This is a genomic window from Streptomyces sp. NPDC090022 (assembly GCF_044748145.1).
In the GTDB taxonomy this organism is placed as follows: Bacteria; Actinomycetota; Actinomycetes; order Streptomycetales; family Streptomycetaceae; genus Streptomyces.
In genome coordinates this window covers 57505-113288 of the sequence record NZ_JBIVFN010000001.1, presented here as the reverse complement: position 1 = coordinate 113288, position 55784 = coordinate 57505, and the positions used below count along the sequence as shown (strand labels likewise).

The window sequence follows — 55784 nt, the reverse complement described above, 5'->3', positions numbered from 1 at the left end:
CCCGCCGTTCGCGTGGATCGCGGCGCACATCGCGGGGAAGTCGTCCGGGCCGCCGCCCGGGGTGCGGATGGCCCACACGTCTTCCAGCCGGAAGTCGCGGGTGAGTTCGTGGATCCGCCACGGCCGGCCGGTGTGCTCTGCGTCAGGAACCTTCATGCCATCACTCCATCGCTGCATCCGATATACGGTGGCGTATAGAACGAGGCTAGGCCGTTTATACGGTTGCGTATACACGGTCGCGAGGTGAGGCAGGACACACCGTGGGCGCTACCCGCACTCCGCGCGAGAGATGGATCGAGGAGGGGCTCCAGGCGCTGTCCGACGGCGGCCCGGACGCCGTCCGCATCGAAGCGCTGGCCAAACGCCTGGGCGTCACCAAGGGCGGCTTCTACGGATACTTCGCCGACCGCGAGGCGCTTCTCGAGGCGATGCTGGACACCTGGGAACGCGAGAGCACCGACGACGTGCTCCAGCGCATCGAGGAGGAGGGCGGCGACCCGAAGACCAAGATCCGCCGCGCGGGCGCGCTCACCCTCTCGGACGACCGCCTGCTCCCCATCGACCTGGCGGTCCGCGACTGGGCGAGACGCGATGCGGCGGTAGCCGAACGGCTGCGGCGGGTCGACAACCAGCGGATGGCCCTGCTCCGGGACATGATCGGCACGTTCTGCTCCGACTCCGACGAGGTCGAAGCGCGCAGCCTGCTCGCGTTCTGCGCGGCGATCGGTGCGCACTTCCTCGCCGCCGACCACGGCGGCCGCACCCGCGCCCAGGTCCTCACCCGCGCCGCCGACCTGCTGCTCGACATCGCGCACCCGGAGCCCGCGCCGCACGGGCGGGGAGCAGCGGACCGGCACGGCTGAGCGAAGGCCCGACCGGGCCCTCACAGCCTCCATGACCCCTGACGGCCGGGCCGCCCGTACGCGCCCGTCGCCGCCCTGACACCGGGCCGCCGCGGCCCGGCCGGGCGGGTGACCGGACGAATTCAGGCCGGGCGCATTCAGGCCGGGCGTATCGGGAGGACGCCGTCGAGGCCGGTGGCCAGCATGGCGAAGGCACGGTCGGCGTCGGCGAGCGCATCCGGCAGGGCCTCGGCGGCACTCGCACCGGCGGCCATGCGCGCCCAGTTCGCCAGACCCAGCTCATGGCGTGCCGCCACCAGGTGCACGGCGGACAGGCGCGCGGTGAACGCGGGGACGCCCTCCGCCTCCAGGGCCTCGGCGAGCAGCTCCACCTCCCGCTCGGTGTAGTGGGCCACGCGGGCGCGCAGGCTGCCGGTGCCGTACAGCAGCCGCATGAAGTCCACGATGTCGGGCAGGTCCGACAGCCCCGTGGCGGGGTCGTGCGCGGCCAGCGCGGCCGTGTAGTGCGCGTGCACGGCGCCGACCGGGGTCAGTCCGGCCGGACGCTCCCGCACCACCCGGGCGGCCTCGTCCTGATGGTCGGCGAACCGGTCCAGCACCAGGTCCTCCTTGGTGGGGAAGTACCGGAACAGGGTCGGCTTCGAGACCTCCGCGGCGGCGGCGACGTCCGCCACCGAGACCGCGTCGAAGCCGCGCTCCAGGAACAGTTCCAGCGCGGTGGCGGCCAGGTGGCGGCGGGTGCGCAGCTTCTTGCTCTCCCGCAGGCCCGGGGTGTTCGTCGTCTCCATGTCTCCAGCGTAGCAGAAATCAGTTCCCGAGTTATTTTTGTGACTGGGTTGCATTTTCTGGTGGCGGGTGCTCTCCTGGATGCATCGCACCGGGCCGGTGAGGGGCCGGCCCGACGAGGAGGGGAAGTCCGTCATGAACGGCGCACTGCACGATGCGATGGACGCCGCCGTGGACGACGCGGCGAACGACGCGGTGGACGACGTGGTGAACGACGCGGTGGACGACGCGGTGATCGTGGGCGCCGGACCGACCGGTCTGACACTCGCCTGTGACCTGGCCCTGCGGGGCCTGACGCCGAGGGTCCTGGACCGCCGCGAGGCGCCGCACCGAGAATCGCGCGGCAAGACGCTGCGACCGGGAGCCCTCGAGGTGTTCGAGCGGCTCGGGGTCGCCGACCGGATCACCGCCGTCGGCCGCTCGCACCAGGTCCTGCGCAAGTACTTCGACGGTGCGCACGCCGCGGACACTCCCGTCGAGGGCCTGTGTCTGATCGGCCAGTGGCAGGTGGAGGAGGCGCTGCGCGAGCGGCTGGCCGAGCTGGGTGTCCGGGTCGAGTTCGGAGCCGAGGTCACCGGGATCGGCCAGGACGCGGACGGGGTGAGCACGACCCTGGCCGACGGCCGCTCACTGCGGTCCGGGTACCTGGCCGGGTGCGACGGCGGGCGCAGCACGATGCGCAAGCTGCTGGGCATCCCCTTCGAGGGGCACGGCGGGGGCGAGCAGTCCATGGTGGTCGGCGATGTCCGGGCGCCGGGCCTAAGCCGGGAGTACTGGCATCAGTGGTTCACCTCCGACGGCGGCGCCATGCTGCTCTGCCCGATACCGGGCACCGACTCCTTCCAGCTCCAGGCCTCGCCCGAGGCCGACGCCGAGGGCCGTCCGCTGCCGCCGTCGCTGGAAGGTTTCCAGCGGCTGTTCGACCGCCATGCCCGGATGCCGGGCATCCGCCTGGCGGACGCCACCTGGCTGTCGACCTGGCGGGCCAACGTCCGGATGGCCGGCCGGATACGGGAGGGCCGCACCTTCCTCGCCGGTGACGCGGCGCACGTCCACCCGATAGCCGGCGGCTTCGGCATGAACACCGGTATCGAGGACGCCGCCGCCCTGGGCCGCGCCCTGGGCGGCGAGACCTCCCTGGAGGCCTACGAGGCCGACCGCCTCCCGGCCGCGGCGCACCTGCTGGCCCACACCAGCGCGCGGATGGAGCGCGTGGTCGCGGCGGTGGCGACACCGGGCACGGGCGTCGAGGCCGGACTGGACTGAAGCGGGCCCGAACCGCGGGGCGGGCCCTGCCGGCCGAGGGACACGAACCGTGGGGGCGCCCTGTCGGCCTAGGAGGGGGAGTCCGAGAGGGACAGGGCGTGGATGCGGTCCGCGGCGCCGGGGCGGGCGTAGTACCAGCCCTGAGCGGTGTCGCAGCCGAGGGCGCGGAGCTGGGCGGCCTGGGCCCCGGTCTCCACACCCTCGACCGTGACGGCGAGTTCGAGACTGTGGGCCAGGGCCACGATGCCCTCGACGATCTTCACGTCCACGGGGTCGGCGGGCTGCTGCTGCATACCGCGGGTGAAGGAGCGGTCCAGCTTCAGCACGCTGACGGGCAGGCGGCGCAGATTGGCCAGGTTGGAGTAGCCGGTGCCGAAGTCGTCGAGGGCGATGTCCACGCCCAGGGCGGCGAGTCGGCGCAGCGGTTCCAGGAGTTCGTCATCGGCGCCTATCAGCGCGGACTCGGTGACCTCCAGGCACAGGGAGCCCGGTTCGAGACCGGACTTCTCCAGGACCGCCACCGTGTCCGCGACCAGGCCGGGGTGGTGCAGCTGCATCGGGGAGAGGTTGACGTTGATGCGCAGGGGGCCGCCGTGCTCGCGCTGCCAGTTGCGGGCCTGGCGGACCGCCTCCTCCAGCACCCAGCGGCCCAGCGGCACGATCAGGCCGGTCCGCTCGGCCAGCGGGATGAAGCGGTCCGGGCCCAGCACCCCGTACTGCGGGTGGGACCAGCGCACCAGTGCCTCCGCACCGTAGACGCTGCCGTCGTGCATGTCGACCAGGGGCTGGTACTCGACGAAGAACTCGCCGCGTTCCAGGGCTCCCGGCAGCGCGTTGGTCAGCCCGTGGCGGGTGATCGCGCGGGCGTCGGCCTCCGCGTCGGCGAACTCGAAGCGGTTGCCGCCCGCCGCCTTGGCCCGGTACATGGTGATGTCGGCGCTGCGCAGCACCTCGGCCGGGGTGCGCTCGCCCGCCGGGCCCTCGACGATGCCGATGCTGCCGCGCACGGTCAGCTCGCGGCCCTCCAGGCGGATCGGCGCGGCGAGCGCGCCGAGGATGCGCATCGCCAGCTCGGTCACCTTCTGTTCGGTGTCCGGGCCGGTGGTCAGGGCCACGAACTCGTCGCCGCCGAGCCGGGCGACGACCTCGCCGGGGCCCGTCGCGCAGCTCTGCAGCCGGTCGGCGACCTCCACCAGCAGCCGGTCCCCCGCCGAGTGGCCGAGGCTGTCGTTGACCGCCTTGAAGCCGTCGAGGTCCAGGTAGCACAGCCCGAAGCGGGAGCCGGGGTCGACGGGGGCGGCGCTGCCGATGGCCTTCTCCAGCCGTTCGAAGAACAGCGTCCGGTTGGGCAGGCCGGTGAGCGCGTCGTGGGTGGCCTCGTAGCGCAGCCGGAGGTTCAGCAGGCGCCGTTCGGTGGTGTCCTCCATGAGGGCCAGCTGGTACTGCGGGCGGCCGTCCGCGTCGCGCAGCAGCGACACCGTCAGGTTGGTCCACAGGACGGTGCCGTCGTGCCGGTAGTACGGCTTCTCGGCCCGGTAGTGCTCACGCTCGCCGCGCACCAGCTCGCCGTACATCCGCCAGACGTTCGGGGCGTCGTCGGGGTGTCCCCACTCGCTGACGTTGCGGCCCCGGACGTGTCCGTCGAGCCCGCCGAACATCTGCAACAGCGCGTCGTTGACCTCCAGGATGTTGCCCTCGAGGTCGGCGATGCCGATCCCGACGGCGGCGCCCTCGAAGACCGCGCGGAACCGCTCCTCGCTGGCGTGCAGGGCCTCCTGGGCGTCGGTGCGCGCGGTCAGCGTGGAGCGCGCGATGGCCTCCTGCTCCCGCAGGGTGCGATCGCGCAGGGCGCGGGCGAACCCGGCCGCGATGCCGTGCTGGAGGCGGGCGCAGCGGGCCCGGTAGTCCTCGGAGTCCTCCGGGCCCGCGCCGTCGGGCCCGCAGTAGAGCACCAGGTACGAGTCGACCACACCGAGCGTGCCGGCGAGGGCCTCGGGGTCGGTGCAGTGCACGGCGACGAGTTCGCCGCCGACCCGCTGGCCCACGGCGGGGTCGAACGGCCGGGCGTGCAGGGCCTCGCACAGGGTGCGGGCCAGCGGCACCAGGTGCCGCTCGAACTCGGGCCGGGTCAGCGAGGTGGCGGTGACCGGGAAGATGGCCCGGCTCCAGATGGTCGCGAAGCGCCCGATCCGGTCCTCCAGGTCCGCCGGCGGCGACTCGGCAGCCGGCGCCTGGGCCGCCGGTGCCTTCTGTGGCGTCTGCGCCGCCTGCGCCGTCTGTGCCGGGATTCTCACGCCTTGCGTCCCACTCCTGCGAAGCCGGAGAAGGCGTAGGGATCCTCGGCGGGATCGACGGCACCCGTGCCGTCCGGCCGCCAGCTCGGCATCGGGACCAGGCCCGGTTCGACCATCTCGAAGCCGTCGAAGAAGCGGACGATCTCCGTGCCGGTGCGCATGACGAGCGGGTTGCGGATGTCACGGTAGATACCGACGACGCCGCCGGCGGTCTCCTGGGAGGCCGGGATGCCCTCGTAGGAGGCGTGGGTGAGGATCAGCAGGCTCCCGGGGGCCAGCGCGTCGCGCAGCTCGGCGACGGCGGCGTACGGCTCGTCGGCGTCCTCCAGGAAGTGCAGGACCGCCACGAGCAGCAGGGCGACGGGGCGGCTGAAGTCCAGCAGGCGCTCGGCCTCGGGGCTGCTCAGCACGGACTGCGGCTTGCGCAGGTCGGCCGCGGCGATCCCGCTGTTGTCGTCACCGGCCAGTACCGCCCGGCTGTGGGCGACGGCGACGGGGTCGTGGTCGACGTAGACCACGCGCGCGCGGTCCGTCTCGGCCTGGGCGATCTCGTGGACGTTGCCGAACGTGGGAATGCCGGAGCCGATGTCGAGGAACTGGGTGATGCCCTCGGCGACGGCGTGCCGCACGGCACGGCGCATGAATGCCCGGTTGGCCTGCATGATCTTGGGCAGGCCGGGCAGGAATTCCATGGCCCTGCGGGCCGCCTGGCGGTCGACCTCGAAATTGTGCGAGCCGCCCAGGTAGTAATCGTAGATCCGCGACACGCTCGGCACCGATATGTCGATGCCTGGCGGGGCCCAGGCGGGGCGCTCCATCGAGGTCTCCAAGCCGTAGTCATCTGCGGTCGGACGGGTGTCCGAGCCGAATGTACTGATCATTCCTCAACGGAGCGAGCAAAAGCGGAAATTGGCGATCCGTTCTTCGTCACACACCAAAGGCCGGTGCGGGCCCGCCGCCCGGTTTGGCCGAAACCGACAAATCCCTTTTGGGATTTGACCGGCACGGGAGCGGCACCGCTCCGTCTCTGGCTCAAACCTCTCTCGACACAACATCGCCCGTTCGGGCGAACCGCTGCCGCGCGCGGCGTGCGCGAGCGCGCTCCGGCCCATGATCCCCGCGTGAACAGAGCCTGTGCCAGGCACTTACTGGCGGTCCCGGTCCTGCTGTGGGCAGCGTTGTCCGCGGTGCCCGCCGTGGCCGATAGCTGCGCCTACGCGACGATCGACTCGGGCGCCGGGGGCAGCTCGACCGCCCTGGTCGCGGCCGCCGGAGGCGGCGGCCGGTGGGGTGGCCATGGTGGCGGACGTCACGGCAATCCCCGCCATCAGGAGGGCCGTCACCACGGCGGTCACCGGCCCTGCCCGCCGCCTCCCCCGCCGTGCCCCACGCCCCCGCCGAAACCGACGCCGAAACCGACGCCCAAGCCCACGCCGAAGCCGACGCCGACGCCGACGGCCCCGACGCCGACCCCGGCGCCGCCGAAACCCACACCCACGCCCCCGCCCCCCGCGCCGAAGCCGCCACCGCCGAAGCCGGCGCCCGAGCCGCCGCAACCCGCCGCTCCCCCGCCGGCCGCCGCCAGGCCCGCGCCCGCCCCGGCGCCCCGGGTCCGCCGGGCTCCTGCACCGCCCCCCGCGCCGCAGGCCACCCCGCCACCGCCACTGCCCGCCCCGTCGAAGAAGCCGGTGGCCCGTCCCGCGTACCGCGCGGAGCACCGCAAACCGGCGGAACACCACATCTCGCCGGTCACCTTCACCCTGCTCACCGCGGCCCCCGCGATCGTGGCCGTCGTCGCCCTGCGCCCGCGCTAGCCCCGTCTTCTCGGCCGCCCGTAGCCCGCCGCCCACCGCCCCTTGGAGCTCCCTTGTCGGAATGGCTGGTCCTGACCCTCGCCATGGCCGCGGCCTGCGCCGTGGTGCTCTCCGTCGTCTTCCTCCGCCACCGCCGGATCGGTGAGGACGACGACCCCAGCGAGACCCCGGACGTCATCGAGTACATGACGATGATGATCGGCGTGATCTACGCGATCGTGCTGGGCCTGGCCATCGCGGGCGTCTGGGAGGCCCGCGGGGCCGCCCAGGAGTACGTACGCCAGGAGGCCCAGGCCCTGCACGAGGTGCACGCCCGCGCCCAGGCCTACCCGCCCGAGGTGCGGGCGAAGATCCGCGGTGACGTCGACGCGTACGTGTCGTACGTGGTCACCAAGGAGTGGAAGGCAATGGCCGATCACGGTGCCGTCACAGCACGGGGCACCGAGCTGCTGGAACGTATCCGCCGGGACGTGACCGACTACGAGCCGCAGACCGATCACGAGGGGCAGGCCTACCAGCCCCTGGTGGACCAGGTGGGCGCCGCCGACGACGCCCGCAGCGCGCGGGCGGGCAGCGCCGGCGACACCATGCCCGGAGTGGTGTGGTTCGGTCTGATCGCCGGCGCGCTGGTGACGGTCGGCATGGTCTTCGCCCTCCAGATCCGGCGCTCGTTCCGGGAACTGCTGCTGGCCGGGCTGTTCAGCGCGCTCATCGCCTTCCTGCTGTTCCTGATCTGGGACTTCGACGCACCGTTCGGCCGGGGCATCGCCGCCACCGCCGAACCCTTCTTCCACCACTTCCCGCAGGCGGCACCGGGCGACTGAGGGCGGGTGCCGTACGGCGGCGCGGCCCGCCGCCGTACGGCACCGCCCGGCCGCCCGGTAAACCGGGGACGGTCCCCGCGTCCCCGGTTCGGCCCACACGTATGCCCCATTCGCCCGCTCCTGATCGCGGGTCACCCCCGGTCGCCCTAGCGTGGCCGTGATCGAGGAGCACGACCCCCCACGTGCGGAAACGGTTCCGCAGCTGCCCCTCGGGGAACCGGAGATCAGCAATGGGTGCGATACGTACCTCAGCCACAGCCCTGTTCAGCGCCGGCGCCGCGGGAGGCCTCCTCGTCCTCGGCGCCCTCGGCATGCCCGCCGGAGCGACCGGCATCCCGCCGGGCGCGCCGGTCACGTCGTTCGGCTTCGCCATCACCCCGTCGACGGTGGCGCCGGGCGGCCAGGCGGTGCTCTCGGTCACCGGCTGCAACGCCGCCTACGCCACGGTCTCCTCCGGGGTGTTCGACTCCGTCAGCATCCCGCGCGGCCAGACCGTCCGGGTCACCGTGGACCGCGACGCCCGCCGCGGAGCGCTGTACTCCGTCTCCTTCACGTGCAACGGCGAGACCGGCTCCACCGACCTCACCATCACCGGTGGCAACTCCACCCCCACGACCAGCTCGACCGACGTGGCACGCCCCGTCAACTCGGTCGCCCCGGTCGTGACCCCCCTCGCGACCGGGGCCGTCACCACGGCCGTCCCGCCGGCACCCACGCGTGCCGTCACCGCGACGGCCGGTGCGGTGCGCGGTGGTCTGGGCGGCAGTGCGGGTTCCATCGACGCCCGCGAGATCGGCGCGGGCGCGGGCCTGTTCCTCGTCTCGGCCGCGGGGACGGCGTACATGATCAGGCGCCGCTCGCGCGTCCGGGGTCAGCACTAGAAGCGAAGCGTGTCCGCCGCACCGCCGGGGGGGCCCGCGGGCCCCCCCCGGGGGGGGGGGGGGGCGGGGGGGCGGCCGGGCCGGCCGCCGCGGGGGGGGGGGGGGGGGGGCGGGGCCGCGGGCGGGGGGGGGGGGGCGCGCGGGGGGGGGCCCGCCGGGGGGGCCCCCCCCCCCGGGGGGCCCCCGGGGCCCCGGGGGGGGCCCCGGGGGGCCACCGGCGGATACCGGGGCCCTTCGACCGGGGAGGTCCGTCCGGTCAGGCCCGGCCGCGGGCCGGGCGGCGGCGCATCACGTGGATGCCCGCGCCGATGGCCGCGGTACCGACGAGGCCTCCGCCGATGGCGGTCTCGGCGGCGGACGGGCCGAAGGAGCCGCCGAGGCCGCCCTGCGCGCCGTTGCCGTCGAGGACGCGGAACCGGGCCGTGGCGACGAGGGGGCTGTCGTTGCACTTGACCTGGAGCGTCTTGTTGCCCGGGGAGGCGTGGTTGTTGATGCGGACCGTCGCGAAACCGATGGACCCCGGCGAGAGGTCCCGCGGCGGAAAGTTGCCCGGCGAGCTGACGGAACCGCCGCGGCCGCAACCGCTCGCGCTCACCTGCATCGTGGAGCCCTGGTGCACGGCGAACGGATTCACCGAGACGTTGCTGGGACCGCTGCCGCCGAAACCGCCGGTGCCCCCGGGTCCCGGAGGGTCCGCCGCGGCGAGCGGAGCACTGAGTCCGACGGCGGCGAAGGCCGCCGCCGTCACTACGAGAGCGCGAAATGCACGCATGGTGGAACCTCCAGCGGGAAGCGCCCCGGAGCGGTGGCCCGGGATGATCGACGAGAACGCCTCCCATGAGGAACCCTCGGGGCGGCCCGCAACCAGCGCATGTCCGTCTTTGGGCCGCCCGGTTGAGCGACACGCCGGGGCGTGCCCGGCGGCACTGACGGATCCGCAGGTCACGACCCGTCAGCGATTCGTGTGATGAATACCTGGATGGCCGCACCCCTTCCGGCCCCGGCTCCCCCGCCCGGCCCTCCCGCAGCCACGCCCCCTCCACGCCCCCTCCACGCCCCCGCGCCGCCCCGTTTCCCGCCCCGGACGCCCGCGCGCCACCCGTTCGCCCTTCCCCGATCGCCGTCCCGGGCGCGCGGACTTACCGTGCGGGAAGAAGGGCGTACCGGGGTGGGACACAGAACGCGGGTCGGGACCCCCGCGTCGGGAAGGGAAAACAACTGATGCTGAGCGAGGACGAGACGGGGAAGCCACGCAGACGCTCACCATGGGGTGTGATCGCCCTGGTCATGCTCACCGGCCTCGCCATGGTCCGGAACGGGGCGGACGCCGACGACGGGCCCCCGCAGCCCGCCGCCGCGGCCAGGGTCGACGTGCGCGCCGATCAGCTGCCTGCGAATCCGCCCGTGCCACCGGCGGACCTGGAGGTGCTGGACCACTCGTCGGTCCAGCGCATCCGCATCGCCGACATCAACGTCGACGCGCCGGTGATGACGGTCGGGCTGGACGCCCAGGGCTGGATCGACGCGCCCCCGCCGCAGGACCCGAATCTGGCCGGCTGGTACCTCAACGGCATCTCGCCGGGCCAGCGCGGCTCGTCGGTGATCGTGGGGCACGTGGACAACGCGCAGGGCCCGGCGGTCTTCTTCGGCCTGGGATCGATCCGCAAGGGCAACCGGATCGAGGTGGAGCGGTACGACGGGCGCACGGCGGTGTTCGAGGTGTACGGCGTGGAGGTGTTCGCCAAGAACGCCTTCCCCGGGTCGCGGGTGTACGGGGACACCGGGCACCCGGAGCTCCGGGTGATCACGTGTGGCGGTGGCTACTCCAAGGGCCGGGGCTACGACGGCAACGTGGTCGTCTTCGCCCGGATGGTGCAGGCCCGCTGAGGCGACGCCACCGCGACGCCACCGCGGCGCCGCCTCCACGCCGGCTCGGCGGCCTCACTCCTGCCGCCGTCGCCACCGTCGCCGCCCGCCCGGCCTCACTCCTGCCGTCGGCGCCGCCGTCGCACGCCCGGCGTCACAGCTGCGCGCCGGCCGGCGGCAGGGTCAGCCGGTAGCCCCGCTCCAGCAGCTGCGGAAGGTAGGTCCGCAGGGCCTGGACGCTCTGCGAACGGTCGCCGCCCGCGTCGTGGTTCAGCACGATCACGCCGGGGGCGGCGCCCTTGAGGACCCGCGAGACGATCGTGGTGGTGCCGGGCTCCTTCCAGTCCAGGGTGTCCACCGTCCAGGCCATCGGTTCCATGCCGAGTTCGGCGCCGATCTCGAACGCGGCGCGGTTCCAGGCCCCGAACGGCGCGCGGAACCACGGGGGCGCCTGGCCGGTCGTCTTCTCGACCAGGTCGCTGGTCCGGGCGATCTCGGCGGCGAGGTCGGGCCGGCTGAGCTTGGTGAGCAGCGGATGGGTCCACGTGTGGTTGCCGATGACGTGCCCTTCGGCGACCATCCGGCGTACCAGGTCGGGGCGTTCGGCGACCATCTCGCCGCACACGAAGAACATCGCGCGCACCCGGTGGTGCGCGAGGGTGTCCAGGATTCCCGGGGTGTAGCGGGGATCGGGCCCGTCGTCGAAGGTGAGCACCATGCTGCTCGCGTAGGCCGGGGTGGCGGGGAGCTCCAGGATCGGCCGGGTCCGGGGGGTGAGCGGCCGGTTCGCGGTCCGGCGCGCGGGCCCCTCGGAGGTCATGGGCTGCAGCCGGTACGCCGTACCGGGCGCGCCCTGGGGCGGCAGGACGGCGGCGGCTCCGGGCGCGCCGGCACCGGCCGCGCCGCCCGCCGGGCCGGGGGCGCCGGGCGGACCGGACGGCCCGCCGGACGTCGCGAGGGCCCCGGCACGGCCGGGGTTGCCCGCCTCGCCCCCGGTGAGCATGCCCGACGCCGCCGCGATTCCGAGGAAGACGGCGGAGCGCAGGAGTACGCGCCGCCCCACTGTCGGCTCGTCATTTTTCATTACTACTACGTATCAACGAGATCGCCGCGGATGTCGAGAGGCGCGTTCGCGGGCGCGCGCCCCCACCCGGTCGGAGCAGCGGCGTTCCCCGGACGGGACGGGGCGCAGGGCACCATGAGGGGCATGAGCGAGAACTTCCGTACCCGTGTCCTCGACGTCACCACCGGAGCCGACGAACGGGTCCACGACCTGACCTCCGCCTGCGCCGGCTTCCTCGCGGACGTGGCGGCCGGCCGCGACGGGCTGCTGAACGTGTTCGTGCCGCACGCCACGGCCGGCGTGGCCGTCATCGAGACCGGCGCGGGCAGCGACCACGACCTGCTGGCCGCCCTCGCCGACCTGCTGCCCGCCGACGACCGCTGGCAGCACCGGCACGGCAGCCGCGGCCACGGGCGTGACCATGTGCTCCCCGCCCTCGTGCCGCCGCACGCGACCCTGCCGGTGGTCGGGGGCGAACTGGCCCTGGGGACCTGGCAGTCGGTCTGCCTGGTGGACACCAACCGGGACAATCCCCAACGGCAGGTACGGCTGTCCTTCCTCGGCCAGTAGCCGGGCCGGTCACCCGGGCCGTCCAGCCGGGCCGGACAGCCGGGCCGGACAGCCGGGCCGGACAGCCGGGCCGGACAGCCGGGCCGGTCAGCCGCGGCGGACCAGCGGGAACGGCAAGGTCTCGCGGATCGTCAGACCGGTGAGGAACATGACCAGGCGGTCCACCCCGATACCGAGACCGCCGGTGGGCGGCATGGCGTACTCCAGTGCGTCCAGGAAGTCGTTGTCGATCTCCATCGCCTCCGGGTCGCCGCCCGCGGCCAGCAGCGACTGGGCGGTCAGCCGGCGGCGCTGCTCGACCGGGTCGGTCAGCTCCGAGTAGGCGGTGCCCAGCTCCGTGCCGAAGGCGACCAGGTCCCAGCGCTCGGCCAGCCGCGGATCCTTGCGGTGCTGGCGGGTCAGCGGGGAGACGTCGGTGGGGAAGTCCTTGTAGAAGGTCGGCAGGGTCGTACGCTCCTCCACCAGCCGCTCGTACATCTCCAGCACCACGTCGCCCCGGGTGTCCTCCGGAGCGTGCGGCACTCCGGCCCGGTCGCACAGCCGCCGCAGCACGTGTTCCTCGGTGTCGGCGTCGACCTCCTCGCCGAGCGCCTCGCCGATCGCCCCGTACATCGTCTTGACCGGCCAGGTCCCGGAGATGTCGTGGACGACGAGCTTCCCGTCCGGATCGGCCTTGTGCGCGACCGGCGAGCCGAAGGCGGCGGTGGCCGCGCCCTGGATCAGTTCGCGCGTGAGGTCGAGCATGACGTCGTAGTCGGCGAAGGCCTGGTAGGCCTCCAGCATGGTGAACTCGGGGTTGTGCTTGTAGGAGACGCCCTCGTTGCGGAAGGTGCGGCCCATCTCGAAGACCTTCTCCATCCCGCCCACGCACAGCCGCTTGAGGTAGAGCTCGGGTGCGATCCGCAGGTAGAGGTCCAGGTCGTAGGCGTTGATGTGGGTGCGGAAGGGCCGGGCGTTGGCGCCGCCGTGGATCTGCTGGAGCATCGGGGTCTCGACCTCCAGGTAGCCGCGGTCCAGCAGTCCCCGGCGCAGCGCCTGGACGGCCGCCGAGCGGGCCCGGACCACGTCGCGCGCCTCCGGGCTGGCGACCAGGTCGAGGTAGCGGCGGCGGACCCGGGCCTCGGGGTCGGCCAGGCCCTTGCGCTTGTCGGGCAGCGGGCGCAGGCACTTGCCGGTCAGCTGCCAGGAGCGGACCACGACCGACAGCCGGCCGCTGCGGCTCGCGCCGACCTCGCCGCTCGCCACCACGTGGTCGCCGAAGTCGACCTCCGCGGTGAAGGCGTCCAGGGCGGCGGGGCCGGACTCCTCGCGCGTGAACATCAGCTGGAGGTCGCCGGACCAGTCGCGCAGGACGGCGAAGACCACGCCGCCCAGGTCGCGTACGACCATCACGCGCCCCGCGACGGTCACCTCCTGCCCGGTACGGGTCCCGGGCAGGGGCCCGGGATGCGCCGCCCGCAGCTGGGCGACCGTGTGCGTGCGCTGCGGGATGCCCACGGGGTACGGGTCGGTGCCCTGCGCGATCAGCCGTTCCAGCTTGCGGTGGCGGACCCGGACCTGCTCCGGCAGGCGCTCGGCGGCCGGTCCCGCGCCCTCCTGCGCCACGGCCTCCAGGCCCAGCGAGTCGATCGGCGGCAGCCCCGCGGTGGTGACCGGGGCGGTGACCCCGCGGGGATGGCCGTTGCCCCACAGCTTGCGCAGGCTCGGTACGGAGACGAAGCCCTCGGCGACCCCGGAGGCCAGGCTCACCCGCGCGAGTGAACCGGCGTCCTGGTAGCAGAGGAACCGGGGGTACCACTCGGGACCGTACTTGACGTTCGAGCGGTACAGGGCTTCGAGCTGCCACCAGCGGGAGAAGAACAGCAGCAGTCGGCGCCAGAGTTTCAGCACGGGTCCGGCGCCGATCCGGCCGCCCTCCTCGAAGGCGGACCGGAACACCGCGAAGTTCAGGGAGATCCGGCGCACGCCCAGCTTGGGGGCGCTCGCGCAGAGCTCGGCGACCATGAACTCCATCACGCCGTTGGGCGCGGTGCGGTCGCGGCGCATCAGGTCCAGGGAGATGCCGTCCTTGCCCCAGGGGACGAAGGACAGCAGGGCGATCAGTTCGCCGTCCGCGTCGAAGGCCTCGACGAGCAGGCAGTCGCCGTCGTCCGGGTCGCCGAGCCGGTCCAGGGCCATCGAGAAGCCGCGCTCGGTCTCCGTGTCGCGCCAGGTGTCGGCCCGTTCGATGATCCGCCGCATCTCCTCCTCGGACAGGGCCGAGTGGCGGCGGATGAGCGTGGTGGCGCCGGTGCGCCGGACCCGGTTGACGGCCTGGCGGGTCACCCGCATGTCGCGGCCATCGAGGTCGAAGTGGGCGACGTGCAGGATCGCCTCGTCGCCCAGTTGCAGCGCGCTCAGTCCGGAGCGGGCGTACGCGGTGGCGCCCTCCTCGGAGGCGCCCATCACGGCGGGCTGCCAGCCGTAGCGGCGGGCGACGCCCAGCCAGGCGTCGATGGCCGCCGACCAGGCGCCCGGGTCGCCCACCGGGTCGCCGCTGGCCAGGCACACGCCGACCTCGACGCGGTAGGTGACGGCCGCCTTGCCGCTGGGGGCGAAGACCACCGCCTTGTCGCGGCGGGTGGCGAAGTAGCCGAGGGAGTCGGCCCGTCCGTACGCCCCCAGCAGCGCCCGGATCCGGGGCTCCTCGTCGCCGTGCAGGGCTGCCGTCATCCGCTGGGAGCGGAACAGGGTGGCGGCGGCGTTCAGCAGGGCGAGGGCCCCGAAGAGACCGAGCAGGAAGTACAGCGGGCGGGGCGGCCGGCCGTCGAACTGGCGGGCCGAGAAGAGGCCGCCGAAGACCTGCTTGGCGGCCCAGTCCAGCCATTGCCCCTGGGGCAGCGTGCCGGGGAAGAGCGCCACCAGGGCCCAGCCGAGGAACACCGCGGCCAGCAGCCCGAGGCCCAGGACGAGCAGGGCCCGCCAGAGCGCGCCGGGCCGGGACGCGGCGTAGAACTCGCGGCGCGCGACGACGAGGACGACCAGCGCCGCCACCGCCAGGCCCATCGAGGGCCCGCCCACCAGGTAGTCGCCCTCGGCCATGATCAGCAGATCGACGAGGATCAGCAGGGCCAGATAGGCGACGACGATCCACCAGGCGACCTTCTTGCGGGTGCCGAGGGCGGCGGCGAGCAGGAAGAGGAAGACCGCGTACGCGAGGTTCTCGCTGACCGGGACCACGAAGATGTCGAGGAACCGGACCACCGGACGCAGCAGCCGCCGCAGCGTCGGAGACAGCGCGAGCAGCGCGCACAGCAGGCCCAGCGCTCCGAAGAACGCGCCGAACCCGTCCGGCACCCGGTTCAGGAAACGGTTGCGGGTGCCGTGGATCTCCGGTGCGGTGACACTCATGGTTGGCACTGTAGGGAGCGCGGAGCGGGACCGCGCGCCGAGTCACCACGGCCCCCGGCGGGGTGACGGAGCGCCGGGGAGCACGGCGCTCGAACACCGGAGCGACGGGGGGCGCGGCCTACTTGCCCAGGGTGAGGCCGTCCTTCGCGGCGCCGCGGCCGAGCACGGCCTCCGAGATGGCCTCGTGCGCCCGCCGGTAGTCCGCGTTGTCCGGGTCCTCGGCCAGGGCCACCGGGAGGTTGACCACCTTGCCCGCGCCGATGTCCATCCACTGCGGGATGAACTCGGCCTTCGTCACCTGCCAGCGGCCGCCCGCGGCCGCCGGCGGTTCGAAGCGGAAGCGGCCGATCGAGCCGTAGTTGCCCCGCGGGTCGTACGCGCCGCTGTGGTTGAACATCTGGCCGGCCACCTGGTCGCCCATCCCGTAGATGATCCACGTGCCGTTGACCTTCTCGTACGCCTGCGGGACGTGCGCGTGCGTGCCGAGGATCAGGTCGATGTCCGGGCGTCCGGCCGTCTGCGAGGCCGTCAGCGACGTGCCCAGCGTGAGCTGCCGCTCGTCGGCCTCGGTCTGCCACTCCGTGCCCCAGTGCAGGCTCACCAGGACCACGTCCGCGCCGCCCCGGCGGGCGGCCCGCGCGTCCGCGACGATCTTCTTCTCGTCGATCGTGTTGACCGCCCACGGCCGGCCCTCGGGCAGCGGGAAGCCGTTCAGGTCGTACGTGTATGCCAGATGCGCCACCTTGGCGCCGCCCGCCGAGTACGTCGTCACCGTGGCCGCCTCCGTCGCCGTGCGGGCCGAGCCGGCGTGCTTGAGGCCGACCTTGTCGAAGCGGTCCAGGGTGCGCGCCAGGCCCGCCGCGCCGTCGTCCAGGGTGTGGTTCGACGCGGTGGAGCAGCCGTCGTACCCGGTGTCCTTCAGGCCGTCGGCGACCTGCGGCGGGGACCGGAAGGCCGGGTAGCCGCTGAAGGGCCCGCCGTCCTCGCCGTAGATGGTCTCCATGTGGCACAGCGCCAGGTCCGCGGCCGAGACCACCGGCTTGACCAGGGAGAACATCGGCCGGAAGTCATATCCGTCGCCGCCCGCGTCGGCTTGGGCCCGCTGGTAGACCGACGGGTGCGGCAGCACGTCGCCGGTCGCCACCAGGGTGAATCCCCGGGCGGCGGTGGACGGCGGGGCGGCGCCCTGGGCCGGCGGCGACGCGCCGAGACGGGCCGGGGCCGCGTCCTTGGAGGCCGTGGAGGCCGAACAGCCCGCTGTGGCCGCCACGGCTGCCATGGCCGCCACCAGCAGGAGGGCCGGCGCGGCCGTGCGGGCGCGCCGAGTGTGCTTGGTCATCGGTGCCGTCTTTCCCGAGAAGAGATCATAAATACGACTATCTGATCACCTGAATCCATGAAGGGAGACGACGCAAATCGAGGAACGGTGCCCTCCGCAAAAGCCCCCGGCCACTCCGACGGCCTCGTGTGAAACCCGGGGGACGGCGAGGGCCCCAACCGTTCGCCGCGCCGCTCGACCGTTCGTCGCCCGGTGCAGCCGCCCACCGGCCCCGCCGGGTGCTTGGGCGCACGGCCCGCACCCGACGGTTCCCGGGGCCGCTCCCCGCAGGTCAGGGTGGGCGTGTCGGAGCCCACGCATCCCGGAAGGAGCCGCCCCGGTGCCCCCCTCCCCCACCCTGCCGCGCACGGACCCCCAGGCGCTGGCCGAACTCCAGCGCGAGCACGGCCGGGCCCTGTTCGGCTTCCTCCTCGGACTCACGGGCGGTGACGCCCAGCGCGCCGAGGACCTGGTGCAGGAGACCCTCTTCCGTGCGTGGCAGCACCCGGAGGCCCTGGTCAGCGCCCACGACTCGATGCGGCCCTGGCTGTTCACGGTCGGCCGGCGGCTCGCGATCGACGCCCGCAGGGCCCGGCTGTCGCGTCCGCAGGAGGTGGACCCGGAGGGGCTGGAGCAGGCGCCCGCCCCCTTCGACGGCGTGACCAGTTCGGTCACCGCGATCGACGTACGGCGGGCCGTGGGAAGCCTGGGCCCCGAGCACCGCGAGGTGCTGATGCAGGTCTACTTCCGGGACCGCTCGGTGGCGGAGGCCGCCGCCGAACTCGGCATCCCGGCCGGAACCGTCAAGTCCCGCACGTACTACGCCCTGCGCGCGCTGAGGAAGGACCTCCAGGGGTACGGACTGGGCGCCTGACCCCCGGTCCGGCGCCGTCGCGCCCGCGGGCCAGCGCTGGAGAACGGCTCAAGGATGGAACTGAATCCGCACGAAACAGGCGCGGAGCGCATCGAAATCGGCATCAGACCGTTCAAGTTGAGTAAACATCCCCCGCCCTGCGAGCCCCTGGGGGAAGGCTCGTGACAGACGGCGGGACGGCTCGAAGTGCGGGAGAAGGTGGCAACGGTGCAGCCCGAGGGTTCGAACGGCACCAGTGGCGGCGGGCTCGCGGTGCCCATGGCATGGCTCTACGCGGAGTACATCGCGGACGAGCTGCTGCGCACGGGACGGCTGATCCCGGTCAGCACCCTGGAGTTCCGGGCCGGCCGCGACACCCTGGCGCTGACCATCTACCTCTCGGACGCGGCCGGCGAGCTCTCCGGCATCCGGGTGGTCTCGCAGCTCGACGAGTGGCTCTCGCTCACGGCGTACGGCCACCCGTGGCGCGACTGGGTGCACACCCGGCTCCTGGACCTGGGCGAGGAGGCCCGGGAGGCGGGCCGGGGCGAGGACCCCGACCTGGAGCTGGCCCGCGCGGCCTGGAGCTGGCTGGAGCGCACCGAGCTCTTCGCCACCAACCTCGACCCGGGCCACCACGGCCACGCGGACGTCCCCTCCGGCCTGGACGAGAACGCCCGCGTCTGGACGCCCGCCTGGCAACTCGGGTTACCGCTGGGGCACCTGGCCATGCACCTGTTCTGACGCCCGCCGGCCCTGGGCGACGTCCCGGGGCGGGCCCCCGGCGGGGTGGCGGCCGGGAGTCTCGGCGGAGTCCGCGACCAGGCCGGTGAAGTCGGCCTCGTTGCGTTCGGCGCGGTACACGTAGCGGCGGGCGATCAGCCACATCACCGGGTAGACGGCGACGCCGAGCACCACCCACACCAGCTGCGCCGACGGGCCGGCGCGCAGCGTGAACAGCACGGGGAGCGTCCCGACCAGGAGGGTGAGCGCGGCCAGCGCGCCCAGGCCGGCCCGCAGCTGACTGCGCATGAGGGCCCGGACGTAGGTGGTGCCCAGCGTGGTCTGTTCGGAGATCTCCGAGCGGGCGGGGGCGTGCGCGGGCGGCCGGCGGCGGTCGCCGCGCGGCACTCCGGTGACGATCTCCCGCCGCGGCGGGGGCTGCTGCTCCTCGGCCATGGGGCGGGAGTCTACGGCTACTTCAGCAGCCGGGACATGCGCCGGTCGGCCAGTGGTTCGCCGCCGGTCTGGCAGGTGGGGCAGTACTGCAGCGAGGAGTCGGCGAAGGACACCTCGCGGATGGTGTCCCCGCACTCCGGGCAGGGTTCGCCGGTGCGGCCGTGGACCCGCAGGCCGCTCTTCTTCTCCGCCTTCAGCCGGCCGGCCTCGACGCCGTGCGAGCGGGCGACGGCCTCGCGCAGGGTGTCCTGGACGGCGGTGTACAGGTGGGTGACGCGGTCCTCGTCGAAGGAGGCCGCGAGCTTGAACGGCGAGACCTTGGCCCGGTGCAGGATCTCGTCGCTGTAGGCGTTGCCGATCCCGGCGATCACGCTCTGGTCGCGCAGCACGCCCTTGATCTGCCGCCGCTCCCCGGCCAGCAGCGCGGCGAAGGCGTCCCGGTCGAAGTCCTCGGCGAGCGGATCGGGACCGAGGCGGGCGATGCCGGGGACCTCCTGGGGGTCGTGGACGACGTACACGGCGAGCCGCTTCTGGGTGCCGGCCTCGGTGAGGTCGAAGCCGCCGCCGCCCTCCAGGGCCACGCGCAGGGCGAGCGGGCCCTTGCCGCCGGGCCGGGGCGGCCGCTCGGGCAGGGTGTCCTGCCAGCGCAGCCAGCCGGCCCGGGCCAGGTGGGTGACGAGGTGGAGGTCGCCGATGGGCAGGGCCAGGAACTTGCCGTACCGGGCGACGGTGCCGGCCCGCCCGCCGTGCAGGGCGGTGAGCGGCGGGTCGTACGTCTTGAGCACGCTGACGTTGAGCGGCAGGACGCGCTCGACCACCCGTCCGGTGAGGTGTTCGGCGAGGAATTCCCTGAGGGCCTCGACCTCCGGCAGCTCCGGCATGGTCCCAGCCTGCCGTCCGCGGGGACGGAACGCGAGCCGGGTGTCAGGTCAGGCCGAACTCGCACCATACGCACTTGCCGCCGCCCCGCGGCTCGACACCCCAGACGTCCGCGAGGCGGTCCACCAGCATCAGGCCGCGGCCCGACACCCCGGACTCGCCGGCCACCCGGCGGCGCGGCAGGGCGCTGGAGCGGTCCTCGACCTCGACGCGCAGGCGGCGTTCGGGGCCGGTGAGGACGCGGAGAGTGACGATGGCCGGGCCGTCGGTGTGCATGAGGGCGTTGACGATGAGCTCGTCGGCGACGAGTTCGATCTCGTCGGCGCGGTCGCGGGCGCCCCAGGCCCGGACGGCGGCCCCGATCATGTGGCGGGCCGAGACCAGGGCCTCGGGGTCGCCCGGGGCGACGTGCTGCTGGATGCGGCCGCCGAACTGCGGGACGTCCTCGGCGCGGCGGCGCAGCAGCAACAGGGCCATGTCGTCGTCGCCGCCGCGTTCGTCGATGGCCCCGCAGAGCCGGTCGGCCAGGTGCTGGAGTTCGGCGGGCCCGTCGCGGACCAGGGTGGTCAGCAGCCGGATGCCGTCGTCGAGGTCGGCGCCGGGCTGTTCGACGAGGCCGTCGGTGCACATCAGGAGCGCCTCGCCGGGGTCGAGTTCCACCGTGGTCACGGGGTATTCGAGGCGGCCGAACTCCGCCGAGACGCCGAGCGGCATGCCGCCCTCGACAGGCAGCCGGCGGCAGTCGCCGGTGCGGGTGCGCAGCAGGGGGTCGATATGGCCGGCCCGGACCAGCTGGAGGACTCCGGTGGAGAGGTCGGCCTCGGCGTAGGTGCAGGTCGCGAAGCGGTCGGTGTCCAGTTCGTGCAGGAAGACCGAGGCCCGGGCCATCACGGTGGAGGGCGAGTGGCCCTCGGCGGCGTAGGCGCGCAGCACGATGCGCAGCTGTCCCATGACGGCCGCCGCGTGGGTGTCGTGGCCCTGGACGTCGCCGATGACCGCGCCGACCCGGCCGCCGGGCAGCGGGATGACGTCGTACCAGTCGCCGCCGATGTCGCGTCCGAGCCGGGCCGAGCGGTAGCGGACGGCGATCTCGGCGCCGGGCACGGTGGGGATCCGGCGGGGCAGCATGGCCTGCTGGAGCCCTTCCGCGATGTCGTGCTCCTGTTCGAGGAGCATGGCGCGCTGGAGGCTCTGGGCGATGCTGCTGCCGAGGGCGACCAGCAGGTTCCGCTCGTCCTGGGTGAAGCCGTCCCTGTCCTGGTAGAGGAGTCCGATCGCGCCGATCGGGCGGGCCTGGGCGATCAGCGGCAGGTACGCGGCGGCCGAGATCCGCATGTACGTGATCTTCGCCCACAGGGCCGGGTAGCTCTGCGCGAACTCCTCGGCGTCCATGAAGCGCGGTTGGAGGGAGCGCACCACCTCGCTCATGGGGTAGTTCTCGTCGATGCGGGTGTACCGGGTGCCGGGCACGAAGCTGCCCTCCGGGCCCTCCGCGACCAGGTGCACCCGCCCGGCCTCCACCAGGCCCATCACCATGCCCATGGTGCCGAGCCGCTCCAGGCCCTGGGAGTCGCTGAGCGCGTTGATGACGTCGCGGACCGTGCGGGCGTGCGCGAGTGCCGCGGTGGTGCTCTCGACCACCGTCGTCTGCCGGCGCCGCTCCTCGTCCAGGCCGAGCCGTTCGGCGGAGTGGCTGAGCTCCTCGGTCGCGTCCCGGACGATGCCGATGATGCGGAACGGGCGGCCCTGCTCGTCCCGCATCACCCGGCCCTGGGTGTGGGTCCAGCGCATGTGGCCGTCGCGGCAGCGGATGCGGAAGTAGGCGCCGTAGGTGTCCTCGCCGCTCTTGAGCGCGCCGGCGACCAGCGCGTCCAGCCGGACCGCCTCGTCCGGCGGGACGCGCGGGGAGAGCGACTCGGGGCGGCCGTCGTACGCGTCGGCGGGGGTGTCGAAGACCTCCAGCGCCGGTCCGTCCATGTGCATGAGCCCGGTGACCAGGTCCCAGTCGAAGCTGCCCATCCGGTTCAGCGCGAGGGACAGGTCGGGGTGGGCGGGCCAGTCGTCCGGCAGCGATACGGTGCTCGGCACCGGTCCACCATGACACAGGAGCGGGTCAGGCGCTCTCCAGGTCGTGGGAACCGGAGGACTGCGCGCCGTCGGGCACGGCGAAGGGGTCCACCGGGTTCACGGGGTCGACCGGGTCCATGGGATCGCTCGGCTCGGCGGCCTCGGGCGGCAGGACCGGTTCCGCCGGGGCGGCGGGGTCGGCGGAACCGGCGGGGTCGGGCAGGATCTCGCTGTCCAGTGGTCCGGGGTCGAGGTAGAAGTCCATGCCCGGGTCGCCGGGCTCCGCCGAGGGGTTGCGGGGCAGGGACGGGGGCGCATCCGGGGTCTGGGGGACGGTGGGCCGGGTGCGCGGGGGCAGCGGCACCCGGGAGGCGTCCGGGGGCGCGTCCTGCGACTGGTTCCGGGGGTCCTGGGGGGTCAGCGGGTTCGGGGGGTCCTGCGGGTCCTGCGCGTTCGCCGGGGTCTCGGGGGTGACCGGGATGCCGGCGGCCGGGTCGTACGGCGGGGCGGCCTGCGGAAGCCGGTCCTGGGCGCCGTCGTCGCCGGCGGTGCGCTCCAGCCAGGTGTTGTTCAGGACGTTGACGATCGTCAGGTTCGCGATGGCCTGGATGGTCGGCTCGATGACGATGGTCTGGTTGGGCTGGTAGCCGGGCCACTGCTCGCCCTTGTGCACGGGCTTGCCCTTGGCGGCGCGCGGCGAGAGCAGCGGGTTGCCGCAGCCGCAGCGGACCCGGGGCATGCCGTGCCCGTCGACCAGGACGGCGGTGCCGGCCTGGAGGACGGCCTGGTAGGCGTGGGCCGTACCGTCGCGGAAACCGTGGTTGGTGACCCGGGTGTCGGCCCGCAGCACCACGGGCGTCAGGCCGCGCAGGAACTCCGGGACGCCCGCGACCTCGATACCGGAGGCCTGGGCGAACGCGCGGGCCTTGTCCTCGTCCTCGGTGAGGTTGCGCAGCTGCTGCTCGATGTCGCAGCTGCCCAGCCGGTGGGTGCCGCCGTACAGGCCCGGGGTGCCGCCGCCGACGGTGCGGATGCCTTCCCCGGTCGGGTTGGGCACGGGGGCCTGGAGCGGCGCCGACTCCTGCGTGGCGGAGGAGCCGGTGAACGGGTCGGGGCCGGCCGCGGCGACCGGCTGGAGGTAGAGGTCGTTGCTCTCCGCGCTGGTCCGCTTCGGTTCGTCCGAGCCGCCGCAGCCCGCGGCGAGCAGACCGAGGGCCGCGAACAGCGCGGCTGCGGCCGGTGCGTGACGGCGCGGCGCCTGACGGGGTGTCGGTGCGTGCACGTGAAATCTCCCTTTCGCCCCGGATCCTCCCTCTTGTCTGCCGTATGTCCGCAGTGCCCGCAAGCCGAGATCCGCCGTCCGCCCCGCCTTGAACATGTTCAACAGAAGCCCTAGGCTCAGCCCTGCGAGTTGAACGCGTTCAAAGCGGTGACCGCGCGGGGAGGGGAGTCCACGGTGACGGTGCTGGTGAATCTGATCGTCACCCTGGGCATGGGCGTCATCGTCCCCGTCGGGCTGCGGCTCACGGACCCGGCCGGACCGCACGTCCTGGCCCGCTGGTGGCCCCTGCTCGCCGCACCCGGGGCCGTCTGCCTGTGGCTGCCGCGCGGGACCGCCGCCACCGTGCTCGCCGCACTCTACGCGGCGGCCACGCTCGCCCTGGCCCTGCGCGGTCTGCTGCGGCTGCGCTCCGTCCTGCGCCGTACGCCGCACGCCGGGACGCGGGCGCCCGTACCGGCCGAGGTCGCGGTGGTCACCGCGCTGCTCTCGCCCGCCGTCGCGGCGACCGCCCTGGTCGCCGAGCGCGCGGGGGTGCGGCTGTTCGGCTTCGACCTCGACATCCTGGCGCTGACCGTGCCCCACTTCCACTACGCCGGCTTCGCCGCGGCCCTGGTCGCGGGGCTGGTGTGCCGCGCGGCCCCGGCCGGGCCGTGGGCGCGCTGGGCGGCGTACAGCGTGCCGGGCGGCACCGCTCTGGTGCTCGCCGGGTACTTCGTCGACGACTGGGCCGAGCTGGCCGGCTCGCTGGTGCTGACCGCCGGGATGTGGGCCGTGGCCCTGCTGACCTGGCGCGAGATCCGGCCGGGCGCGCCGGGGCGCGGCACCCGGGCCCTGCTCGCCGTCTCGGCCGCCGTGCTGGTGGCCACCATGCTGCTCGCCCTGTGGTGGGCCGTGGGCGAGGCCACCGGGATCCCCCACCCCACCCTGACCTGGATGGCCGCCACGCACGGCCTCGGCAACGCCCTGGGCTTCGCCCTGTGCTCGGTACTGGCCTGGCGCCGGCTGGCCGCCGGCGACCGACGTTGAGGAGATCACCGATGACCCGACTGATGAGCGCCGGACGGGACACCCTGAACTACCCCGACCGCGGCGCGACGGCCCGCCGGCCGCTGCCCGCCGGGTACCACCACCTGCACCACCGCGCCCCGCTCGGGCACGGCCGGGCCGTCTTCGAGGCGGCCGGTACGGCGGTGACCACCCTCGCGCTGCACCGCGCCACCGGCTTCACCGTCCGCGCGGACCACGCCTCGGTGCGGCCCGGCAGCCAGGTCGAGGTCGGCATCGGTCTCGGGCCGCTGCGGATCTCGGCGCCGTGCGAGGTGATCTGGACGGCGTACGCGCCCGGGCGCGCGGGGTTCGCGTACGGGACCCGCGACGGGCACCCCGAGAGCGGAGAGGAGTCCTTCCTGGTGGAACTGGCGGCCGACGGCACGGTGTGGTTCGAGGTGACGGCCTTCAGCCGGCCCGCCACCTGGTACACGCGGCTGGCCGGCCCGGTCGTCCCCTTCCTCCAGCTGCGCTACGCCCGCCTGCTGACCCGCACCCTGCGCGCCCTGGCCGCGGGCGGCTGATACTGGAGGCGATGGACTGGTTCGTGGGGCCCGGGTACTGGCTGGGCCGGCTGGTCTTCCAGCGGGCTCTGGCCGGCGTCTACCTCTGCGCCTTCCTCGGGGCGGCGCTGCAGTTCCGGGCGCTGATCGGGGCGCGCGGGATGCTCCCGGTGCCCGAGTACGTCAGCTGGGTGCCGTTCAAACGCGCCCCGAGCCTGTTCCAACTGCGCTACTCCGACCGCCTGTTCGCCTGCTGCGCATGGGCGGGTGCGGCGGTGGCGGCGGCGCTGGCCGCGGGGGCGGGCGACGCCGTACCGCTGGGCTGCGCGATGGCCATGTGGGCGCTGCTGTGGGTGCTGTACCTGTCGATCGTGAACGTCGGGCAGACCTGGTACGCCTTCGGCTGGGAGTCGCTGCTGCTGGAGGTGGGGTTCCTCGCCGTGTTCCTCGGCAACGCGGACGTGGGGCCGCCGGTGCTGGTGCTGTGGCTGCTGCGCTGGGTGCTGTTCCGGGTGGAGTTCGGCGCCGGGCTGATCAAGATGCGCGGCGACGCCTGCTGGCGGGACCTGACCTGTCTGTACTACCACCACGAGACGCAGCCGATGCCCGGGCCGCTGAGCTGGTTCTTCCACCGGCTGCCCAGGCGGCTGCACCGGCTGGAGTGCGGGGCCAACCACGTGACGCAACTGCTCGTGCCGGTGCTGCTGTTCACCCCGCAGCCGGTGGCCTCGGTCGCGGCCGGGGCGGTCGTGGCCACCCAGCTGTGGCTGGTGCTGTCCGGCAACTTCGCCTGGCTGAACTGGCTGACGATCACCCTCGCACTGTCGGCCGTGGACTTCACCGGGCTCGCGGGCCCGCCGCCGGCCGCGGCCGGGAACCCGGCGCCGCTGTGGTTCGTGGTGCTAGTGTGCGCGCTGACCGTGCTGGTCCTGGCCCTGAGCCGGCACCCCGTACGGAACATGATCTCCAGGCGCCAGGTGATGAACCGCTCCTTCGACGCCCTCCACCTGGTCAACACCTACGGGGCCTTCGGCACGGTGGGCCGGATCCGCGACGAGGTGGTGGTGGAGGGGACGGCCGACCCCGTGCCGCGCGAGGACGGGCACTGGCGGGAGTACGGCTTCAAGGGCAAACCGGGTGCGCTGCGCCGCGTCCCGCGCCAGTTCGCCCCGTACCATCTGCGGCTGGACTGGCTGATGTGGTTCGCCGCGCTCTCCCCCGGCTACGCGCGGGACTGGTTCGGGCCGTTCGTCGAGCGGCTGCTGGCGGGCGACCGGGACACGCTGCGGCTGCTGCGCCACAACCCGTTCCCGGACGCCCCGCCGCTGTTCGTACGGGCCCGCGTGTACCGCTACCGGTTCACCACCTGGCGGGAGCTGCGCGCGACGGGTGCCTGGTGGCACCGGACGCTGCTGCGCGAGTACCTGCCGCCGACCCGGCTCGCGGCGACCGGGTCCCGCGGCGCCTGAGCCCCGGCTGGGGCCCGCCGCGCCTGAGAGCCCGGCCAGGGCCCGCCGCACCTGAGCCGCGACCAGGGCCCGCGGGGCCTGAGCCCCGGCCGGGACCCGGCGCGGGGCCCGGACGACGATCCGCCGGGCCGGCGCCGCGCCGGTGGCCGTGGCCCCGCGCTACCGCGCGAGCAGCGCCGCCTCGCGCTCCGCGTCGAGGCCCGGCCGGGGCCGGTCGGCGCGCTGCGGGGCGGCGCCGCCGAGCTCCGTCAGCCAGGCCCAGGTGCCGGCCACGGTCTCCTCGACCGGGCGGCACTTCAGGCCCGCGCCCACCGCCCTGGTGACGTCGCCGCCGTACATGAAGTCGTACAGCTCGCCCCGGGGGAGCCACACCGGCAGCTCGGTCCAGGGCTGCACCCCGGCGTCGAGGACCCGCTGCGGGTCGGTCCAGCGGAGCTCGGCGCGGCCGCCGGTCACCTCGGCGCAGGCCTGGAGCAGGTCGCCCAGGGTCGCGTGCCCGTTCGGGCAGGCCAGGTTGTACGGACCGGAGAGGCCCGCAGCGGCCGCGTCCAGGGTCCAGCCGGCCAGGTCGCGCACGTCGACGTACTGCACGGGAAGGTCGCGGGGGCCGGGGGCGAGGACCGGGCCGCCCTGCGCCATCCGGGTGAGCCACCAGGGCAGCCGGCCGACGTTCTCGTACGGGCCGAGGATCAGTCCGGCGCGCACCAGCAGGCTCGCGTCCTCACCGAACGTGCCGGCGGCGGCCAGTTCCCCGCCGCGCTTGTCCTCGGCGTAGGCGACGGAGCCGGCGTCCGGCGAGCCCTCGACCAGGGGTCCGTCCTCGGCCAGGCCGAACGGCGCGGGGTAGGAGTAGACGGAGCGGCTGGAGATGTAGGTGTAGCGGCCTGCGCGGCCGCGCAGGCGGCGGGCGGCGTCGCGTACGGCGGTGGGAGCACCGCCCCAGGTGTCGACGACGAGGTCCCACTCCCCCGCGGCGAGGGCGTCGAGCCCGCCGGGCGCCGTGCGGTCGCCGTGCAGCCGGGCCGCTCCGGGCGGCGGGGCGTGGTGGCCGCGGTGGAAGACGGTCACGTCCCAGCCCCGGTCCAGGGCCTCCTCCGTGAGCGCACGGCCGACGAATTCGGTACCTCCGAGCATCAAGAGCTTCATGGCGGCCAGCCTGCCGGGGTGCCGGACGGGGAGGGAAGCCTTGATCGCCCACAGCGATGACGCTGTGGGCGTACGCGGCGCCCCCGCGCCGGCGGGCGTCGGGGGCGCCGGGGCGGCACCCTGGGGGGCCGCCCGCGAGAGGTCCGGCGATCAGTCGATGCCGGGCAGGATGTGCGGTTCGGCGAGGTCGTCCTCGTACCCCGCGAGCCGGATCGGTGCGGAGCGGGCCCACACCTCCAGGCTGCCGAGTTCGTCGGAACGCGTGCGTCCGCGCCGCTCTTGCCGCTCGCCGCGGCTTTGGTCCTGTTGCGTCATTTCTGGTGTCACCGCGCACTCCTTTGTGTCGGGTAACCCGTCGGGCGTACCGCGCCGGGCAGGTAAACAGGGCATCCGAGCGCGGTGGCGCTGTCGTTCTCGACACGGAGAGTGGCCCTGGTGGGGCCGTCCGTGTGCATCAGAGTACACATATGAGCGGGCCCCCGCTCGATGGGAAAGTAAAATCCGTGTTGCCCCCTCACCTTCGCCCCATGTTCATGAAGTCGCACGTCGGCGTGTCGCCGGCAGATGATCTGCTCGCCGGCGTCACGTGCGGACGACGGAAGGGAGTGGCGGTGGGAGACGTCCGGGTGCCGACGGTGGACACGGTCGAGGAGCTGATGGATCTGCTGCGGGCCTGCCGGGGGGCGTGGGACACGCCCGACCGCAGTGGCGACCCGGTGGACCTGCACGACCACGGGCTGCAGACGGCGGCGCTGCTGCGCCGCTCGCACCCCTTCGACAAGGAGCTCCAGGTCGCCGGTCTGGTGCACGACCTCGGGCACCTGCTCTTCCCGGGCGACGACGCGGGCCACGCCGACCGCGCCGCGGCGGCGGTCCGGCCGCTGCTGGGCCGCCGGGTCGCGCGGCTGGTCGCGCTGCACGTGCCCGCCAAGCGCTACCTGGCGGCCGTCGAGCCGGAGCGGGCGCTGTCCCCGCAGAGCGAGCTGACGCTGCACGCGCAGGGCGGGGTGATGGGCGAGGCAGAGGTACGCGCCTTCGAGGCCGACCCGGACGCGGCGGCCGCGGTGATCCTGCGTCAGGCCGACGACGCCGGCAAGGTGGTGGGGCTCGACGCGGGCGTGATGGAGGACTGGCGTCCGGTTCTGGAGCTGGTCGCGGCGGGGGCGTACGACCACACGGTGTGAACCGCACGGCGTGAACCGCACGGCGTGAACCACGTGAGACGCCACGCCCCCGGCCGCGTGCTCGCGGCCGGGGGCGTGGCGTCCGGCGCGGGCGGGCCGGGCCCGCCCCCGCGGCTACCAGTTGGCGGGCGCGTAGTCCTTGAGGAAGACGCCGTACAGGTCCTCGCCCGCCTCGCCGCGCACGATCGGGTCGTAGACCCGGGCCGCGCCGTCGACCAGGTCGAGGGGCGCGTGGAAGCCCTCCTCGGCCAGGCGCAGCTTGTCGAAGTGCGGGCGCTCGTCGGTGATCCAGCCGGTGTCGACCGAGGTCATGAGGATCCGGTCGGTCTGGAACATCTCCTGGCCGCTCGTCCGCGTCACCATGTTCATCGCGGCCTTGGCGGCGTTGGTGTTCGGGTGTCCCGCGCCCTTGTAGCCGCGGCTGAACACGCCCTCCATCGCCGAGACGTTGACGACGTACGCCCGCCCGCCCGCCGACTTCCGGGCGGCCTCGGCCATCGCCGGCCGCAGCGCGCTGATCAGGATGAACGGCGACGTGTAGTTGCACAGCTGGGTCTCCAGCAGCTCGACCGGAGTGATCTGGTCGATGGTCTGCACCCAGGTGTTGGACTGCACCACGTCCGGCAGCAGGCCGCCCGCGTCGATGGCGGTTCCGTCGAGGTGCCGCTCGAGGCTGGCGTTGCCCGCGACCAGGGCGAGGTCGGCGACCTTCTGCGCCTCGAGCCCGCTCACCCCGACCGGCAGCGCCGCCAGGCCGTCGACCGCGCCGGAGTTGAAGGCGCCGATGACGTGGTGGGCGGGGAGCTCACCGGCCGGCAGCGGGGCGCTCTCCCCCTCCACCAGGGCCGCGTACGCGGTGGGCAGGCGGCGCACGGTCTGCGTGGCGTTGTTGATCAGGATGTCCAGCGGGCCGGCCGCGGCCACCTGGTCGGCGAGCGCGACGGACTGCGCCGGGTCGCGCAGGTCGATGCCGACGACCTCCAGGCGGTGCATCCACTCCGCCGAGTCGTCCATCGCCTTGAAGCGGCGGATCGCGTCCTTGGGGAAGCGGGTGGTGATGGTGGTGTGGGCGCCGTCGCGCAGCAGCCGCAGCGCGATGTACATGCCGATCTTGGCCCGGCCGCCGGTGAGCAGCGCGCGCTTGCCGGAGAGGTCGGCGCGGGCCTCGCGCTTGGCGCGGTTCTGGGCGGCGCAGTCCTGGCACAGCTGGTGGTAGAAGTAGTCGACCTCGACGTACCGCGTCTTGCAGACGTAGCAGGAGCGCGGGCGCTGGAGTATCCCGGCGATCCGGCCGGCCTCCGTGACCGAGGAGGGCAGGATGCCCTCGGTCTCGTCGTCGATGCGCTGCGCGGAACCGGTCGCGGTGGCCTCGGTGACGGCCTTGTCGTTGGCGGTCTTGGAGGCGCGGCGCTCCTGGCGGCGGCGCTGCTTGACCGTACGGTAGATCCCCGCGGTCGCGCGGCGCACGGTGATCGCGTCGGGGTGGTCGACGTCGATCTTGTCGAGCTCGTCGAGCACGCTGAGGCAGACCGCCAGTCGCTCGGGGTCGATGCCCGGCCCGTATGCCTGGTTGTCTTCGGTCTCGGTCACCGTCATGGCCGCTGCCGTTCCTCGATGCTCGCCCGCTGCCCGCTGGGTGAGCGCGGCGCGGAAATCCTGCGGGAAGTCCCCAAAAGGGGAACTGTACGGATCCGGCGGGCCCCGGGACAAACCCGCGGGCGTGCACGTCACCCATCGCAAGCGGATCATCACGTCGCGTACTCCCGTACTACGACTGGAGTATGAGTGATCACCTCCTGTGGAGGGAGGCACGGAGGCCTGTGACCAGGCATGGTGGAACACATGAGTACCCTGGTGCTGTCCGTCCTGCTCTGCCTGGTCTCCGCCCTCGCCTACGCGGGTGGCGCCATCGTCCAGGAGCAAGTCGCCCGCAGCACCCCCGACCGGCGGTACGCCCCGCTGCGCCGGCCCGTCTGGTGGCTGGCGGTGGGGCTCAACGGCATGGGCGCGCTGCTGCACGTGGTGGCGCTGGCCTACGGGCCGCTGAGCCTGGTGCAGCCGCTGGGCGCGCTGACCATCGTCTTCGCACTGCCGATGGCGGCCCTCTTCGTACGGCGCCGGGCCGGCGCGGCCGCCTGGCGGGGCGCCCTCATGGCCACCGTGGGGCTCGCCGGGCTGCTGGCCCTGACCGGCGGCGACGGGCGGGCCGAGCCGGTCCTGGCGGGCCACGAGCAGACGCTGCTGCTGTCGCTGACAGGGGCCGGGGCGGCGGTGCTGTTCCTGGCGGCGCACCGGATGCGCCGGCCGGTGCTGCGCAGCGTGCTGCTCGCGGCCGCGGCGGGGACGGCCTTCGGCATGGCCTCGGTCTTCACCAAGTCCGTCGCCGACGCCTTCACCGGCGGCGCGACGGACGTGGTGTGGACGCAGCTGGCGGCGATCGCCGTGCTGGCCTCGGGCGGCCTGCTGCTGTCCCAGGCGGCGTACCAGGGCGCGGGCCTGACCGCGCCGCTGTCCACGGTGACGGTGGTCAATCCGGTGGTCGCGGCGGCGGTCGGCATCACGCTCTTCGACGAGGGCTTCCGCTACGGGACGGCGGGTGCCGTGGCGGCTCTGGCGGCCGGCACGCTGGCGGCGGCCGGCCTGCTGCTGCTCACGGCGGTGCCGGCGCGGCGGCGCGGGTCAGATCCGTACCCCCTGGGCGCGCAGATACTTGAGCGGGTCGATGTCGGAGCCGTAGCCGGACCCGCTGCGCATCTCGAAGTGCAGGTGGGGGCCGCTGCTGTTGCCGGTCGACCCGGAGCGGCCGATCCGCTGGCCGCCGGAGACCTGCTGGCCGGCCTTGACCGACACCGCCGACAGGTGCGCGTACTGGGAGAACTTCCCGTCGGCGTGGCGGATGACGATCTGGTAGCCGTACGCCCCCGCCCAGCCGGCCGAGACGACCTGGCCGGGGCCGACGGCCTTGACGGAGGTCCCCGTCGGTACCGGGAAGTCGACACCGGTGTGGTAGCCGCTGCTCCAGGAGGATCCGGCGACCCGGTAGGCGGTGCCGATGGCCGCGTCGACGGGGGCCGTGAAGCCCGCCGAGGGAGCCTGCTGCCGCGCTGACGCGGGCTGGGTCCGCTGCTGCTCCGTGGGCTTGGCCTGCGGGGTGGTGGGCTGGGGCGCGGGAGTGGGCTTGGCCTGCTCCTGCGGCGTGGGCCGCGGCTTCTCGGACGGCCCCGGCGCGGCCGGCTTCTGCGCCTGCGGGGGCTCGCCGGGCTTGACCGGGTCGGCGGTGCGCGGGGGCTTCTCCGGGGCCGGGGCGGGCGGGGTGAGGGTGACCCGCAGGGTCAGGCGCTGGCCGGGGAAGATGAGGTTCGGGTTGTCGCCGACGGTGGCGCGGTTGGTCTCGTAGAGGGCCTGCCAGCCGCCCTCGACGTGCTGGCGCTGGGCGATGGCGGAGAGCGAGTCGCCGGGGGCCACGACGTACGGGCTGGGCAGCACCGTGGTGCCGGTCGGGCGGGGTGCGGCGCCCTGCGGGGGCTGGGCCGGGGGCTTGGCGGCCTGCGCGGGGGCCTGCTGCGGGGAGGCCTGCGTGCGCGGGGGCTGGGCTCCCGGTGCGGACTTGGCCGACGGGGCGGACTTGGCCGACGGGGCCGACGTGGACGGCGTCAGCAGCGGTGCCGGACCGCCGCGGGTGAGTCCGGCCTTCTTGGAGCACACCGGCCAGGCCTGCGGCCCCTGCCCCTTGAGCACCTTCTCGGCGACCGCGATCTGCTGTTCCTTGGTGGCGAGGTCGGCGCGCGCGGCGTAGGCGGTGCCGCCGAAGGCCCGCCAGGTGCTCTGCGTGAACTGGAGCCCGCCGTAGTAGCCGTTGCCGGAGTTGATGTGCCAGTTGTTGGTGGACTCGCAGGCCGCGACCTTGTTCCAGGTGTCGACCGACGCCGCCTCCGCCGTGCCGGCGCCTATGAAGGGGAGCGCTATGCCGGCTCCGCCGGCGGTGAAGACAAGCGACGCCCGGTTGATGCTGCTCGGCTGGTACCGGCGGTGCCGGCCCCGTACACCCATGGGGAGCCCCCTTGAAGACATCAGGAACCGCACAACCTAACGGGACGCCCAGGGCATGACAAGGGGCGCAAGCGGGCTCACTCAAGGGGAAGTTGACATTCCATAGCCCCGTAAGCGGGCCGTCCGCGCCGGGGGCGGGGTAGCGTCGGTACGGACCGCACATCGAGGCATTCAGGAGCGCACGCATGAGCAGCACAGCCCAGATCGGCGTCACCGGGCTCGCGGTGATGGGCAGCAATCTGGCCCGCAACTTCGCCCGTAACGGCTTCACCGTGGCCGTGCACAACCGCACGGCCGCCAAGACCCGCGCGCTGGTCGAGGAGTTCGGCCACGAGGGGACGTTCGTGGCCGCCGAGTCGGCCAAGGACTTCGTGGCGGCGCTGGAGCGCCCGCGCCGTCTGATCATCATGGTGAAGGCCGGTGAGCCGACCGACGCCGTCATCCGCGAGTTCGCCGGACTCCTCGAGCCGGGCGACGTCATCATCGACGGCGGCAACGCCCACTTCGAGGACACCCGGCGCCGTGAGCGGGAACTGCGCGAGCAGGGCATCAACTTCGTGGGCGTGGGCATCTCGGGCGGTGAGGAGGGCGCGCTGCTCGGGCCGAGCATCATGCCGGGCGGCTCGCAGGAGTCCTACGCCTCGCTCGGCCCGCTGCTGGAGAAGATCGCCGCCAAGGCCGCCGACGGCACGCCCTGCACCTCGCACGTGGGCCCCGACGGGGCCGGCCACTTCGTGAAGATGGTGCACAACGGCATCGAGTACGCCGACATGCAGCTGATCGCGGAGGCCTACCACCTGCTGCGCGACGTCGCCGGCTACTCCCCCGCCCGGATCGCCGAGACCTTCCGGACCTGGAACAAGGGCCGGCTGGACTCGTACCTCATCGAGATCACGGCGGAGGTGCTGGCCCACACGGACGCCGCGACCGGGCAGGCGTTCGTCGACGTGATCGCCGACGCCGCCGAGCAGAAGGGCACGGGCCGCTGGACCGTGCAGATCGCCCTGGACCTCGGGGTCCCGGTGTCGGGCATCGCCGAGGCCGTCTTCGCCCGGGCCGTCTCCGGCCACGGCGCGCTGCGGGCCGCGTCCGCCTCGCTGGCCGGCCCGAAGGCCGCGGCGCTGTCGGGCGAGGCGGCCGACGCGTTCGCCGCGCGGGTCGAGCAGGCGCTGTACGCGTCGAAGATCGTCTCGTACACGCAGGGCTTCCACCAGATCCAGGCCGGCAGCACCGAGTACGGCTGGGACATCGACCTGGGCGCGGTGGCCTCGCTGTGGCGCGGCGGCTGCATCATCCGGGCGGCGTTCCTGGACCGGATCCGGGCCGCGTACGGTGCCCGGCCGGACCTGCCGAGCCTGCTGGCCGACGAGGGCTTCGCGGGCGAGATCGGCGCGGCGCAGGACGACTGGCGCGCCGTGCTGGTGACGGCGGTGGAGCAGGGTATTCCGGTGCCGGCCTTCGCGGCGTCGCTGGCCTACTACGACGCGCTGCGCGCCGAGCGCCTCCCCGCGGCGCTGACCCAGGGCCAGCGCGACTTCTTCGGTGCCCACACGTACCGCCGCACGGACCGGGAGGGCTCGTACCACACCCTGTGGAGCGGTGACCGCTCCGAGGTCCGCACGGACTGACCGGACTGCCCGGGCTGCCCGGACTGCCCGGGCTGCCTTGGCGTCACGGGCATCGCAGGCATCACACGCCGACGGCGGCGGCCCCTCGGGGCCGCCGCCGTCCGCTCGACGCCGTAGGGCGCGGGCGTCACCTGCCGAGGGCTCCGCGCATCAGGGCCTCGTTGCTCAGGATCCGGGTCCCGGGCAGGCCCGCGATGCCGATGTCACCGGCGGCCGCGGCACCGTTGTGGGAACCGACCGTGTTGTCGCGGCCGGCGTTGAAGACGTCGTCGCCGGCCACCTGGCTCAGGTCGCCGAAGACGATCGAGTACGTCTGGCTGATCGGTGCGTAGACGGTGAAGTCATCGGCGGCGCAGGCACTGGACGCGCCCGCCAGCACGAGACCGGCGGCGGCGAGAGCGGTCAGGGCGGAGCGGATCGATCGCACGAGTACTGCCTTTCGTGGAGGAGCTGGGCAGTGCGACCGTAGGCCGCCCGGCACGACGAGACCCCGTATCCGCCGCCGAACGGCCCGAGTCCATCCGTACGGCGCAGCCGCCCGGCCGCGCTCCGGCCGGCCGCGGCTCAGGGGCCGGGGGCGCCGGAAGCCCCGCGGCTGAGCGGGCCGGGCTGGGGGATCGGGGCCGGGCCCGGCGGGGCCGGGACCGGGTCCGGTTCGGGGAACGGGCCGGGTTCCGGGGGAACGGGCCGCGGGATCGGCTCGGGGTCCGGGAAGGGTCCCGGACCCGGCTCCGGCGGGGGTTCCGGCGGCGGGGGCTGGGTCTGATCGAGATGTGGTGCCATGCACCCCACCTTCCCCCGATCCGTCCCGGTACGCCCGCCGTCTTACGCCGCGCCGGTCAGCCGACGACGACCGGCGCGCCGTCGATCCCGGTGGCGGTGCCCCGGAAGTACACGGCGCGGCCGGTGGCGTCCACGGCCGGCAGGTCCGCCAGGCCGTCACCGGTGAGGTCGCCGGCCGTGCCGAGCGAGGGGAACGCGGCCGCGGTCACACCCGAGCCGATCTTCACCCGGGGAGCGGTGGCCCAGCGCGTCGGGTCGAGGCGGCTGTCGGTGCCGTGCGCGCCGCTGACCCGGTAGAGGTCGCCGGTGGACCCGTGGCGCAGCCACAGGTCCACGATGCCGTCACCGTCGGTGTCGCCGGGCGCGGTGACCGTGTACGCGTCCCAGTCGGCCTCGCCGACCAGCAGCGGCGGCCGCAGCGCGTCCAGGTAGCCGCCGCTGCCGCCGAAGTACACCCACAGCCGCTTGCCCTGCTGCACGAGCAGCTCGGGCCCGCCGTCGCCGTCGAGGTCACCGGCGGCCGCGATCGCCTGCGCGTCGCCCCAGTGCTCGTTGCCGGAGTCGCAGCCCATCTCGGGGTCCTGGACCGGGCAGAACACCGACAGTTCGAAAGAGTCCGAGGGCAGGCTGGTTCCCATGCCCAGGTTCTTGTGGACCCACAGGCGCCGGTCCTGGCCGCCCGCACCGTGGAAGGCGATCAGGTCGTTGTACCCGTCCTCGGTCCAGTCGCCGCTGACGACGGCCTGGGCGCCGGCCGGGAAGGCCGGGCCGGCCTCGACGGGCGCGGCGAACGTGCCGTCGCCGCGGCCCGAGAAGAGGCGCAGCCGGTGGTCTGCGCCCACGCTCCACAGGTCGCGGTGACCGTCGCCGTCGAGGTCGCCGGGCGCGTCGCGCAGCCCGGTCCGGTCGGCCATGAAGAGGTAGTTGACGGTGTCGGAGCGATTGCCCGCCCGGTCGACGCTGTAGGCGTGGACGTAGTGCGGGCCGGCGTTGGGCGGGGTGATGACGACGCTGCCGCCGGGGGCCACGGTGGCCTCGGTGCGCTCCCAGTCGGTGGAGTAGACGATGTGGTCGACGTCCTCGACCCCGCCCGCGTCGAAGCGGAAGGTGCCCGGCGTACGCGCCTTGCCCGTCCCCGTGCCCGCGGAGCCGTCCCGCTCGGGGAACTGCTCGGAGCTGACCTTCGGCGGCACCGCGGGCCGGGTCAGGTCCAGGGAGAACGCGCATCCGGCGGACCAGGGCGAGGTCTGCCCGGCACCGTCCTTGGCCCGGACCGTCCAGCGGTAGTCACCGGCCGGCAGGGTGCCGTCCCGCAGCACCGCCGTGGTGACCCGGCCGCGGGCGGCGGGAACGGTGTAGGCCGCGGCGGGGGCGCTCTCGCCCACGCGGGTGACCTGGAACTCGGCCTCGTACCCGGAGGCGCCCGGGCCGTCCGGGACGTCGACCGTCGCCATCAGGCTCAGGCTGGTGAGCCCGACCGGGCCACCGGAGCACGGCGTGGCCGGGAAGGTGTCGAGCGCGGTCGGGATGGCCGGCGGGGCGGCGGCCGCGGTGGCCGCCGGGGTCAGCAGGCCGAGGGTGGTGGCGGTCAGGCCGCCGACGAGGGCCAGCGCGAGCGGCCGCAGTCGGGTGCGATGCATGCATACTCCTGGTATCTGATGATCATCGCGACCCTAGCCGCCGGGTCCGGTGAGCGGACAGGAATATCCGCGTCACCCGTCACCCCGGCCGTGGCCGGGAGTCACCCCTGCCCCTGCCCCAGGGCCGCCGCCAGCCCGAGCGCCGGACTGGCCAGCACCGGGACCCCGCTGCGGACTGCTTCGGCGGCGCCGGCCATCGACGCCTGGGCGAGGACGACGACGTCCACGGCCTCCGGGCCGTACGCACCGCCGGGCGATCACCGCCCGGCGGTGCGCCCGTCAGAGCGCGACGGCCTGCGGGCTGCGCAGCTGGTCGGTGCCCGGTACCGGGGCGGACGGGTCCGCGCCCAGCTCGACGATCCGGTTGCCGGCGTCGACGTGCACGACGCGCGGGGTCAGCGTGCGCGCCTCGGCGTCCTCGACCTGCGCGTAGCTGATCAGGATCACCAGGTCCCCGGGGTGCACGAGATGGGCCGCGGCACCGTTGATCCCGATCACGCCCGACCCGCGCTCACCCTCGATGACGTACGTCTCCAGGCGCGCGCCGTTGTCGATGTCGACGATGTGCACGAGCTCCCCGGGCAGCAGATCGGCCGCCTCCATGAGCTCGGCGTCGATCGTCACGGACCCGACGTAGTGCAGATCGGCCTGGGTGACGGTGGCCCGGTGAATCTTGGACTTGAACATGGTGCGAAGCAATGTGAGCTCCTAGAAGACGGCTCCCTGCCTGCTTTCTGCAGGTCAAGGGCGTTCCGCACTCTACACCGGCAGGCGTCGGACCGGAGGTCGGAAGGAAAATCCACTGCCTCGGACGAGACGGCTCCTGGCCTGCACTTCCGTGGGCACCAGGCCGTTGCGACGCCGCCGACCAGGCTTCGCATCGGCCAGCCGCTTCGGAATGTGGGGGACCGATGCTGACCAGATGCTGACTTGCCTGACGGCACGTCACGCAGATTGGGATGCACCCCGGGAGGGCCGTCCATGAGGGAGAAGACCCGCTCCCTGGGTTATCCAGAAGAAGACGGCCGTCATCCGCTTGTCCTCCAAGGTACTGCCCGCGTAACTGGTCGCGGTGTGGATGAGGTTGGCCGAGTACAGGAGCAGCCGGTTGTAGCGGGGTGGAATGCGCAGGTCCTCGGTGAAGGAGTCCTCCGGCACGAACGGGAACGCCAACGCTGGAGAGGATGTCCCGCGCCAAAGCGCCGCCAAGACTGCGGCACGACATCGTCATGCAGGCATGTGGCCCTGCTGAGATGTCCGTACACCGTCCGCGTCCGCACAACCGTACGCTGCCTGCCGAGCCCCTCCTGTTGGAGTGGAGCCGGAACAAGACGGCTACTGGCATGTGGCCAGACGGCCGGTGTCGAGGACGGCGGTTCGGTCGGCCAGGGCTTCGGCGGCTGTCCGGTCGTGGGTGATGAACACCAGGCTGAGAGCACGTCGTTCCCGGAGTGCGGCCAGTCGGGTGAGGATGGAGTCCCGCGTGGCCGCGTCGAGCCCGGAGGTGATCTCGTCGCAGACCAGGACGTCGGGCTCGGCCAGCAGGGCCCGGGCCAGAGCTGCCCGTTGGAGTTCGCCGCCGGACAGGGCGCCGGGGCGGCGCAGGGTCAGCTCCTCGGCCAGGCCCAGATCCTCCAGGGTTCGTACGGCGGTACGGCGGGCGGTGTCCCGGTCGGCGCCGCGCAGCCGGACCGCCGTGCGGGCGACCTGGTCCAGGACCGGCCGGTGCTCGTCGAAGGCAGCCTTGGGATCCTGGAACACGTACTGGACGGCGGCCAGTTCGGTGCGGGTGCGGGCGCGAAGGCTGCGTGGCAGCGGTGCTCCGTCGAGCAGGACCGTGCCGTCGTACGTGGAGTGGAGGCCGGCCAGGCAGCGGCCCAGTGTGGTTTTGCCGCTGCCGGATCGGCCGGTCACGGCGAGGCACTCTCCCGGCGCGACCGACAGCGTGATGCCGTGCAGCACCGGAACGGTACCGTGCGCCGTTTGGTGCCGGGCGGTCAGCTCTTGTACCGCGATCCGGCTGGCGGCGGGCCGGGTGGCTGCTCGTGGCTTGGGGAGCACGGGCCGCTCGGAGGCGGGCAGTACGGTGTCCGCGGGGCCGCGGTCCACGACCCGGCCGTCCCGCAGCACGACCGCCTCGTCGGCCAACTGCCGGACGACGTCCCAGTCATGGCTCAGCAGGACCAGGGCGATGCCTTGCTCGGCCACGTCGGCGAGCGCCTCGACGACGCCCCTCTTGGTGGCCGGGTCCTGGCCGGTGGTGGGTTCGTCGGCAACGATCACCTTCGCACCCAGGAGCAGTGCCTGGGCGATGACGACCCGCTGCTGCTGGCCGCCGGAGAGCTGGTGGGGGTAGCGGCGCAGCACCATCTCGGGGTCGGGCAGCTGGGCCAGGCGCAGGGCGTGCTCGACGCGGTCGCGGATCTCGCGGCGGGTTCCGCCGCGCCGGGCCGCGATGTCGCGTAGGAGCGCTCCGGCTCGGCGGGCGGGGTTGAGGACGGTGGCGGGGTGCTGGGGCACGTAGCCGACGGAGCCGGGTCCGGACGTGCTGATCCGGCCGTCGATCCGCGCCCCGGCCGGGAACTCGCCGAGGAGGGCGCGTCCGGTGGTGGTCTTCCCGCTGCCCGAGGGCCCGACGAGGGCCGTGATCCGTCCGGCGCGGGCCGTCAGGCTCACCCCGTCGACGAGAGTGATGCCGTCCACCTGCACGCGCAGGCCGTCCACTTCCGCTGCCGGCTTCATACCCGGTCTCCTTTCCAGGCGGTCTTGGCCTGTGTGTGCAGTGCGGCGTCGAAGAGCAGGTTGGTGCCCATCGACAGGGCTGCGATGAGCAGGGCGGGTACCACCACGGCCCATGGCTGCAGGAACAGGCCGGTGCGGTTGCGGTCGACCATGACCGCCCAGTCGGCGGCGTCCGGTGGGACGCCGATGCCGAGGAACGCGGCCGTGGCGACCAGGTACAGGGCTCCGGTCAGCCGGATCCCCGCGTCGGCGGCGAGGGTCCGGCGCATGCAGCGGGCGACGTACCCGAGCGCCGTACGCCACCAGGTCTCGCCCTGCATCCGCAGGGCCTCGACGGCGGGCCGGGCGGAGATCTCGGCCGCCGCCGCGTGCACCACGCGAGCCGCGTCGGGTACGGCGGCCAGACCGACCAGGGCGGCCAGCCCGGCCGGCCCCGGGGTCAGGGTCGAAGCCACGAGCAGCACCAGCAGGAGCGAGGGGACGGCGATCAGGACGTCGAGGGGCCGCATGAGGGCCTCCTCGAGCCAGGTGCGTCGGGTGAGGGCGGCGATCAGCCCGATCGGGACGGCGACCAGGTAGGCGAGTCCGGTGGCGGCGAGCGCCACGAGGACGACGGAGCGGCCGCCGAGCAGGACCTGCCGCCAGACGTCCCGGCCGGAGAAGTCGGTGCCCAGCCAGTGCCCGGCGCCTGACGCGAAGGACACCGAGCGCGGTCCGGCCGGTCCGGTGAGCAGCGGTCCGAGGGCAGCCAGCAGCAGGGGCACGGCGATGAGACCGACGGCCAGGGCGTACCTGGATGCACGGCGCCTCACGCGACCACCTCCGCACGGGGTGCGAAGCGGCGGGCCACGAGGTCCGCCCCCAGGTTGGCCAGGACGGTGACCACGCCGAAGACGACGGCCATGCCCTGGACGACGGGCACGTCGCGGGCGGCAACGGCGTCGATGAGCACGGTTCCCAGGCCGGGGATGACGAAGAGGGCTTCGACGACGATCACTCCGCTCAGCAGCCAGTCGCAGGTCCGGGCCAGCTGTTGTGCGGCCGGAGCAAGGGCATTGGGCAGGGCGTGCGTCCAGCGGACGCGGGCGCCGCTGACGCCGTAGCGCTGGGCCTGGGCGACGTAGGGCGAGGCCATCGCGTCGATCATCCCGGCGCGTACGAGGCGGCTGATGGTGCAGACGGGCCGCGAGACGAGTACGAGGACGGGCAGGACCAGTACGGCCGGTTCGGTGAGCGGGTCGGTGCCGACGGCGGTGGGCGGCAGCCAGCCCAGCCACAGCCCGAACAGAGTGGCCAGCAGCACGCCGAGGGCGAACTCGGGTACGGAGTGCACGGCCAGGGTCAGCGCGCTGAGGGTCCGGTCCAGCGGGCCGCCCTCGCGGCGGGCGCACAGCACGCCGAGTCCGACCGACAGCGGCAGGAGTACGAGGAGAGTGGCGCAGGCGAGCGTCACCGTGGGCGCGATGCCGCCGGTCAGGTAGTCGGCGACGGGCCGCCCGCTGACCAGGGAGGTGCCGAGGTCACCCCGGACGAGGCCGGCGGCCCAGTCCAGGAAGCGTTCGGCGGCGGGTCGGTCCAGGTCCAGTGCGGCGCGGATCCGGGCGATGCGCTCGGGGTCGGGCTGGTCGCCGGCCAGGGCGACCGCCGCGTCGCCGGGCAGGGCCTCGGTGAGGACGAAGATGAACAGGACGACCGCCGCCGTCTGCCCCAGACCGAGGAGCAGACGGCGGCCGATCCAGTTCAGGTGCCGGGTCACGCGAGCCAGAGCTTGTCGAAGCGGGCCCAGTCGAGGGTGTTGGCGGGGGCCTGCTTCGAGACTCCGTGCACGGACGGAGCGGTGGCGACGATCCAGTCGGCGAAGCCCCAGATCAGGAAGCCGCCCTCGTCGTACAGGCGGCGCTGCATCCGCTCGTACAGGGCGGCGCGTTCCTTCTCGTCGCGGGTGGACTGGGCCTGCTGGTACAGGTCGTCGAAGTCCTTCTGCTGCCACTTGGTGGCGTTGGTGGTGGAGCCGGTGAGCAGGCGCTGCGAGATGTGGGACTCGATGGGCATGGACCCGGACCGGTAGGAGGCGAAGGTCCCGTCGTTCAGGATGTCCTTCCAGTACGTGTCCTTGTTGCCCACCTTGACCTCGACGGTGACCCCGGCTTTGGCGGCCTGCTCCTTGAAGATCCCGGCGGCCTCGACGAAGCCGGTGGCGGCGGGGGCCGTGTCGAGGGTGACCTTGAGGTTCTCGGCGCCGGCCTCCTTGAGCAGGGCGCGGGCCCGCTCCAGGTCCTGGGTGCGCTGCGGCAGGTCGGAGGCGTAGTACTGGTAGCCCTTGCCGAAGAGGTCGTTGCCGATCTCGCCGGCTCCGGAGAGGGCGCCGTCGACGAGTTCCTTGCGGTCGGCGATGAGGAAGAACGCCTGGCGGACCCGCTTGTCGTCGAACGGGGGCCGGTCGGTCTTCATCACGAAGCCCTGCATGGAGCTGCCGGGCAGCCGGATGACCTCGATCTTGCCCTTGCCCTCGTGGGTGCGGGCGGTGGCGGGGTTCAGCTCGTGGGCGTACTGGACCTGGCCGCCGAGCAGGGCGCTCGTACGGGCCGATTCCTCGGTGGCGACGACGAATTCGACCTGGTCGAGGTGGGGTGCGCCCTCCCAGTAGGCCTCGTTGCGCTTGACGACCAGGGACTTGCCGGGGGTGAAGGAGCCGAACGTGAAGGGGCCGGAACCGACGGGCTTGTCGAAGGACGTGGTGTCCTTGGGGACGATGTAGGCGCCGAACGCGGCGAGCACGTTGGGGAATTCGGCGTACGGGCGCTTGAGCTTGAACTCGACGGTGTTCGCGTCGAGGGCGCGGCTGGCGGCGAGGTCGATGGGCTCCAGGGAGGCCTTGGCGCGGAAGGTGCCCTTGGGGTCGGCGATCCGGCGGTAGCTGTAGAGGACGTCCTCTGCGGTGACCGGGCGTCCGTCGTGGAAGGACGCCTTGCGCAGGGTGATCTTCCAGGTGTCGAGGGTTTCGTTGGGCTCCCAGCGCTCGGCAAGGCGGGGGACGGGAGCGAGGTCGGCACCGAAGTCGGCGAGCTTGTCGTAGAGGGCCTTGGCGCGGGCGGCGTCCACGAACAGGTTGGCGGCGTGCGGGTCGAGGGTCTCGTTCGCGCCGCCGCCGGCGAAGGCGGCCCGCAGGGTGCCGCCACGCTTGGGGGTGCCGGATTCGGCAGCGTTCTTGGTGTCGGTGTTCTTGCCGGTGTCGCCGGCGCAGCCGGCGGTCAGGGCGAGGGCGGCGGCGGTCGCCGTGGCGGTGGCGAGGAGGAAGCCTCGGCGGGCGAGGCCGGAGCGGCGCTCGTTCATGGTGTGGTGTCTCCGTTGCTGTGCTGGGGGTGGTTCTGGGGACTGAGCCGGGCGACGAGGTGCAGGCGGTCGGAACTCGTGGTTCCGTGCGGGGAATCGCCTTCGCTCCACACCGGTTCGGTGCGGGGACCGGGGCCGTCGTGCAGGGCGAGGACCTCGAAGCCGGCGGTGGTGAGGAAGTACCGCAGTTCCTGGGGGAAGAGCAGCCGCCAGGCGGAGTGCTGCTCTTCCGGTTCCGAGCGGTCGTCGGCGGTCCAGGTGCGGCGGCGGCGCAGGAGTTGGGCGCCGTGGTCGATCCACAGGGTGGTGCGGGAGGTGTACGTCGTGCCCCGCCAGTCGAAGGAGGCGGTGCGCGGCCCGTCGAGGAGTTCGGTGTTGCCGAGGAAGAAGGCGCCGTTGCGCATCTCCGCGATGAGCACTCCGCCCGGGCCCAGGTGGCGGCGGATGGCGGCGAGGCAGGAGGTGAGGTCTTCGTTGGTGTGGCAGTAGAGCAGGGCGCTGTCCAGGCAGAGGACGGCGTCGAAGGTGCGGCCGAGGTCGAAGTCCCGCATGTCGGCGCGCCGGTAGTCCGGGCCGGGGTGTCGGCGGCGGGCGTGGGCGAGCATGGACTCGGCGGTGTCGACGCCGGTGACCCTGCGTCCGGCGTGGTGGTGCAGCCAGGCCGCGTCGCGGCCGGTGCCGCAGCCGAGGTCCAGGACCTGGGCTCCCGCGCCGTGGCGGCGCAGGGTGTCCTCGGTCCAGCGTGCGGCGAGCCGGTCGGGGTCGGGGAAGCGCTCTTCGTACAGCTCGGGGTGGTCGGTGAGGAGGTTTCCGGTGCTCATCTGGGCTCGCTCAGGGGACGTGGGTCAGGGGTGGCGGCCGTTGTCTTCGCGTGCTGTTCCGGGCCCTCCGGGACCGGCGAGTCCGTAGTGGCGGGGGCAGGCGGGCGGGGCAGGGCCCGGCGTCGGTGCAGCAGGGTGACGGCTGCCGCCGAGGCGAGGCCGAGTGCCGTGCAGCAGGCGTAGGGAAGCCACGTCGGCCCGCCGTGCGTCGCGGTGTCCATGACCCACCCGACCCCCGCGCCGGTGCCCGCGGCAGCCACTCCGGACACTCCGTAGAACAGTCCGTAGAAGGTGCCGGTGAGCTCCGCGCGGCCGAAGGCGGGGATGAGTTCCATGACGAAGGGCTGGGCGGTCATCAACCCGACGTACAGGAGCAGCACTCCGGCCAGGACCGGCAGCAGCCGCACCGGGTGGGTCCCCGCGGCTCCCGCCACGAGCATCGGGGGTACGAAGCCGAGCCCGCTGACGGTCAGCCCGGCGGCGATCCACCGGCCCCGGCCACCGCTCCGCACGGCCAGCCTGCGGGTGATGCGCAGCTGGAGCACGAAGTTGGCGAGGGTCCCGACGACGAAGATCAGCCCGACGGCTCCCGCCCAGCCGGTGGCCTGCTGCGCGGCATGCGGGAGCAGCAGGTAGAGCTGGCTCTCCATGCCGTACATGCCGACCATGGCCAGGGCGAAGGCCACGAAGCGCCGGTTGCCGGCCACCTCCCGCCAGTCTCCGAGCACGGAACCGGTCGGGCGCGGCACGGTCCGGGCGGGCAGCACGATCGCCTGCGCGAGGGTGAGCAGCGCGAACACCCCCGCCGCGGTGAGCGCCGCCGCCCGGAAGCCGCCGAACAGCAGCAGGCTCCCCAGCAGCGGCCCGATCAGCGCCCCGGCCGTGGCGAACACGTTGAACAGGGCGAACGCCTCGGCCTTGCGGTCGCCGGACTCCTGGGCGACGTACGTCCGTACGGCCGGGTTGAACAGGGCGCCGGCCAACCCGCTCAGCACCGATGCGGCGATCAGTACGGGCAGTGCGTCGCCGAGGGCGAACAGCGCGAAGCCGAGGGTGCGCAGGCCGCAGCCCGCGATGATCACGCCGCGGGCCCCGAGGCGGTCGGCGGCCGAGCCCCCGATCAGGAAGAGCCCCTGCTGGCTGAGGTTGCGCAGGCCCAGGACCAGGCCGACCACCGCCGCCGACATACCGAGGTCGTCGGTCAGGTGCGTGGCCAGGTACGGGATGAGGAGGTAGAAGCCGATGTTGACGCCGAGCTGGTTGACGAGCAGGAGCCGTACGGCCGGCGGGAAGCCGCGCACCGCGGCGATGGTTCTCATCGGGCGGCGCCCACGGGTATGGCGGCGCGGGGCAGCACTCCCAGGCCGCCGCGCGGGGCGGGCCCCACGGTGCCGTCGGCGCCGCCGATGCCGGACCACGGGTCGTCGGCGAGGAGCAGGTGCCCGTCGAGGTCGACCCAGCGGGCCCGGTCCACCAGGTGGACGGCGGGCGCGATGCCGAGCGAACTGGCGGTCAGGCAGCCGAGCATGAGGTCGGTGCCGCTGCCGTCCAGCGCCGCCTGGATCCGCAGCGCAGCCCGTACGCCCCCGCACTTGGCGAGCTTCACGTTGACCCCGTGGACCCGCCCGGCGAGGGCCGCGGCGTCCTCGTAGGAGACCGCGTCCTCGTCGGCGATCACGGGGATCGGGGAGGTGGTGGCGACCCGGGCCAGGGCATCGGGCCGCCCGGCGGCGATCGGCTGCTCCACGGCGGTGATGCCGAGGGCCGCGAAGCGGGGCAGCAGTGCGTGGGCCTGGTCCTCGGTCCAGGCACCGTTGGGGTCGAGCAGCAGGTCCGCGGCCGGCGCTCCGGTACGGACGGCCTCGACCCGGGCCAGGTCCTCGGCCGGGTCGGGGGATCCGGCCTTGACCTTCAGAACGGTGAAGCCTGCCAGGGCGAGCCGACTGGCCTGGGCGGCAGCGGCGACGGGCGCGACGATGCCGATGGTGCGTGCCGTGGCCGCGGACGGCGGGGAAGCGCTGCCGAGCAGTTGGTGCACGGGTTCACCGGCTCGCTTGCCCACGAGATCCAAGACGGCTGACTCAACAGCGGCGAGGACTCCTGCCGGCAGGTCTGCGCCCACGGAGCCCGCAGGCGCGAGTTCGGCCCAGGCGGTCTCCGGGTCCGGCAGGCGCTCCACCGCCGGCCGGAGTGCGCCCAGGTGGCGAAGGATGGATTCGGTGGGCAGTCCGAGGTAGACGCTGCTGACTGCCTCCCCCCAACCGCGCAGCCCGCCGTGTTCCAGGCTGACCCAGACCGCGTCGCGGCGGGCCATCACGGAGCGGGAGATGCGCAGCGGCTCGGCCAGTTCGAGCGAGGCGGTGTGCCAGGTGAGTTTCATACGGCACCTCCGGGGGCCGGAACGCGGGGAGCAGGGGCTTCTCTGCCGGGGCCGGCGACGGGATCGACGACGGTGCGGCAGCGGGTCCAGCCGACGGCCTCGGCCGCGCGTGGGTGCGGGATCTCCAGGGGGCGGGTGGCCCGGGCCGTGGCGGTCAGGCCGTGGGCGTGGCAGAAGTCGTCGTCGTAGACGGTGCCGAGGTAGCGGTGCGGCCCGTCGGGGAAGACGGTGGCGACGACGGCGCCGGGTTCGGCCCTGGCGGCCCATGCGGAGACCAGCGCGACGGCGCCGGTGCTCCAGCCGCCGCTGACGAAGCTGCCGCGGGCGAGCCGGCGGCACGCGTCGACGGCCTCGGCGGCACCCACCCAGTGCACCTCGTCGAACGCTCCGTGGCGGACGTTGCCGGGGTGGATGCTGCTGCCCAGCCCGCGCATCAGACGCGGCCTGGCCGGCTGTCCGAAGATCGCGGAGCCGACGGAGTCGACGCCGATCACCTTCAGGCGGGGCCAGCGGCTGCGCAGCGGGCCGACCAGCCCGGCGCTGTGCCCGCCGGTGCCCACGCTGCACACCAGGACGTCCAGGTGGTCGAGCTGGCCGATCAGTTCCGCGGCCATGGAGCGGTAACCCGCCGGGTTGTCCGGGTTGTTGTACTGGTCCGGCCAGTACGCGCCCTCGGTGCGGGCCAGGACCTCGCGCAGCCGGGCGATGCGGGCGGCCTGCCAGCCGCCCTGGGCGGCAGGGCGGTCGACGAGCTCCAGGCGGGCGCCGTAGGTGCGCAGCAGCTGCCGCATGGACGGTTCGAGTTCGCTGTCGCCGACAAGGATGACCGGGTGGCCGAGGACTTGTCCGGCGAAGGCCAGCCCGATGCCCATCGTGCCCGAGGTGGACTCCACGACCGGTGCCCCGGGGCGAAGTTCCCCACGTCTGCGGGCGCCGGTGAGCATGGACATCGCCGCGCGGGCCTTCATCCCGCCGGCGCTGAGGCATTCGAGCTTGGCCCAGAAGCCGGGGTGGGTGTGGGGCAGGTCGGTGTGGATACGGGCGACGGGCGTACGCCCCAGCAGGGGCAGGAGGTCCGCGTTGGCGACAGCGGCACGCGACCGGTGTACGAGCGGGGCGAGGGTCACGGACAGCCTCCGTAGCGGTGGATGACCCCGGGACCGCCGTCGAGCCAGAAGAACGGGTACGGCTCGGCGGACACGGCGCTCACCCCGGATCCGAGGAAGCGGGGCAGGACGGCGCTGCCGGTCTGGGCGAACATCACGAGGGGCTTCCCGCTCGTGGCGGCGTGGTCGAGCAGGCCTTGGAAGGAACCGTTGCCGAGGGTCATGCCGGAGGCGAGGACGGCGCCGCAGCGTTCCAGGTGCGCGGCCGCGTCGGTCAGGACGGGCTCGCCCCACTCGGTGGTGCCGCCCTTGAGGTCACACGGCAGGTAGTCGAGACCCCGCGAACGCAACTGCTCCAGCAGCGAGTTGACCACGCCGACCACCAGGACCGGACGTCGCTCACCGGACCGGGAGACATCGGCGGGCAGCAGGTCGACCACGGCGCGGGCCCGGGCCCGCGAACGGCTCAGCGAACTGCCGGCGGGCAGCGGACACGGGCGGGCGCCGTTGTCCGGCGTGTGCGGGCGTACGTGGGCCAGGTAGGCGTCGAGCGCCGCGATCCGCACCGGCAGGAGCGGATGGCCGAGGAGCTCGGCGACGGTGGCGCCCACGCAGTCGTCGAGGGCACCTTCCGGCAGCGCGCCGGGCTCGACTGCGCAGGATCCGACGGCCGCGTCGAGCCGCAGGCTGAGCACCTCGTTGCGGTAGCCGCCGCTGCGCCCTTCGTGCCGGACGGCCTGGGCGGTGGTGAAGGCGAGTGAGATCCGCTCGTCGGCGGGGTCGGGGCCGTACGCCCCGGCCAGGACCGCGTCGACCAGCTGGTCGACGGTCCGGACGGCGGGGTCGGCATGCGGGCGGTCACCCGCGGTGATCGTTTCGTGCAGGGCCGGGAGGGTCACGCGGGCACCGCCGGGGAGGGCTCGTAACAGGGGCGCAGGCCGGCGAGCAGCCGCTCGGCGGCCGCGCGGGCGCCGCCGCCCTCGGTGTCGGTGGTCATGAGGTGGCCCAGGTACTCGTTGTTGCTGGTGGCGGCCCGCACGGTGCGGCCGGGTTCGGCGAGGGTCAGCTCCAGTACCTCGGGCCGGGCTCGTACGGCCTCTGCCCCCTCGATGTCGGTGAGGATGCCGTCGGTGTCGGGCAGCAGGAAGGAGATGGCGGCGCTGCGCACGCCGGTGGGTCGCGGTGCCAGGTCGGGCACACGACCCAGGGCCACGTCCACGCAGGCGGCAGCCAGGTCGACTCCCGTGACGTGCCGGACGAGTTCGGTGATGCGGTTTCCGGCCGGGCGGGGGTTGACCTCGACCAGCCGGGGCCCGTCGGGCGTCAGCTTGATCTCGGTGTGGCAGACCACCTGGTCCAGCCCCAGCGCCTTGACCGCCCGCAGCGCCGTCCCGGCGGCCTCCGACGCCAGGGCCTCCTCGATGCCGGCCGGGAACATGTGGCCGGTCTCGACGAAGGCGGGCGCCCCGCCGATGCTCTTGTCGGTGACCCCCACGACGTGCGTGGTGCCGCCGAAGGAGACGGTCTCGACGCTGACTTCGGGCCCGTGCAGCAGCTCCTCGAGCAGGATGACCGGGGCACGGTCCTGGCCGCGCGCGTTCACCGGGAACTCGGCGAGGGCCTGGCAGGCGAGCTCCAGCTCGCGCTCGTGGCCCACCGCGCGCACCAGCATGCCCGCACACAGGTCCACCGGCTTCACCACGAGCGGGTAGCCGATCTCACGAGCGGCGGCGACCGCCTCCCCCACGCCCTCGCAGATCGCGAACCGGGGCCCGGGCACTCCGGCTTCGGCGAACACACCGCGGGTCAGGTCCTTGCGGCACGCCGCCTCGACGGCTTCCGGGGAAGGCCCGGGCAGGCCGAGCCGCCGGGCGGTGTGCGCGACGGCCGGCAGGTAGTAGTCGCACGAGGAGACCACCCCGTCGAAGCCGAGGACGGCGTGCAGGCCTTCGAGCCGCTCCAGGAGTGCTGCCGTGTCGTTGGTGTCGGCCGTGATGATGTTGCGGGCCGTGAGCAGCGGGTGCGGTCCGTCCCCCGCAGGGGCTGAGCGCAGGTAGTGGTGCAGGTCGCGGGTGACGAAGGTGAACTCGTGCCCGTCTTCGCGGATCGCCCTGGGCAGCAGCCTGCTCATCGACCCCACCCAGCTTTCGATCACCAGCAGATGTCCCACCGGACTTCCTCCCAGACTGCCGTCGGCTCTGTGCGACGCAGACATTATCGGAAATCGTTTTCATTTCCAATACGACAGTTTTCCGATAGCCTGCGGCCTCCGGAGCACGAGAGGCGGAGCGTGATGACAGAGCTGACGCGGGATCAGAGGGTCGGGCCGTACACGGTGCGGCACGCGAGAACCGAGGACCTGCCCGGCGCCCGGAGCGTCATGCTGGACACCTTCTACCGGGAGTTCGGCTACGGGTACGTGCCCGACTGGCACCCCGACGTCGTCGACCTCCACGGCACCTACCTGCGCCATCCACGCCACACCCTCGTCGTGGCCGTACGCGACGACGGGGAGGTGGTCGGCACCACCGCACTCAACTCACGCGGCCCCGCCCATCCCCCGCACCCGCGAAGCCTCGTCGAGCGCTACCCCTCGGGACGGACCGCGCAGCTGCTGCGCGTCTACGTACGCCCTGACCACCGGCGGCACGGGCTCGCCCGCGCCATGGTGCACACCGCCTGCGCGTTCGCCGCGGCGGTACCCGGCTACGAACGCATCTACCTGCACACCAACGTCGACATCCCCGGCGCGGAACACTTCTGGCGCAGCATGGCCACCGAGGTCTTCGACGCGCGCACCACCGGTGAGCACGGCGGTTTCGGGACCGTCCATTTCGAGATGCCGCTGCCCGCGGCGGGAACGGACTCCGAGCCGGGGACAGGCCCCGACCGGGAGGCGGCCGCGGTCAGGTGACCCGGCGCTCCTCCAGGGGCGCCGCTCTGAGTACTTCCTCCTCCACCCGGGGCAGGTGCGGGGTGTGGTTGACCAGGCGGGCGGAGTTGCCGACGACCGCGATGCTGCTGGTGTTGTGCAGCAGCGCCGCGAGCACCGGGTTGATCGAGCCGCCCGCGCCCGCGACCAGCCCGAGCAGGTTGACGCCTATGGCGAGCCCGTAGTTCTGCCGTACGACGCGCAGGGTATGGCGGCTGAGCTCGACCACGGCTGCGACCTGGCGCAGATCGTTGCCCGCCAGCGCGATGTCCGCGGTCTCCAGGGCCACATGGGAGGAGTGCTCGCCCATCGTGATGCCGACGTCCGCGAGCGCCAGCGCGGGGGCGTCGTTCGTGCCGTCACCCACCATCGCCACGGTGTGGCCTTCGGCCTGGAGGTCACGGATCAGCTGGAGCTTGGCCTCCGGCAGGGCGTGGGCGTGCACTTCGGCGATGCCGAGGGCGTCCGCCACGACCTGTGCGGTCTCCGGGGCGTCACCGGTGAGCAGGACCAGCCGCGAGACGCCCAGGTCACGCAGCTGCCGGACGACGATGTCGGCGCCCGCCCGAACGGCGTCGGAGACCCCGAGAAGGCCGATGAACTCCTCGTCCTGCGCCAGGCAGATGACCGTCTCGCCGCCCCGGCGCAGGTGGTCGGTCCAGCCCTGGGCGTCCTCGGTGAGCTCGATGCCGTGCCGGCGCAGCAGGGCGGGGCTGCCCACCAGGAGCCGGGTGCCGTCGAGTTCGGCGCGCATGCCCATACCGAGGACGACCTCGCACGCCTGGTGGAGCGGGACGTGCAGGTGCTGCTCTGTCGTGTGGGTCACGATGGCCTGGGCGAGGGGGTGGCGGGCGTGGAGCTCGCCGGAGGCGGCCAGGCTGAGCACCTCGTCGGCGCCGAAGCGCTCGTTGAGGGTGACGACGCTGGTGACCAGGGGACGCCCGAAGGTCAGCGTGCCCGTCTTGTCGAAGACCACGGCGGTAACCCGGCCGACGCCTTCGAGGTGGGTACCGCCCTTGATGAGGGTGCCACGGCGGGCACCGTTGCCGATGGCCGCGCTGATGGCGGTCGGGGTGGCCAGGCCCGCGGCGCACGGGCAGGCGATCAGCAGCATCGTCATCGCCCGGCGCGCATCGCGGGTAGCCACGTAGGTCAGGGCGGCCAGCGCGAACGACACGGGGACGAAGCGCTGGGTGAAGCGGGTGGCGACGGTCTGGATCGGGGCCCGGTCGGTCTGGGCCTCCTCGACCCGGGTGATGATCCGGCCGACCGTGGTGTCCCTCCCGACGGAGTCGGCGCGTACGGTCAGCGAGCCGGAGGTGACGATGGTCCCTGCGTAGACGTGGGAGCCCGCCCGGGCGTAGACCGGCAGGGCCTCGCCGGTGACCGCGGCCTGGTCGACCAGGGCCTCGCCGCCGGTCACGTGCCCGTCGACGGGGATGCGGTGGTGCTCGTACACGGCGACGACATCGCCGGGCGTCAGTTCCTCCAGCGGGACCTCGACCTCCACACCCTCCTCCCGGACCAGCCAGACCCGCTCCTCGCCGATGGTCAGCAGCTCCTCGATGGCGCGGCGGGTGCGGCGCAGGGTGAGGGTCTGGAGGAACTCGCCGATGTTGAGCAGCCACAGCACGGTGAGGGCCACCACGTTCTCGCGCAGGACCAGGGAGATGACGGTCGCGGCGGTGACCAGGGTGTCGGTGCCGGGATGGCCGCGGCCGCGCAGCGTGCGCAGGGCTCCCCGGAAGAACGGCAGACCGGTGAAGACCGTGACCACACCCAGGAATCCGGAGGAACCGATACCGATGCGGGGCCGGGCCAGCAGCCGGCGCAGGGCCACGAACGCGAGGACCGCCCCGCCCACCACGAGCCGGGCGATCTCACCGGTGGAGGAGTCCGGAGCCGAGCGGGTGGCCTTGGCCGGGGCCGATGCGGGCGGCGCTTCCTCCAGGGCGCGGACCAGCGCGTCCACGTCCAGGGCGTCGGGTTCCATCCAGATCACGACACTGCCCGTGCGCGGGAAGATCCGCAGGGCGCGGAAGCCGCCGAGGCGGGTCAGGCGGTCGTCGACGAGTCCGGCGCAGCCGGGACGGTCGCGCAGCCAGGGGACGGTCAGCCGGGCCCGCCCCATGGCGACCGAGCGGACGAGCACCGCGGACATGATCAGTGCTCGTGGCCGTGATCGTCGTGGTCGACCTTGACAGCCGAGGGCGGCGGGACCTCCTCGCCCAGCGAGGTACGGGCCTCCGCGAGCACGTCCCCGGCCTTCAGCCGGGCCTCCTCGGCGGCCGAGGACAGCCACCGGCTCGCCACGATGCCGCCTGCGAGGCCGCTCACCAGCGCCTTGCGCGCGGCGGGCTGCGCATCGGGCAGCTTCTTGATGATCAACGCGCCCACCGCTCCGCACACCGCGTAGTGGGCCAGCTTGCCGGCGGTCGCGCCGACGATGGCGAGGGGATGCATGAACGCCTCCTTCCGCACGCACCGTGCCGGGTGCGACGGAACCTCTTCTCCAGTCTGGACCCGCGGCGCACCCGGGGTCGAACCGGGCCGCGGTCAGACGGGAGCCACAGGCCGGCGCTCGGGAAGGTGCACGGCCCGGGCAGCGCGCGCAGCGCGCCGGGAGCCCCCGATCCGACAGCCGAGGTAGATCAGGAACGCGAGGGTCGTCACGTACGGGCTGATGGGAATGCTGCTGCCCAGGGCCAGCAGGATGCCACCCACCATGGCGACCAGCGCGAAGACGACGCTCAGTGCGGGCAGCAGCACCGGGGACGCGGTGACCCGCGCAGCGGCGGCCGCCGGGGTGACCAGCAGGGCCAGCACCAGCAGGGCTCCCACGATCTGCACGCACAGGGCCACCGCCAGGCCGAGGACCAGCATGAACGCCAGCGACAGGGCCCGGACGGGCACCCCGCGCGCCTCTGCCACGTCCGGATCGGCGCTGGCGAAGGTCAGCGGGCGCCAGACCACCGCGAGGGCCGCCAGCACCACGACGGACGTGCCGACCAGCCATGCCATCTGCGGGGTGTCGACGGCGACGATCTGCCCGGTCAGGATGCCGAACTTGTTCGCCGCCCGGCCCTTGTAGAGGGCCAGGCACAGCACACCCAGCCCCAGGCCGAACGGCATGATGATCCCGATCACGGAATTGCGGTCGCGGGCGCGGACCCCGAGCAGACCGATCGCGGCCGCCGCCAGCAGGGAGCCGACGATCGACCCGGCGACGATGTTGACACCGGCCAGCAACGCGGCCGCCGCGCCCGCGAACGACAGCTCGCTGATGCCGTGCACCGCGAAGGGCATGTCCCGCATGATCACGAAGACCCCGGCCAGCCCGCCCACGAGGCCCACCAGGGCGCCCGCCAGCAGCGAATTGTGGACCAGGGCCAGCAGGTCCCCGTAGTTGTCGAAGTTGAAGATCTGCTGCCAGATACCGGAATCGTTGCCGTCGGCGGCAGCGAGGGGCAGAAAGCTCACGGCGGCCCGCCCCCGTTCGGCCGGGCCTCGTGGTGGGCGGGGGCCGCATCGGGTGCACCCACGACCACGAGGCGGCCCCGCACGCGCACGACGTCCACCTGGGTCCCGTACAGCCGCGACAGGACGTCGGTGGTCATCACCTCCTCCGGCGGGCCGATCCGGAACCCGCCGCCGGCCAGGTAGAGCACCCGGTCCGCCGCTCCCAGGACCGGATTGATCTCGTGGGTCACGAAGACCACGGTCGTGCCCGCAAGCCGGCGCCGCCGGTCCACGAGGTCGGTGACCGTTCGCTGGTGCTGCAGGTCCAGGGAGAGAAGCGGCTCGTCGCACAGCAGGATCCGCGGATCCGTGGCCAGCGCCTGCGCGATCCGCACCCGCTGCTGCTCGCCACCCGACAACCGTCCGACCGGGGTCGCGGCGTACGGCAGCGCCCCGACCGCATCGAGGAGCTCGTCCACCCGGCGACGGGCCGGTCCCGGCGCGAGCGACAGCCCCCAGCGGTGCCCGTCCAGGCCGAGCCGTACGAGGTCCCGCGCACGCAGCAGGGTGTGGGCGGGCAGCGCCTTCTGCTGCGGGACGTAGCCCATGAGACCGCCGGCGCGGTGCGGCGGGCTCCCCAGGACCGACACCGATCCCGCGGTGAGCGCCTGCCGGCCCAGCAGCACGCGCAGCAGGCTGGTCTTGCCCGATCCGTTCGGGCCCAGCACGGCCAGGAACTCACCCGGGCGCACGTCGAGGTCAAGGTCCCGCCACAGGACGCGGTCGCCGTACGCCAGCGTGGCGGCGCGCACGCTGATCACCGGCCGGGCGCCGTCTCCGCGGTCCGTGATCGCCGTGGAGGGCTGTGGCGCGAGGGAGTCGGCCCGTTCCATCACCGCTCCAGGGCTTGGCCGAGGGCGGTGATGTTGTCCGACATCCAGCCGGTGTAGTGCTTGCCCTCGGGAAGGGTCTCCGTCACCGGCACCACGGGTATCCCGCTGTCCTCGGCGGCCTCCCTGACCTTCTCCGTCTGCGGTCCGCTGGTCTGCGCGTTGTAGACCAGCACCTCGACCTGGTGCCGGGGGAACAGCTCCAGCGTCTGGCGCAGGACCCTGGGCGCGACCTCGTCGCCTTCCTCGACGGCTTCGCTGAAGGCCGCGGGCGTCTTGTTCACCAGGCCGCAGGCCTCGGTCAGGTAGAGCGGGACGGGCTCGGTGACCGCCACGGGGGTGCCGGCGTGGCGAGCCTCGATCCGGTCCGCCCGCGCTTCGAGCCGGGCGAGCCCGTCCTTGAAGATCTGCGCGTTCTTCCGGAACACGTCGCCGTCTGCGGGTGAGACCTTGCCGAGGGCCTGGGCGATCCGGTCGGCGAGGCGGCCCATCGTCGGCAGGTCGTACCAGACGTGCTCGTTGAACTCCCCCGCACCGGCGGGCGCCTTGCCCGAGACCTGGACGGCATTGATCACTTCGGCCGAGGAGTTGTCCGAGCTGCGCAGCATGCGGTCGACGAACTCGTCGTAGCCGCCACCGTTCTCGACCACCACCTCGGCACGGGAGAGCTCCAGCCGGTTGCGTGGGCCGGCCTCGTAGGAATGCGGGTCCTGTGCCGGATCATTGATGATCGACACGACGGCGACATGCCCACCACCGATCTGCCGGACGACGTCGCCGTACACGTTCGTCGAAGCGACGACCGGAATAGGTACGGAGGTCGCCGACGAGGGTCCGCCCCACGCGCAAGCCCCCGCCAGCGACAGCCCGAGAACCACCGCTGGTGCGCGGGGCGACACGCCATGACGCATACCGTCCTCCCTGCGCGAGGAAAGCGAAATGGCAATCACTTGGATTATCCCCCCGCGCCGCGAAGCTCTCCAGCCGACGGGCTGAAGCCTCCGGGCGGTGCGCCCGGGTACCGTTCAGCGGCCGGCGTAGGGCAGCAGCGCCATCTCGCGCGCGTTCTTGATGGCGGTGGCGAGGGCCCGCTGCTGCTGGGCCGTGACTCGGGTCACGCGCCGGCTGCGGATCTTCCCGCGGTCGGAGATGAACTTCCGGAGGAGGTCGGTGTCCTTGTAGTCGATGTAGCTGATCCCGGCCACGTCGAGCGGGTTGGGCCGGGACTTGACGGGCTTGCGGATGTCGTGGCGTCGGGCCATGTCGGTATCTCCTTGCAGGAAGGTTTGGTCACGGTCGTGCCGGGCCGTGACCGGGTCGTATGTGGTGGGTGTCAGGCGGCGTCGAGGAGGGCGTCGAAGGCGGCGGGCAGGTGTTTCCAGGCTTCACGCCCCGCCGTGTACTCGGCGTCCGTCAGGAGGCAGGAATCGAGGAGTCGTTCCAGCCCGTCCCGGTCGAGGCCGGGCGAGGTGAAGA

51 protein-coding genes and 2 pseudogenes (2 of these 53 only partly in view) are annotated in these 55784 nt (G+C 73.4%); 16 read left to right on the top strand and 37 right to left on the bottom strand.

What is annotated here, in order from left to right:
• Positions 1-156: the 5' end (the start) of a DUF2867 domain-containing protein gene (locus tag ACIPXB_RS00505; protein ID WP_401442616.1), read on the bottom strand. The gene continues 966 nt to the left of window position 1, outside the view; the window shows 156 of its 1122 coding nt (coding positions 1-156); it begins with the start codon at positions 154-156; the stop codon falls past the left edge of the window.
• A 104-nt stretch (positions 157-260) separates the two neighbouring features.
• Here ACIPXB_RS00505 and ACIPXB_RS00500 point away from each other — a divergent pair, with 104 nt between their 5' ends.
• A complete protein-coding gene (locus tag ACIPXB_RS00500; protein ID WP_401442614.1) occupies positions 261-863 on the top strand; it encodes a TetR/AcrR family transcriptional regulator in 603 nt (200 codons plus the stop codon).
• A 137-nt stretch (positions 864-1000) separates the two neighbouring features.
• Here the strand turns inward: ACIPXB_RS00500 and ACIPXB_RS00495 are convergent, their stop codons facing one another.
• The gene (locus ACIPXB_RS00495) at positions 1001-1651 is read right to left on the bottom strand and encodes a TetR family transcriptional regulator (RefSeq protein WP_401442611.1); all 651 of its coding nucleotides are present in this window, start codon (positions 1649-1651) and stop codon (positions 1001-1003) included.
• A gap of 133 nt (positions 1652-1784) precedes the next feature.
• Here ACIPXB_RS00495 and ACIPXB_RS00490 point away from each other — a divergent pair, with 133 nt between their 5' ends.
• Positions 1785-2915: an FAD-dependent monooxygenase gene (locus ACIPXB_RS00490; RefSeq protein ID WP_401442608.1), complete on the top strand. Its 1131-nt coding sequence runs from the start codon at positions 1785-1787 to the stop codon at positions 2913-2915.
• A gap of 68 nt (positions 2916-2983) precedes the next feature.
• Here the strand turns inward: ACIPXB_RS00490 and ACIPXB_RS00485 are convergent, their stop codons facing one another.
• Positions 2984-5116: a putative bifunctional diguanylate cyclase/phosphodiesterase gene (locus ACIPXB_RS00485; protein WP_401444356.1), complete on the bottom strand. Its 2133-nt coding sequence runs from the start codon at positions 5114-5116 to the stop codon at positions 2984-2986.
• Positions 5117-5205: 89 nt separating this feature from the next.
• Positions 5206-6027 (bottom strand): SAM-dependent methyltransferase, encoded by an 822-nt coding sequence (locus ACIPXB_RS00480; RefSeq protein ID WP_401444354.1) that lies wholly within the window; start codon positions 6025-6027, stop codon positions 5206-5208.
• An 870-nt stretch (positions 6028-6897) separates the two neighbouring features.
• Here ACIPXB_RS00480 and ACIPXB_RS00475 point away from each other — a divergent pair.
• From ACIPXB_RS00475 to ACIPXB_RS00465, 3 genes are all read left to right on the top strand, one after another.
• Positions 6898-7023 carry a hypothetical protein gene (locus ACIPXB_RS00475; RefSeq protein WP_401442605.1) on the top strand — a complete coding sequence of 42 codons (126 nt, stop codon included), beginning with the start codon at positions 6898-6900 and terminating at the stop codon, positions 7021-7023.
• A 53-nt stretch (positions 7024-7076) separates the two neighbouring features.
• Positions 7077-7847, top strand: a complete 771-nt coding sequence (locus ACIPXB_RS00470) for a hypothetical protein (RefSeq protein WP_401442602.1) — start codon at positions 7077-7079, stop codon at positions 7845-7847.
• Between the two features lie 230 nt (positions 7848-8077).
• The gene (locus tag ACIPXB_RS00465) at positions 8078-8728 is read left to right on the top strand and encodes a hypothetical protein (protein WP_401442599.1); all 651 of its coding nucleotides are present in this window, start codon (positions 8078-8080) and stop codon (positions 8726-8728) included.
• Between the two features lie 256 nt (positions 8729-8984).
• Here ACIPXB_RS00465 and ACIPXB_RS00460 read toward each other — a convergent pair whose 3' ends face one another.
• Positions 8985-9500, bottom strand: a complete 516-nt coding sequence (locus ACIPXB_RS00460) for a hypothetical protein (protein WP_401442596.1) — start codon at positions 9498-9500, stop codon at positions 8985-8987.
• 449 nt (positions 9501-9949) lie between these two features.
• Here ACIPXB_RS00460 and ACIPXB_RS00455 point away from each other — a divergent pair, with 449 nt between their 5' ends.
• Positions 9950-10615, top strand: coding sequence for a class F sortase (locus ACIPXB_RS00455; RefSeq protein WP_401442593.1), 666 nt, complete (start codon positions 9950-9952; stop codon positions 10613-10615).
• A gap of 133 nt (positions 10616-10748) precedes the next feature.
• On the opposite strand, the gene ACIPXB_RS00450 is transcribed toward ACIPXB_RS00455, so the two are convergent.
• Positions 10749-11678: a polysaccharide deacetylase family protein gene (locus tag ACIPXB_RS00450; RefSeq protein WP_401442590.1), complete on the bottom strand. Its 930-nt coding sequence runs from the start codon at positions 11676-11678 to the stop codon at positions 10749-10751.
• A 123-nt stretch (positions 11679-11801) separates the two neighbouring features.
• On the opposite strand from ACIPXB_RS00450, the gene ACIPXB_RS00445 reads away from it, so the two are divergent.
• Positions 11802-12227 carry a secondary thiamine-phosphate synthase enzyme YjbQ gene (locus tag ACIPXB_RS00445; protein WP_401442588.1) on the top strand — a complete coding sequence of 142 codons (426 nt, stop codon included), beginning with the start codon at positions 11802-11804 and terminating at the stop codon, positions 12225-12227.
• An 87-nt stretch (positions 12228-12314) separates the two neighbouring features.
• Here ACIPXB_RS00445 and lysX read toward each other — a convergent pair whose 3' ends face one another.
• Together lysX and ACIPXB_RS00435 are read right to left on the bottom strand one after the other, a co-directional pair.
• The gene (lysX, locus tag ACIPXB_RS00440; protein WP_401442585.1) at positions 12315-15617 is read right to left on the bottom strand and encodes a bifunctional lysylphosphatidylglycerol synthetase/lysine--tRNA ligase LysX; all 3303 of its coding nucleotides are present in this window, start codon (positions 15615-15617) and stop codon (positions 12315-12317) included.
• A gap of 118 nt (positions 15618-15735) precedes the next feature.
• Entirely contained in the window at positions 15736-16956 is a 1221-nt protein-coding gene (locus ACIPXB_RS00435) for a CapA family protein (protein WP_401442582.1), read from the bottom strand.
• A 319-nt stretch (positions 16957-17275) separates the two neighbouring features.
• Here ACIPXB_RS00435 and ACIPXB_RS00430 point away from each other — a divergent pair, with 319 nt between their 5' ends.
• A complete protein-coding gene (locus ACIPXB_RS00430) occupies positions 17276-17809 on the top strand; it encodes a sigma-70 family RNA polymerase sigma factor (RefSeq protein ID WP_401442579.1) in 534 nt (177 codons plus the stop codon).
• Positions 17810-18067: 258 nt separating this feature from the next.
• Positions 18068-18532 (top strand): hypothetical protein, encoded by a 465-nt coding sequence (locus tag ACIPXB_RS00425; protein WP_401444351.1) that lies wholly within the window; start codon positions 18068-18070, stop codon positions 18530-18532.
• Between the two features lie 69 nt (positions 18533-18601).
• Here ACIPXB_RS00425 and ACIPXB_RS00420 read toward each other — a convergent pair.
• From ACIPXB_RS00420 to ACIPXB_RS00405, 4 genes and pseudogenes are all read right to left on the bottom strand, one after another.
• Positions 18602-18967: pseudogene (locus tag ACIPXB_RS00420) on the bottom strand (hypothetical protein); the annotation flags it as partial.
• Positions 18968-18984: 17 nt separating this feature from the next.
• Positions 18985-19848, bottom strand: coding sequence for an Fpg/Nei family DNA glycosylase (locus tag ACIPXB_RS00415; RefSeq protein WP_401442576.1), 864 nt, complete (start codon positions 19846-19848; stop codon positions 18985-18987).
• A gap of 43 nt (positions 19849-19891) precedes the next feature.
• A complete protein-coding gene (locus ACIPXB_RS00410; protein ID WP_401442573.1) occupies positions 19892-21934 on the bottom strand; it encodes a SpoIIE family protein phosphatase in 2043 nt (680 codons plus the stop codon).
• 25 nt (positions 21935-21959) lie between these two features.
• Positions 21960-23195, bottom strand: coding sequence for a DUF6777 domain-containing protein (locus ACIPXB_RS00405; protein ID WP_401442570.1), 1236 nt, complete (start codon positions 23193-23195; stop codon positions 21960-21962).
• A gap of 174 nt (positions 23196-23369) precedes the next feature.
• Here ACIPXB_RS00405 and ACIPXB_RS00400 point away from each other — a divergent pair, with 174 nt between their 5' ends.
• From ACIPXB_RS00400 to ACIPXB_RS00390, 3 genes are read left to right on the top strand one after another with little or no spacing between them, the layout of a single operon-like run.
• Positions 23370-24221 carry a YndJ family protein gene (locus ACIPXB_RS00400; RefSeq protein WP_401442568.1) on the top strand — a complete coding sequence of 284 codons (852 nt, stop codon included), beginning with the start codon at positions 23370-23372 and terminating at the stop codon, positions 24219-24221.
• A gap of 11 nt (positions 24222-24232) precedes the next feature.
• The gene (locus ACIPXB_RS00395; RefSeq protein ID WP_401442565.1) at positions 24233-24766 is read left to right on the top strand and encodes a DUF1990 family protein; all 534 of its coding nucleotides are present in this window, start codon (positions 24233-24235) and stop codon (positions 24764-24766) included.
• 11 nt (positions 24767-24777) lie between these two features.
• Entirely contained in the window at positions 24778-26214 is a 1437-nt protein-coding gene (locus ACIPXB_RS00390; protein ID WP_401442562.1) for a lipase maturation factor family protein, read from the top strand.
• Positions 26215-26373: 159 nt separating this feature from the next.
• On the opposite strand, the gene ACIPXB_RS00385 is transcribed toward ACIPXB_RS00390, so the two are convergent.
• Both ACIPXB_RS00385 and ACIPXB_RS00380 read right to left on the bottom strand, forming a co-directional pair.
• Positions 26374-27360, bottom strand: coding sequence for a reductase (locus ACIPXB_RS00385; protein WP_401442560.1), 987 nt, complete (start codon positions 27358-27360; stop codon positions 26374-26376).
• Positions 27361-27510: 150 nt separating this feature from the next.
• A complete protein-coding gene (locus ACIPXB_RS00380; RefSeq protein WP_401442557.1) occupies positions 27511-27687 on the bottom strand; it encodes a hypothetical protein in 177 nt (58 codons plus the stop codon).
• Positions 27688-28016: 329 nt separating this feature from the next.
• Here ACIPXB_RS00380 and ACIPXB_RS00375 point away from each other — a divergent pair, with 329 nt between their 5' ends.
• Positions 28017-28544: an HD domain-containing protein gene (locus ACIPXB_RS00375; RefSeq protein WP_401444349.1), complete on the top strand. Its 528-nt coding sequence runs from the start codon at positions 28017-28019 to the stop codon at positions 28542-28544.
• Between the two features lie 114 nt (positions 28545-28658).
• On the opposite strand, the gene ACIPXB_RS00370 is transcribed toward ACIPXB_RS00375, so the two are convergent.
• Complete coding sequence (locus tag ACIPXB_RS00370) at positions 28659-30140, bottom strand: SDR family NAD(P)-dependent oxidoreductase (RefSeq protein ID WP_401442555.1); 1482 nt, start codon at positions 30138-30140, stop codon at positions 28659-28661.
• A 246-nt stretch (positions 30141-30386) separates the two neighbouring features.
• Here ACIPXB_RS00370 and ACIPXB_RS00365 point away from each other — a divergent pair.
• Positions 30387-31199: pseudogene (locus tag ACIPXB_RS00365) on the top strand (DMT family transporter); the annotation flags it as partial.
• Positions 31200-31223: 24 nt separating this feature from the next.
• Here ACIPXB_RS00365 and ACIPXB_RS00360 read toward each other — a convergent pair.
• The gene (locus ACIPXB_RS00360; protein ID WP_401442553.1) at positions 31224-32594 is read right to left on the bottom strand and encodes a transglycosylase family protein; all 1371 of its coding nucleotides are present in this window, start codon (positions 32592-32594) and stop codon (positions 31224-31226) included.
• 185 nt (positions 32595-32779) lie between these two features.
• On the opposite strand from ACIPXB_RS00360, the gene gndA reads away from it, so the two are divergent.
• The gene (gndA, locus tag ACIPXB_RS00355) at positions 32780-34222 is read left to right on the top strand and encodes an NADP-dependent phosphogluconate dehydrogenase (protein WP_401442549.1); all 1443 of its coding nucleotides are present in this window, start codon (positions 32780-32782) and stop codon (positions 34220-34222) included.
• A gap of 127 nt (positions 34223-34349) precedes the next feature.
• Here the strand turns inward: gndA and ACIPXB_RS00350 are convergent, their stop codons facing one another.
• The 14 genes from ACIPXB_RS00350 to ACIPXB_RS00285 all read right to left on the bottom strand — a co-directional run bounded on the left by ACIPXB_RS00350 (position 34350) and on the right by ACIPXB_RS00285 (position 49197).
• Complete coding sequence (locus ACIPXB_RS00350) at positions 34350-34649, bottom strand: hypothetical protein (RefSeq protein ID WP_401442546.1); 300 nt, start codon at positions 34647-34649, stop codon at positions 34350-34352.
• A 412-nt stretch (positions 34650-35061) separates the two neighbouring features.
• A complete protein-coding gene (locus ACIPXB_RS00345) occupies positions 35062-36645 on the bottom strand; it encodes an FG-GAP repeat domain-containing protein (RefSeq protein WP_401442543.1) in 1584 nt (527 codons plus the stop codon).
• A 101-nt stretch (positions 36646-36746) separates the two neighbouring features.
• Positions 36747-36872 carry a hypothetical protein gene (locus ACIPXB_RS00340; protein ID WP_401442541.1) on the bottom strand — a complete coding sequence of 42 codons (126 nt, stop codon included), beginning with the start codon at positions 36870-36872 and terminating at the stop codon, positions 36747-36749.
• A 52-nt stretch (positions 36873-36924) separates the two neighbouring features.
• Positions 36925-37344 carry an aspartate 1-decarboxylase gene (gene panD, locus ACIPXB_RS00335; RefSeq protein WP_401442538.1) on the bottom strand — a complete coding sequence of 140 codons (420 nt, stop codon included), beginning with the start codon at positions 37342-37344 and terminating at the stop codon, positions 36925-36927.
• 636 nt (positions 37345-37980) lie between these two features.
• Positions 37981-39387 (bottom strand): ABC transporter ATP-binding protein, encoded by a 1407-nt coding sequence (locus tag ACIPXB_RS00330; protein ID WP_401442536.1) that lies wholly within the window; start codon positions 39385-39387, stop codon positions 37981-37983.
• Positions 39384-40199 (bottom strand): ABC transporter permease, encoded by an 816-nt coding sequence (locus tag ACIPXB_RS00325; protein WP_401442533.1) that lies wholly within the window; start codon positions 40197-40199, stop codon positions 39384-39386. The genes ACIPXB_RS00330 and ACIPXB_RS00325 overlap by 4 nt, the downstream gene beginning before the upstream one ends.
• Entirely contained in the window at positions 40196-41152 is a 957-nt protein-coding gene (locus tag ACIPXB_RS00320) for an ABC transporter permease (protein WP_401444347.1), read from the bottom strand. Before ACIPXB_RS00320 ends, ACIPXB_RS00325 begins: the two co-directional genes overlap by 4 nt.
• A complete protein-coding gene (locus tag ACIPXB_RS00315; RefSeq protein ID WP_401442530.1) occupies positions 41140-42720 on the bottom strand; it encodes an ABC transporter substrate-binding protein in 1581 nt (526 codons plus the stop codon). Before ACIPXB_RS00315 ends, ACIPXB_RS00320 begins: the two co-directional genes overlap by 13 nt.
• Positions 42717-43541, bottom strand: a complete 825-nt coding sequence (locus ACIPXB_RS00310) for a class I SAM-dependent methyltransferase (protein WP_401442528.1) — start codon at positions 43539-43541, stop codon at positions 42717-42719. The genes ACIPXB_RS00315 and ACIPXB_RS00310 overlap by 4 nt, the downstream gene beginning before the upstream one ends.
• On the bottom strand, positions 43538-44860 hold the full coding sequence (locus tag ACIPXB_RS00305) for an MFS transporter (protein ID WP_401442526.1): 1323 nt from the start codon (positions 44858-44860) through the stop codon (positions 43538-43540). Before ACIPXB_RS00305 ends, ACIPXB_RS00310 begins: the two co-directional genes overlap by 4 nt.
• Positions 44857-45921 carry a dipeptide epimerase gene (locus ACIPXB_RS00300; protein WP_401442524.1) on the bottom strand — a complete coding sequence of 355 codons (1065 nt, stop codon included), beginning with the start codon at positions 45919-45921 and terminating at the stop codon, positions 44857-44859. The genes ACIPXB_RS00305 and ACIPXB_RS00300 overlap by 4 nt, the downstream gene beginning before the upstream one ends.
• The gene (locus tag ACIPXB_RS00295; protein ID WP_401442522.1) at positions 45918-47048 is read right to left on the bottom strand and encodes a PLP-dependent cysteine synthase family protein; all 1131 of its coding nucleotides are present in this window, start codon (positions 47046-47048) and stop codon (positions 45918-45920) included. The genes ACIPXB_RS00300 and ACIPXB_RS00295 overlap by 4 nt, the downstream gene beginning before the upstream one ends.
• Positions 47045-47899: a Rossmann-like domain-containing protein gene (locus tag ACIPXB_RS00290; protein WP_401444345.1), complete on the bottom strand. Its 855-nt coding sequence runs from the start codon at positions 47897-47899 to the stop codon at positions 47045-47047. Before ACIPXB_RS00290 ends, ACIPXB_RS00295 begins: the two co-directional genes overlap by 4 nt.
• Positions 47900-47922: 23 nt before the next feature.
• The gene (locus tag ACIPXB_RS00285) at positions 47923-49197 is read right to left on the bottom strand and encodes an ATP-grasp domain-containing protein (protein ID WP_401442520.1); all 1275 of its coding nucleotides are present in this window, start codon (positions 49195-49197) and stop codon (positions 47923-47925) included.
• Positions 49198-49320: 123 nt separating this feature from the next.
• Here ACIPXB_RS00285 and ACIPXB_RS00280 point away from each other — a divergent pair, with 123 nt between their 5' ends.
• Positions 49321-49941, top strand: a complete 621-nt coding sequence (locus ACIPXB_RS00280; protein WP_401442519.1) for a GNAT family N-acetyltransferase — start codon at positions 49321-49323, stop codon at positions 49939-49941.
• Here the strand turns inward: ACIPXB_RS00280 and ACIPXB_RS00275 are convergent.
• The 7 genes from ACIPXB_RS00275 to ACIPXB_RS00245 form a co-directional block, all read right to left on the bottom strand.
• Positions 49934-52120: a heavy metal translocating P-type ATPase gene (locus ACIPXB_RS00275; protein ID WP_401442516.1), complete on the bottom strand. Its 2187-nt coding sequence runs from the start codon at positions 52118-52120 to the stop codon at positions 49934-49936. The genes ACIPXB_RS00280 and ACIPXB_RS00275 overlap by 8 nt on opposite strands.
• A gap of 2 nt (positions 52121-52122) precedes the next feature.
• Positions 52123-52422: a DUF1490 family protein gene (locus ACIPXB_RS00270; RefSeq protein ID WP_401442513.1), complete on the bottom strand. Its 300-nt coding sequence runs from the start codon at positions 52420-52422 to the stop codon at positions 52123-52125.
• A 93-nt stretch (positions 52423-52515) separates the two neighbouring features.
• The gene (locus ACIPXB_RS00265; protein WP_401442511.1) at positions 52516-53439 is read right to left on the bottom strand and encodes a metal ABC transporter permease; all 924 of its coding nucleotides are present in this window, start codon (positions 53437-53439) and stop codon (positions 52516-52518) included.
• Positions 53436-54311 carry a metal ABC transporter ATP-binding protein gene (locus ACIPXB_RS00260; protein WP_401442508.1) on the bottom strand — a complete coding sequence of 292 codons (876 nt, stop codon included), beginning with the start codon at positions 54309-54311 and terminating at the stop codon, positions 53436-53438. Before ACIPXB_RS00260 ends, ACIPXB_RS00265 begins: the two co-directional genes overlap by 4 nt.
• Positions 54311-55219: a metal ABC transporter solute-binding protein, Zn/Mn family gene (locus ACIPXB_RS00255; RefSeq protein WP_401442505.1), complete on the bottom strand. Its 909-nt coding sequence runs from the start codon at positions 55217-55219 to the stop codon at positions 54311-54313. The genes ACIPXB_RS00260 and ACIPXB_RS00255 overlap by 1 nt, the downstream gene beginning before the upstream one ends.
• 114 nt (positions 55220-55333) lie before the next feature.
• A complete protein-coding gene (gene rpsR, locus ACIPXB_RS00250) occupies positions 55334-55570 on the bottom strand; it encodes a 30S ribosomal protein S18 (RefSeq protein WP_401442502.1) in 237 nt (78 codons plus the stop codon).
• Between the two features lie 71 nt (positions 55571-55641).
• On the bottom strand, positions 55642-55784 hold the final stretch of the coding sequence (locus tag ACIPXB_RS00245) for a CobW family GTP-binding protein (protein ID WP_401442499.1). It continues 1009 nt past the right edge of the window; only the last 143 of its 1152 coding nucleotides appear in the window; its start codon lies off the right edge, out of view — the gene reads right to left on this strand; it ends in the stop codon at positions 55642-55644.

Coding starts and splice junctions, on each gene's coding strand:
- ACIPXB_RS00495 (WP_401442611.1), bottom strand. CDS start 1,651: ATGGAGACGACGAACACCCCGGGCCTGCGGGAGAGCAAGAAGCTGCGC.
- ACIPXB_RS00490 (WP_401442608.1), top strand. CDS start 1,785: ATGAACGGCGCACTGCACGATGCGATGGACGCCGCCGTGGACGACGCG.
- ACIPXB_RS00480 (WP_401444354.1), bottom strand. CDS start 6,027: ATGGAGCGCCCCGCCTGGGCCCCGCCAGGCATCGACATATCGGTGCCG.
- ACIPXB_RS00465 (WP_401442599.1), top strand. CDS start 8,078: ATGGGTGCGATACGTACCTCAGCCACAGCCCTGTTCAGCGCCGGCGCC.
- ACIPXB_RS00460 (WP_401442596.1), bottom strand. CDS start 9,500: ATGCGTGCATTTCGCGCTCTCGTAGTGACGGCGGCGGCCTTCGCCGCC.
- ACIPXB_RS00455 (WP_401442593.1), top strand. CDS start 9,950: ATGCTGAGCGAGGACGAGACGGGGAAGCCACGCAGACGCTCACCATGG.
- ACIPXB_RS00450 (WP_401442590.1), bottom strand. CDS start 11,678: ATGAAAAATGACGAGCCGACAGTGGGGCGGCGCGTACTCCTGCGCTCC.
- ACIPXB_RS00445 (WP_401442588.1), top strand. CDS start 11,802: ATGAGCGAGAACTTCCGTACCCGTGTCCTCGACGTCACCACCGGAGCC.
- lysX (WP_401442585.1), bottom strand. CDS start 15,617: ATGAGTGTCACCGCACCGGAGATCCACGGCACCCGCAACCGTTTCCTG.
- ACIPXB_RS00435 (WP_401442582.1), bottom strand. CDS start 16,956: ATGACCAAGCACACTCGGCGCGCCCGCACGGCCGCGCCGGCCCTCCTG.
- ACIPXB_RS00425 (WP_401444351.1), top strand. CDS start 18,068: ATGGCATGGCTCTACGCGGAGTACATCGCGGACGAGCTGCTGCGCACG.
- ACIPXB_RS00415 (WP_401442576.1), bottom strand. CDS start 19,848: ATGCCGGAGCTGCCGGAGGTCGAGGCCCTCAGGGAATTCCTCGCCGAA.
- ACIPXB_RS00395 (WP_401442565.1), top strand. CDS start 24,233: ATGACCCGACTGATGAGCGCCGGACGGGACACCCTGAACTACCCCGAC.
- ACIPXB_RS00390 (WP_401442562.1), top strand. CDS start 24,778: ATGGACTGGTTCGTGGGGCCCGGGTACTGGCTGGGCCGGCTGGTCTTC.
- ACIPXB_RS00385 (WP_401442560.1), bottom strand. CDS start 27,360: ATGAAGCTCTTGATGCTCGGAGGTACCGAATTCGTCGGCCGTGCGCTC.
- ACIPXB_RS00375 (WP_401444349.1), top strand. CDS start 28,017: ATGGATCTGCTGCGGGCCTGCCGGGGGGCGTGGGACACGCCCGACCGC.
- ACIPXB_RS00370 (WP_401442555.1), bottom strand. CDS start 30,140: ATGACGGTGACCGAGACCGAAGACAACCAGGCATACGGGCCGGGCATC.
- ACIPXB_RS00360 (WP_401442553.1), bottom strand. CDS start 32,594: ATGGGTGTACGGGGCCGGCACCGCCGGTACCAGCCGAGCAGCATCAAC.
- gndA (WP_401442549.1), top strand. CDS start 32,780: ATGAGCAGCACAGCCCAGATCGGCGTCACCGGGCTCGCGGTGATGGGC.
- ACIPXB_RS00345 (WP_401442543.1), bottom strand. CDS start 36,645: ATGCATCGCACCCGACTGCGGCCGCTCGCGCTGGCCCTCGTCGGCGGC.
- ACIPXB_RS00330 (WP_401442536.1), bottom strand. CDS start 39,387: ATGAAGCCGGCAGCGGAAGTGGACGGCCTGCGCGTGCAGGTGGACGGC.
- ACIPXB_RS00315 (WP_401442530.1), bottom strand. CDS start 42,720: ATGAACGAGCGCCGCTCCGGCCTCGCCCGCCGAGGCTTCCTCCTCGCC.
- ACIPXB_RS00310 (WP_401442528.1), bottom strand. CDS start 43,541: ATGAGCACCGGAAACCTCCTCACCGACCACCCCGAGCTGTACGAAGAG.
- ACIPXB_RS00305 (WP_401442526.1), bottom strand. CDS start 44,860: ATGAGAACCATCGCCGCGGTGCGCGGCTTCCCGCCGGCCGTACGGCTC.
- ACIPXB_RS00300 (WP_401442524.1), bottom strand. CDS start 45,921: ATGAAACTCACCTGGCACACCGCCTCGCTCGAACTGGCCGAGCCGCTG.
- ACIPXB_RS00280 (WP_401442519.1), top strand. CDS start 49,321: ATGACAGAGCTGACGCGGGATCAGAGGGTCGGGCCGTACACGGTGCGG.
- ACIPXB_RS00275 (WP_401442516.1), bottom strand. CDS start 52,120: ATGTCCGCGGTGCTCGTCCGCTCGGTCGCCATGGGGCGGGCCCGGCTG.
- ACIPXB_RS00270 (WP_401442513.1), bottom strand. CDS start 52,422: ATGCATCCCCTCGCCATCGTCGGCGCGACCGCCGGCAAGCTGGCCCAC.
- ACIPXB_RS00260 (WP_401442508.1), bottom strand. CDS start 54,311: ATGGAACGGGCCGACTCCCTCGCGCCACAGCCCTCCACGGCGATCACG.
- ACIPXB_RS00255 (WP_401442505.1), bottom strand. CDS start 55,219: ATGCGTCATGGCGTGTCGCCCCGCGCACCAGCGGTGGTTCTCGGGCTG.
- rpsR (WP_401442502.1), bottom strand. CDS start 55,570: ATGGCCCGACGCCACGACATCCGCAAGCCCGTCAAGTCCCGGCCCAAC.